Source organism: [Mycobacterium] fortunisiensis, assembly GCF_019050325.1.
Lineage (GTDB): Bacteria > Actinomycetota > Actinomycetes > Mycobacteriales > Mycobacteriaceae > Mycobacterium > Mycobacterium fortunisiensis.
On the sequence record NZ_VOMB01000016.1, the window covers coordinates 708844 to 766514 of the forward strand.

Annotated in this window: 54 protein-coding genes (1 of these 54 running past the window's edge); 37 read left to right on the top strand and 17 right to left on the bottom strand. The window is 66.8% G+C overall.

Going from position 1 to position 57671, the window contains the following annotated elements:
* Window positions 1–144 precede the first annotated feature (144 nt).
* The 7 genes from yvcK to ppc all read left to right on the top strand — a co-directional run bounded on the left by yvcK (window position 145) and on the right by ppc (window position 8747).
* Entirely contained in the window at window positions 145–1206 is a 1062-nt protein-coding gene (gene yvcK, locus FR943_RS13700) for a uridine diphosphate-N-acetylglucosamine-binding protein YvcK (RefSeq protein ID WP_217157917.1), read from the top strand.
* Complete coding sequence (gene whiA, locus FR943_RS13705) at window positions 1203–2180, top strand: DNA-binding protein WhiA (RefSeq protein WP_217157918.1); 978 nt, start codon at window positions 1203–1205, stop codon at window positions 2178–2180. Before yvcK ends, whiA begins: the two co-directional genes overlap by 4 nt.
* 257 nt (window positions 2181–2437) lie before the next feature.
* Entirely contained in the window at window positions 2438–3460 is a 1023-nt protein-coding gene (gene gap / locus FR943_RS13710) for a type I glyceraldehyde-3-phosphate dehydrogenase (protein ID WP_217157919.1), read from the top strand.
* A gap of 4 nt (window positions 3461–3464) precedes the next feature.
* Entirely contained in the window at window positions 3465–4688 is a 1224-nt protein-coding gene (locus tag FR943_RS13715; protein ID WP_217157920.1) for a phosphoglycerate kinase, read from the top strand.
* Between the two features lie 21 nt (window positions 4689–4709).
* Window positions 4710–5504, top strand: coding sequence for a triose-phosphate isomerase (tpiA, locus tag FR943_RS13720; RefSeq protein ID WP_308170543.1), 795 nt, complete (start codon window positions 4710–4712; stop codon window positions 5502–5504).
* Window positions 5505–5558: 54 nt separating this feature from the next.
* A complete protein-coding gene (gene secG, locus FR943_RS13725; RefSeq protein ID WP_019348649.1) occupies window positions 5559–5792 on the top strand; it encodes a preprotein translocase subunit SecG in 234 nt (77 codons plus the stop codon).
* A 147-nt stretch (window positions 5793–5939) separates the two neighbouring features.
* Window positions 5940–8747 carry a phosphoenolpyruvate carboxylase gene (gene ppc / locus FR943_RS13730; protein WP_217157921.1) on the top strand — a complete coding sequence of 936 codons (2808 nt, stop codon included), beginning with the start codon at window positions 5940–5942 and terminating at the stop codon, window positions 8745–8747.
* 7 nt (window positions 8748–8754) lie between these two features.
* Here the strand turns inward: ppc and FR943_RS13735 are convergent, their stop codons facing one another.
* Window positions 8755–9132, bottom strand: a complete 378-nt coding sequence (locus FR943_RS13735; protein ID WP_217157923.1) for an ATPase — start codon at window positions 9130–9132, stop codon at window positions 8755–8757.
* A gap of 50 nt (window positions 9133–9182) precedes the next feature.
* Here FR943_RS13735 and FR943_RS13740 point away from each other — a divergent pair, with 50 nt between their 5' ends.
* Window positions 9183–9335 (top strand): hypothetical protein, encoded by a 153-nt coding sequence (locus tag FR943_RS13740; RefSeq protein ID WP_217157931.1) that lies wholly within the window; start codon window positions 9183–9185, stop codon window positions 9333–9335.
* A gap of 7 nt (window positions 9336–9342) precedes the next feature.
* Here FR943_RS13740 and pgl read toward each other — a convergent pair whose 3' ends face one another.
* Genes pgl through tkt form a run of 5 tightly spaced genes read right to left on the bottom strand, consistent with a single transcriptional unit; the run spans window position 9343 to window position 15762 of the window.
* Window positions 9343–10074, bottom strand: a complete 732-nt coding sequence (pgl, locus tag FR943_RS13745; protein WP_217157933.1) for a 6-phosphogluconolactonase — start codon at window positions 10072–10074, stop codon at window positions 9343–9345.
* Window positions 10071–10982, bottom strand: coding sequence for a glucose-6-phosphate dehydrogenase assembly protein OpcA (gene opcA / locus FR943_RS13750; protein WP_217157935.1), 912 nt, complete (start codon window positions 10980–10982; stop codon window positions 10071–10073). Before opcA ends, pgl begins: the two co-directional genes overlap by 4 nt.
* Before the next feature lies 1 nt (window position 10983).
* A complete protein-coding gene (zwf, locus tag FR943_RS13755) occupies window positions 10984–12531 on the bottom strand; it encodes a glucose-6-phosphate dehydrogenase (RefSeq protein WP_217157936.1) in 1548 nt (515 codons plus the stop codon).
* Window positions 12528–13643, bottom strand: coding sequence for a transaldolase (gene tal / locus FR943_RS13760; RefSeq protein ID WP_218045565.1), 1116 nt, complete (start codon window positions 13641–13643; stop codon window positions 12528–12530). The genes zwf and tal overlap by 4 nt, the downstream gene beginning before the upstream one ends.
* Before the next feature lie 28 nt (window positions 13644–13671).
* Window positions 13672–15762 carry a transketolase gene (gene tkt, locus FR943_RS13765; RefSeq protein ID WP_217157938.1) on the bottom strand — a complete coding sequence of 697 codons (2091 nt, stop codon included), beginning with the start codon at window positions 15760–15762 and terminating at the stop codon, window positions 13672–13674.
* Window positions 15763–15995: 233 nt separating this feature from the next.
* Here tkt and FR943_RS13770 point away from each other — a divergent pair, with 233 nt between their 5' ends.
* Window positions 15996–16928 (top strand): heme o synthase, encoded by a 933-nt coding sequence (locus FR943_RS13770; RefSeq protein WP_217157940.1) that lies wholly within the window; start codon window positions 15996–15998, stop codon window positions 16926–16928.
* A gap of 57 nt (window positions 16929–16985) precedes the next feature.
* Window positions 16986–17927, top strand: a complete 942-nt coding sequence (locus FR943_RS13775) for a DUF1214 domain-containing protein (RefSeq protein ID WP_217158261.1) — start codon at window positions 16986–16988, stop codon at window positions 17925–17927.
* Window positions 17928–18017: 90 nt separating this feature from the next.
* Here the strand turns inward: FR943_RS13775 and FR943_RS13780 are convergent, their stop codons facing one another.
* The 3 genes from FR943_RS13780 to FR943_RS13790 form a co-directional block, all read right to left on the bottom strand.
* The gene (locus tag FR943_RS13780; protein WP_217157942.1) at window positions 18018–19247 is read right to left on the bottom strand and encodes a type II toxin-antitoxin system HipA family toxin; all 1230 of its coding nucleotides are present in this window, start codon (window positions 19245–19247) and stop codon (window positions 18018–18020) included.
* A gap of 4 nt (window positions 19248–19251) precedes the next feature.
* Window positions 19252–20940, bottom strand: a complete 1689-nt coding sequence (locus FR943_RS13785; RefSeq protein ID WP_217157944.1) for a DUF262 domain-containing protein — start codon at window positions 20938–20940, stop codon at window positions 19252–19254.
* Between the two features lie 198 nt (window positions 20941–21138).
* Window positions 21139–22113 (bottom strand): quinone oxidoreductase family protein, encoded by a 975-nt coding sequence (locus tag FR943_RS13790; RefSeq protein WP_217158263.1) that lies wholly within the window; start codon window positions 22111–22113, stop codon window positions 21139–21141.
* A 32-nt stretch (window positions 22114–22145) separates the two neighbouring features.
* Here FR943_RS13790 and FR943_RS13795 point away from each other — a divergent pair, with 32 nt between their 5' ends.
* Window positions 22146–23084, top strand: coding sequence for an ATP-grasp domain-containing protein (locus FR943_RS13795; protein ID WP_217157946.1), 939 nt, complete (start codon window positions 22146–22148; stop codon window positions 23082–23084).
* Here the strand turns inward: FR943_RS13795 and FR943_RS13800 are convergent.
* Genes FR943_RS13800 through mptB form a run of 4 tightly spaced genes read right to left on the bottom strand, consistent with a single transcriptional unit; the run spans window position 23081 to window position 27498 of the window.
* Window positions 23081–24028 (bottom strand): COX15/CtaA family protein, encoded by a 948-nt coding sequence (locus tag FR943_RS13800; RefSeq protein WP_308170544.1) that lies wholly within the window; start codon window positions 24026–24028, stop codon window positions 23081–23083. The genes FR943_RS13795 and FR943_RS13800 overlap by 4 nt on opposite strands.
* A 52-nt stretch (window positions 24029–24080) precedes the next feature.
* A complete protein-coding gene (locus FR943_RS13805; RefSeq protein ID WP_217157948.1) occupies window positions 24081–24863 on the bottom strand; it encodes an ABC transporter permease in 783 nt (260 codons plus the stop codon).
* The gene (locus FR943_RS13810; protein ID WP_308170545.1) at window positions 24860–25825 is read right to left on the bottom strand and encodes an ABC transporter ATP-binding protein; all 966 of its coding nucleotides are present in this window, start codon (window positions 25823–25825) and stop codon (window positions 24860–24862) included. The genes FR943_RS13805 and FR943_RS13810 overlap by 4 nt, the downstream gene beginning before the upstream one ends.
* Window positions 25822–27498 (bottom strand): polyprenol phosphomannose-dependent alpha 1,6 mannosyltransferase MptB, encoded by a 1677-nt coding sequence (gene mptB, locus FR943_RS13815; protein WP_217157950.1) that lies wholly within the window; start codon window positions 27496–27498, stop codon window positions 25822–25824. The genes FR943_RS13810 and mptB overlap by 4 nt, the downstream gene beginning before the upstream one ends.
* Before the next feature lie 164 nt (window positions 27499–27662).
* Here mptB and FR943_RS13820 point away from each other — a divergent pair, with 164 nt between their 5' ends.
* The 15 genes from FR943_RS13820 (at window position 27663) to FR943_RS13890 (ending at window position 41862) form a co-directional block, all read left to right on the top strand.
* Window positions 27663–28442, top strand: coding sequence for a helix-turn-helix transcriptional regulator (locus FR943_RS13820; RefSeq protein ID WP_372448129.1), 780 nt, complete (start codon window positions 27663–27665; stop codon window positions 28440–28442).
* Complete coding sequence (gene sufB / locus FR943_RS13825; protein ID WP_217157952.1) at window positions 28439–29869, top strand: Fe-S cluster assembly protein SufB; 1431 nt, start codon at window positions 28439–28441, stop codon at window positions 29867–29869. Before FR943_RS13820 ends, sufB begins: the two co-directional genes overlap by 4 nt.
* Window positions 29870–31060: a Fe-S cluster assembly protein SufD gene (gene sufD, locus FR943_RS13830; RefSeq protein ID WP_217157953.1), complete on the top strand. Its 1191-nt coding sequence runs from the start codon at window positions 29870–29872 to the stop codon at window positions 31058–31060.
* Entirely contained in the window at window positions 31057–31830 is a 774-nt protein-coding gene (gene sufC, locus FR943_RS13835) for a Fe-S cluster assembly ATPase SufC (protein ID WP_217157954.1), read from the top strand. The genes sufD and sufC overlap by 4 nt, the downstream gene beginning before the upstream one ends.
* 1 nt (window position 31831) lies before the next feature.
* A complete protein-coding gene (locus FR943_RS13840; protein WP_217157955.1) occupies window positions 31832–33088 on the top strand; it encodes a cysteine desulfurase in 1257 nt (418 codons plus the stop codon).
* Window positions 33085–33573 carry a Fe-S cluster assembly sulfur transfer protein SufU gene (sufU, locus tag FR943_RS13845; protein ID WP_308170546.1) on the top strand — a complete coding sequence of 163 codons (489 nt, stop codon included), beginning with the start codon at window positions 33085–33087 and terminating at the stop codon, window positions 33571–33573. Before FR943_RS13840 ends, sufU begins: the two co-directional genes overlap by 4 nt.
* Window positions 33570–33911 carry a metal-sulfur cluster assembly factor gene (locus FR943_RS13850; protein ID WP_075920343.1) on the top strand — a complete coding sequence of 114 codons (342 nt, stop codon included), beginning with the start codon at window positions 33570–33572 and terminating at the stop codon, window positions 33909–33911. The genes sufU and FR943_RS13850 overlap by 4 nt, the downstream gene beginning before the upstream one ends.
* A 46-nt stretch (window positions 33912–33957) precedes the next feature.
* The gene (locus tag FR943_RS13855; protein WP_217157956.1) at window positions 33958–34218 is read left to right on the top strand and encodes a hypothetical protein; all 261 of its coding nucleotides are present in this window, start codon (window positions 33958–33960) and stop codon (window positions 34216–34218) included.
* A gap of 25 nt (window positions 34219–34243) precedes the next feature.
* Window positions 34244–35836, top strand: a complete 1593-nt coding sequence (locus FR943_RS13860; RefSeq protein WP_217157957.1) for a S53 family peptidase — start codon at window positions 34244–34246, stop codon at window positions 35834–35836.
* Window positions 35833–37674 carry a zinc ribbon domain-containing protein gene (locus FR943_RS13865; RefSeq protein WP_217157959.1) on the top strand — a complete coding sequence of 614 codons (1842 nt, stop codon included), beginning with the start codon at window positions 35833–35835 and terminating at the stop codon, window positions 37672–37674. The genes FR943_RS13860 and FR943_RS13865 overlap by 4 nt, the downstream gene beginning before the upstream one ends.
* A gap of 176 nt (window positions 37675–37850) precedes the next feature.
* Window positions 37851–38543 carry a DUF8548 family protein gene (locus tag FR943_RS13870; RefSeq protein ID WP_217157961.1) on the top strand — a complete coding sequence of 231 codons (693 nt, stop codon included), beginning with the start codon at window positions 37851–37853 and terminating at the stop codon, window positions 38541–38543.
* 113 nt (window positions 38544–38656) lie between these two features.
* On the top strand, window positions 38657–39031 hold the full coding sequence (gene trxA / locus FR943_RS13875) for a thioredoxin (protein ID WP_217157968.1): 375 nt from the start codon (window positions 38657–38659) through the stop codon (window positions 39029–39031).
* Window positions 39032–39049: 18 nt separating this feature from the next.
* Entirely contained in the window at window positions 39050–39880 is an 831-nt protein-coding gene (locus tag FR943_RS13880) for an enoyl-CoA hydratase (protein ID WP_217157970.1), read from the top strand.
* 28 nt (window positions 39881–39908) lie between these two features.
* Window positions 39909–41537 (top strand): ABC-F family ATP-binding cassette domain-containing protein, encoded by a 1629-nt coding sequence (locus tag FR943_RS13885; protein WP_217157972.1) that lies wholly within the window; start codon window positions 39909–39911, stop codon window positions 41535–41537.
* Between the two features lie 130 nt (window positions 41538–41667).
* Window positions 41668–41862, top strand: a complete 195-nt coding sequence (locus FR943_RS13890) for a helix-turn-helix domain-containing protein (protein WP_217157974.1) — start codon at window positions 41668–41670, stop codon at window positions 41860–41862.
* Between the two features lie 19 nt (window positions 41863–41881).
* Here the strand turns inward: FR943_RS13890 and FR943_RS13895 are convergent, their stop codons facing one another.
* Together FR943_RS13895 and FR943_RS13900 are read right to left on the bottom strand one after the other, a co-directional pair.
* On the bottom strand, window positions 41882–42469 hold the full coding sequence (locus FR943_RS13895) for a TetR/AcrR family transcriptional regulator (RefSeq protein ID WP_217157976.1): 588 nt from the start codon (window positions 42467–42469) through the stop codon (window positions 41882–41884).
* Window positions 42470–42539: 70 nt separating this feature from the next.
* The gene (locus FR943_RS13900) at window positions 42540–45365 is read right to left on the bottom strand and encodes an aconitate hydratase (protein ID WP_217157978.1); all 2826 of its coding nucleotides are present in this window, start codon (window positions 45363–45365) and stop codon (window positions 42540–42542) included.
* Window positions 45366–45777: 412 nt separating this feature from the next.
* Here FR943_RS13900 and FR943_RS13905 point away from each other — a divergent pair, with 412 nt between their 5' ends.
* The 9 genes from FR943_RS13905 to FR943_RS13945 all read left to right on the top strand — a co-directional run bounded on the left by FR943_RS13905 (window position 45778) and on the right by FR943_RS13945 (window position 54878).
* The gene (locus tag FR943_RS13905; RefSeq protein ID WP_217157980.1) at window positions 45778–46380 is read left to right on the top strand and encodes an Rv1476 family membrane protein; all 603 of its coding nucleotides are present in this window, start codon (window positions 45778–45780) and stop codon (window positions 46378–46380) included.
* A gap of 207 nt (window positions 46381–46587) precedes the next feature.
* Entirely contained in the window at window positions 46588–48012 is a 1425-nt protein-coding gene (ripA, locus tag FR943_RS13910) for an NlpC/P60 family peptidoglycan endopeptidase RipA (protein ID WP_217157986.1), read from the top strand.
* Between the two features lie 10 nt (window positions 48013–48022).
* Window positions 48023–48715, top strand: a complete 693-nt coding sequence (gene ripB / locus FR943_RS13915) for an NlpC/P60 family peptidoglycan endopeptidase RipB (protein WP_217157995.1) — start codon at window positions 48023–48025, stop codon at window positions 48713–48715.
* Window positions 48716–48851: 136 nt separating this feature from the next.
* On the top strand, window positions 48852–50006 hold the full coding sequence (gene moxR1, locus FR943_RS13920) for a chaperone MoxR1 (protein WP_217157997.1): 1155 nt from the start codon (window positions 48852–48854) through the stop codon (window positions 50004–50006).
* A complete protein-coding gene (locus FR943_RS13925) occupies window positions 50003–50950 on the top strand; it encodes a DUF58 domain-containing protein (protein ID WP_217157999.1) in 948 nt (315 codons plus the stop codon). Before moxR1 ends, FR943_RS13925 begins: the two co-directional genes overlap by 4 nt.
* Window positions 50951–50992: 42 nt before the next feature.
* Window positions 50993–52000, top strand: a complete 1008-nt coding sequence (locus tag FR943_RS13930; RefSeq protein ID WP_217158001.1) for a VWA domain-containing protein — start codon at window positions 50993–50995, stop codon at window positions 51998–52000.
* 98 nt (window positions 52001–52098) lie between these two features.
* Entirely contained in the window at window positions 52099–52863 is a 765-nt protein-coding gene (gene fabG1 / locus FR943_RS13935) for a 3-oxoacyl-ACP reductase FabG1 (protein ID WP_217158003.1), read from the top strand.
* 61 nt (window positions 52864–52924) lie between these two features.
* Window positions 52925–53734, top strand: coding sequence for an NADH-dependent enoyl-ACP reductase InhA (gene inhA, locus FR943_RS13940; protein WP_217158005.1), 810 nt, complete (start codon window positions 52925–52927; stop codon window positions 53732–53734).
* A 94-nt stretch (window positions 53735–53828) separates the two neighbouring features.
* The gene (locus FR943_RS13945) at window positions 53829–54878 is read left to right on the top strand and encodes a ferrochelatase (RefSeq protein ID WP_217158007.1); all 1050 of its coding nucleotides are present in this window, start codon (window positions 53829–53831) and stop codon (window positions 54876–54878) included.
* On the opposite strand, the gene FR943_RS13950 is transcribed toward FR943_RS13945, so the two are convergent.
* Window positions 54875–55732 carry an Rv1486c family protein gene (locus FR943_RS13950; protein ID WP_217158010.1) on the bottom strand — a complete coding sequence of 286 codons (858 nt, stop codon included), beginning with the start codon at window positions 55730–55732 and terminating at the stop codon, window positions 54875–54877. The genes FR943_RS13945 and FR943_RS13950 overlap by 4 nt on opposite strands.
* Window positions 55733–55789: 57 nt before the next feature.
* On the opposite strand from FR943_RS13950, the gene FR943_RS13955 reads away from it, so the two are divergent.
* Both FR943_RS13955 and FR943_RS13960 read left to right on the top strand, forming a co-directional pair.
* The gene (locus FR943_RS13955) at window positions 55790–56224 is read left to right on the top strand and encodes an NfeD family protein (RefSeq protein WP_217158011.1); all 435 of its coding nucleotides are present in this window, start codon (window positions 55790–55792) and stop codon (window positions 56222–56224) included.
* 16 nt (window positions 56225–56240) lie between these two features.
* The gene (locus tag FR943_RS13960) at window positions 56241–57428 is read left to right on the top strand and encodes an SPFH domain-containing protein (protein ID WP_217158019.1); all 1188 of its coding nucleotides are present in this window, start codon (window positions 56241–56243) and stop codon (window positions 57426–57428) included.
* Between the two features lie 5 nt (window positions 57429–57433).
* Here FR943_RS13960 and FR943_RS13965 read toward each other — a convergent pair whose 3' ends face one another.
* Window positions 57434–57671, bottom strand: the final stretch of a protein-coding gene (locus tag FR943_RS13965) for a nitroreductase family deazaflavin-dependent oxidoreductase (RefSeq protein WP_217158021.1). 239 nt of this gene lie beyond the right edge of the window; only the last 238 of its 477 coding nucleotides appear in the window; the start codon falls outside the window, past its right edge; it ends in the stop codon at window positions 57434–57436.

The window sequence follows — 57671 nt, forward strand, 5'->3', positions numbered from 1 at the left end:
GCAGGCGACCGCGCGCGAGGATCGCAGCGAGGGACGAGCGAGGACCGGAACGCGTGGGAGGCAAGCCATGACTCCGCGCAGGCGACCGCGCGCGAGGATCGCAGCGAGGGACGAGCGAGGACCGGAACGCGTGGGAGGCAAGCCATGACCCCGCGCATTGTCGCCCTCGGTGGAGGGCACGGGCTCTATGCCACGTTGTCGGCGGCGCGGCGGCTCAGCCCGCACGTGACGGCCGTGGTGACGGTCGCCGACGACGGTGGTTCGTCGGGGCGGTTGCGCAGCGAGCTCGATGTGGTTCCCCCCGGCGATCTTCGTATGGCGTTGGCGGCCCTGGCTTCTGACAGTCCGCACGGCAGGCTGTGGGCCACCATCATCCAGCACCGGTTCGGTGGCAGTGGCGCACTGGCCGGCCATCCGATCGGCAATCTGATGCTGGCCGGCCTCAGTGAGGTGTTGGCCGATCCGGTGGCCGCGCTCGACGAGCTCGGTCGCATCCTGGGCGTGAAGGGCCGGGTGTTGCCGATGTGCCCGATCGCCTTGCAGATCGAGGCCGACGTGGCCGGCCTGGAGTCCGATCCCCGGATGAGTCGGGTGATCCGCGGTCAGGTGGCGATCGCCACCACGGTGGGCAAGGTGCGTCGGGTCCGGCTGCTGCCGGGCGATCCGCCGGCCACCCGCCAGGCCGTGGAGGCGATCATGAGCGCCGATCTCGTGGTGCTCGGTCCGGGGTCGTGGTTCACGAGTGTGATCCCGCATGTGTTGGTGCCCCAGTTGTTGGAGGCGCTGCGGGCGACGACGGCGCGGCGGGCGCTGGTGCTGAATTTGGCCGCCGAACCGGGTGAGACGGCGGGCTTCTCGGCCGAACGCCACATCCACGTTCTGGCCCAGCACGCTCCCGAGTTCAGCGTGCATGACATCATCGTCGATGCCAGCCGGGTGCCGAGCGACCGTGAACGGGAGCAACTCAGCCGCACAGCCAACATCCTCAACGCCCGTGTTGAGTTTGCTGACGTGTCCCGACCTGGTACACCTTTACATGACCCGGCGAAGTTGGCCGCGGTGCTGGAGGGGGTCCGGTTGCGTGCGATGGCACCCGGGCGGGCCGTGCAGGAATCCACTGTTCCCACGCCCGCTGCGCGGTCGGTCGACGTTGCGCGCCAGGAACCGGCGCCGAATACACCGAGAGGGGACGATCCGTGGCGATGACGGCTGAAGTCAAAGACGAGCTGAGCCGCCTCGTGGTCAACTCGGTCAGTGCGCGCCGCGCGGAGGTGGCGTCGTTGTTGCGCTTTGCCGGCGGCCTGCACATCGTGGCCGGCCGAGTGGTCGTGGAAGCCGAGGTCGATCTCGGGATCATCGCGCGTCGGCTGCGCAAGGACATCTACGACCTGTACGGCTACAACGCGGTGGTGCACGTGCTGTCGGCCAGCGGCATCCGGAAGAACACCCGGTATGTGGTGCGGGTGGCCGCTGACGGGGAAGCCCTGGCACGGCAGACGGGCCTGCTCGATCTTCGCGGTCGTCCGGTGCGCGGGCTGCCCGCACAGGTGGTCGGCGGCAGTGTCGGTGATGCCGAGGCGGCGTGGCGCGGCGCGTTCCTGGCGCACGGCTCGTTGACCGAGCCGGGCCGGTCCTCGGCGCTGGAGGTCAGTTGCCCCGGCCCGGAGGCGGCGTTGGCGTTGGTCGGTGCGGCGCGGCGGCTGGGGGTCAGCGCGAAGGCCCGCGAGGTGCGCGGCAGTGACCGGGTCGTGGTGCGTGACGGCGAGGCGATCGGAGCCCTGCTGACCCGGATGGGCGCCCAGGACACCCGTTTGACGTGGGAAGAGCGGCGGATGCGTCGCGAGGTCCGGGCCACCGCCAACCGGCTGGCCAATTTCGACGACGCCAACCTGCGCCGGTCGGCGCGGGCGGCAGTCGCGGCGGCGGCCCGGGTGGAGCGCGCACTGGACATCCTGGGCGAAGGGGTGCCCGATCACCTGGCTGCGGCGGGCAAGCTGCGGGTCGAACACCGTCAGGCCTCGCTGGAGGAACTGGGCCGGCTGGCTGATCCGCCGATGACGAAAGATGCTGTGGCAGGCCGTATTCGGCGGCTGTTGTCGATGGCCGATCGTAAGGCCAAGCAGGAAGGGGTGCCCGACACCGAGTCGGCGGTGACCCCGGACCTGCTCGACGACGCCTGATCGGCGGCTGATTCGCGACTGGCCGCGCGCAACCCTGGCTGGCATCGTCAAAAGAGCAGTGCTGCATGCTGTTTCAGCTGATGTGACGGTACGGCGAACGGCCGTGGCGGCATGGCGCCGTCAGGTCGGAGCTGGGTAAACCGCGTGAGCCATCGGTGTCGGGATACATGTGCAGCCGTTCTGCCCAATCTGCACGGCGCGGCGCTCGCGCTACTAGGCTGGCGACGGGCAGTTACCGGCAACTGAGGGAGAGACACGTGACGATTCGGGTAGGCGTTAACGGCTTCGGGCGCATCGGACGCAACTTCTACCGGGCCCTCGCGGTGCAGCAGGCCGAGGGCAAGAACGCGGACATCGAGATCGTCGCGGTGAACGATCTCACCGACAACGCCACCCTTGCTCACCTGCTGAAGTTCGACTCCATCCTGGGCCGTCTGCCCCAGGACGTCAGCCTCGAAGGCGACGACACGATCGTCATCGGTGACACCAAGATCAAAGCGTTGGAGGTGAAGGAAGGGCCGGCCGCGCTGCCATGGGGTGACCTCGGTGTCGAGGTCGTCGTCGAGTCGACCGGTATCTTCACCAAGCGTGACAAGGCGCAGGGCCACCTGGACGCGGGGGCCAAGAAGGTCATCATCTCGGCGCCGGCCACCGGTGAGGACATCACCATCGTGCTCGGTGTCAACGACGACAAGTACGACGGCAGCCAGAACATCATCTCCAACGCCTCATGCACCACGAACTGCCTCGGCCCGCTGGCAAAGGTCCTCAACGACGAGTTCGGCATCGTCAACGGCCTGATGACCACCATTCACGCCTACACCCAGGATCAGAACCTGCAGGACGGCCCACACCGGGACCTGCGTCGTGCCCGGGCCGCGGCCATCAACATCGTGCCGACCTCGACGGGTGCGGCCAAGGCCATCGGCCTGGTGCTGCCCGAACTGAAAGGCAAGCTCGACGGCTACGCTCTGCGCGTGCCGATCCCCACGGGTTCGGTGACCGATTTGACCGCAGAATTGACGAAATCAGCTACCGCAGAGGAGATCAACGCCGTGTTCAAGGCCGCCGCCGACGGTCCGCTCAAGGGCATCTTGAAGTACTACGACGCCCCGATCGTGTCCAGCGACATCGTCACCGACCCGCACAGCTCGTTGTTCGACTCCGGTCTGACGAAGGTGATCGACAACCAGGCCAAGGTCGTCTCCTGGTACGACAACGAGTGGGGCTATTCGAACCGCCTCGTCGACCTGGTCGCGCTCGTCGGCAAGTCGCTGTAATCCGATGGCAGTCAAAACACTCACCGATCTGCTGGCCGAGGGTGTGGAAGGGCGCGGCGTACTCGTCCGCTCGGACCTGAACGTCCCCCTCGACGACGACGGAAAGATCACTGATCCGGGCCGCATCATCGCCTCGGCCCCGACGCTGAAGGCACTGGCCGAGGCCGGCGCCAAGGTGGTCGTCGCCGCGCACCTCGGGCGGCCCAAGGGGGCGCCGGACCCGAAGCTGTCGCTGGCACCGGTGGCCGCAGCGTTGGGGGAGGCGCTGGGCCGGCACGTGCAGTTGGCCGGCGACGTCGTCGGAACCGACGCGTTGGCCCGCGCCGAGGGCCTGACCGACGGCGACGTGCTGCTGGTGGAGAACATCCGCTTCGACCCGCGGGAGACCAGCAAGGACGACGCCGAGCGGTTGTCCCTGGCCAAGGCGCTGGCCGCTCTGGTCGAAGGGCCCGACGGTTCCCCGGGTGCGTTCGTCTCCGACGGGTTCGGCGTGGTGCACCGCAAGCAGGCCTCGGTGTACGACATCGCCACCCTGCTGCCGCACTATGCCGGCACGCTGGTGGACGCCGAGGTCAAGGTGCTCGAGCAGCTGACCAGCTCCACCGAACGCCCGTATGCCGTGGTGCTCGGCGGCTCCAAGGTGTCCGACAAGCTCGCGGTGATCGAGAACCTCGCCACCAAGGCCGACAGCCTGATTATCGGCGGCGGCATGTGTTTCACTTTCCTTGCCGCCCAAGGGGTTTCGGTGGGGACCTCGCTGTGCCAGGAGGAGATGCTGGACACCTGCAAAGACCTGCTGGAAAAGTACGCCGACGTCATCCACCTGCCGGTGGACATCGTGGTGGCCGACAAGTTCGCCGCCGACGCCGAACCGGAGACGGTGGCCTCGGATCGGATCCCCGAGGGCAAGATGGGCCTGGACATCGGGCCCGAGTCGGTCAAGCGGTTCACCGCACTGCTGTCGAACGCCAAGACCGTGTTCTGGAACGGTCCGATGGGCGTATTCGAGTTCCCGGCCTTCTCGGCGGGCACCAAGGGGGTGGCCGAGGCCATCATCGGCGCCACCGAGAAGGGGGCGTTCAGTGTGGTCGGCGGGGGTGACTCGGCGGCCGCGGTGCGCCAGCTCGGTCTGGCGGAGGACGGCTTCTCACACATCTCCACCGGCGGCGGTGCATCCCTGGAATACCTCGAGGGCAAAGACCTGCCCGGCATCCAGGTTCTGCAGTAGTACTCAACGAGGAGAGGGTCCGTGTCGAAAGCCGCACGAAAGCCATTGATCGCCGGCAACTGGAAGATGAACCTCAACCACTTCGAGGCCATCGCCCTGGTGCAGAAGATCGCATTTGCCTTGCCGGACAAGTACTTCGACAAGGTCGACGTCACCGTCATCCCGCCGTTCACCGATCTGCGCAGCGTGCAGACCCTGGTCGACGGGGACAAGCTGCGCCTGACCTACGGGGCGCAGGATCTCTCGCAGCATGACGCGGGCGCCTACACCGGCGACATCAGCGGAGCGTTCCTGGCCAAGCTGGGGTGCAGCTTCGTCGTCGTCGGGCACTCCGAGCGGCGTACCTACCATCACGAGGACGACGCACTGGTGGCCGCCAAGGCTGCCGCGGCGTTCAAGCACGGCATCACCCCCATCATCTGCATCGGTGAGCAGCTCGAGGTTCGCGAGGCCGGCGACCACGTCGAGTACAACGTGAACTCGTTGCGCGGTTCACTGGCCGGGCTGACCAAGGAACAGATCGGTCAGGCCGTCATCGCCTACGAGCCGGTGTGGGCGATCGGCACCGGACGGGTGGCGAGTGCGGCCGACGCCCAGGAGGTCTGCAAGGCGATCCGCGCCGAGCTGGGAAACCTGTCCACGCCGGAATTGGCGGCCGGGGTGCGTGTGCTCTACGGCGGCTCGGTCAACGCCAAGAACGTCGGTGAGATCGTGGCGCAGGGTGATGTCGACGGTGCCCTCGTCGGTGGCGCCTCCCTGGACGGGGAGCAGTTCGCGACGCTGTCGGCGATCGCCGCCGGCGGGCCGCTGCCCTAGGCCGGCCTGAGCCCGGACGGAGAGCACGTGGTCTGACCAGGTAGTCTTGCGGGCATGGAATTGGCGCTGCAGATTACCCTGGTCGTGACCAGTGTGCTGGTCGTGCTCCTGGTCCTGCTGCACCGGGCCAAGGGTGGCGGTCTGTCCACCCTGTTCGGTGGCGGTGTTCAGTCCAGCCTGTCCGGCTCCACCGTGGTCGAGAAGAACCTCGACCGGCTCACCCTGTTCGTCACCGGCATCTGGCTGGTGTCGATCGTCGGCGTGGCCCTGCTGATCAAGTACAGCTGACGTAGCTGAATCGAAGTTTTTCTCCCGGTCGCGGCGTCGCCGAATTCGACGTGGGGGCGGTGATTGCCGCCTGTTGACGACCCTGCTGTCGATCTCGACGGCCTGCGACGGCCTGCGACGAACCCCGCGGGCGTCGATACTGGAGAGATGGCTGATGCTCCAGACATCGACCTCGACCCCATCGGCGCAGTTCAACGCACTCCGGTAGGCCGCGAAGCCACCGAGCCGATGCGCGAGGACATCCGACTGCTCGGCGCGATCCTCGGCGACACCATCCGCGAACACAACGGCCCGGAAGTGTTCGACCTCGTCGAACGGGCCCGGGTGGAATCCTTTCGGGTCCGCCGGTCCGAAATCGACCGGGCCGAACTGGCCGCCAGGTTCTCCGGCATCGACCCCGGCCGGGCCATCCCGGTGATCCGGGCCTTCACCCACTTCGCGCTGTTGGCCAACGTCGCCGAAGACATCCATCGGGAGCGGCGCCGCGCCGTACACGTCGCCGCCGGCGAACCGCCGCAGGACAGCAGCCTGGCGGCGACGTATCGCAAGCTCGACGCCGCGGATCTGGACGCCACCACGGTCACCGACGCGTTACGCGGCGCCCTGGTCGCGCCGGTGATCACCGCCCATCCCACCGAAACCCGGCGCCGCACGGTCTTCGACACCCAGCGCCAGGTCACCGAGCTGATGCGGCTGCGGCTGCACGGGCAGTCCCGCACCTCCGAGGGCCGCGACATCGAGGTGGAACTGCGCCGCCACATCCTCACCCTGTGGCAGACCGCGCTGGTGCGGTTGTCGCGGTTGAAGATCTCCGACGAGATCGAAACCGGGTTGCGGTACTACCCGGCGGCATTCCTGGAGGTGATCCCGCAGGTCAATGCCGAGGTCCGCACCGCGTTGCAGGCCCGCTGGCCGGGGGCGCACCTGCTGGAGCAGCCGATCCTGCGGCCGGGAAGCTGGATCGGCGGGGACCGGGACGGCAACCCCAATGTCGACGCCGGTGTGGTGCGGCTGGCCACCGGACGCGCCGCTCGCGTGGCGTTCGCGCACTATTTCAGCGAGCTCACCGCGCTCGAAGAAGAACTGTCGATGTCGGCGCGGCTGGTGACGGTCAGCGACGGACTGGCCGCACTGGCCCAGACCTGCCATGAGCCCGCACGCGCCGACGAGCCCTATCGGCGCGCACTGCGGGTGATCCACGCCCGACTGACCGCGACCGGCCGCCAGATCCTCGACGAGCAACCCGAACACGAGCTGGACCTGGATTCCGAGCCGTATCGCCGGCCCGAGGAACTCCTGGCCGATCTTGACATCCTGGATGACTCGCTGCGGTCCAACGGCGGCGCGGTGCTGGCCGACGATCGGTTGTCCCGGCTACGAGAAGCGGTGCGGGTCTTCGGCTTTCATCTGTGCGGCCTCGACATGCGACAGAACTCCGAGGTCCACGAGCAGGTGGTGGCCGAGTTGCTGGCCTGGGCCGGTGTCCATCCCGACTACACCGCGCTGCCCGAAGCGCAACGGGTGGAACTGCTTGCCGCCGAGATCTCCACTCGCCGCCCGCTGATCGGGGAGGGCGCCGAGATCTCGGAGTTGGCCCGTAAGGAACTCGCCATCATCGGCGCCGGAGCCCGGGCGGTCTCGGTGTTTGGCCCGCAGGCGGTGCCGAACTACATCATCTCGATGTGTCAGTCGGTGTCCGATCTGCTCGAAGCCGCGATCCTGCTCAAAGAGTGCGGTCTGCTTGATGTGTCGGGTGCCGCTCACGGTGGCGAGGTGTATACGCCAGTCGGCATCGTGCCACTGTTCGAAACCATCGACGACCTGCAGCGCGGAGCGTCGATCCTGCAGGACGCCCTGGGGTTGCCGGTGTACCGCAGCATCGTCGCTGCCCGCGCCGAGCATCAGGAGGTGATGCTGGGGTACTCGGATTCCAACAAGGACGGCGGGTACCTGGCGGCGAACTGGGCGTTGTACCGAGCCGAACTCGACCTCGTCGACGCGGCGCGCAAGACCGGAATCCGATTGCGGCTGTTCCACGGCCGCGGTGGCACCGTCGGCCGCGGCGGCGGCCCCAGCTACGACGCGATCCTGGCGCAGCCGCCCGGTGCGGTGAACGGTTCGCTGCGGATCACCGAGCAGGGTGAGGTGATCGCGGCGAAGTACGCCGAGCCGCAGATCGCCCACCGCAACCTGGAAGCCCTGCTGGCTGCGACGCTGGAATCCACCCTGCTCGACGTCGAGGGACTGGGGGAGGACGCCGACCCGGCCTACCAGGTGCTCGATGAGCTCGCCGGGCTGGCGCAACGGGCCTACGCCGAATTGGTCCATGACACACCGGGTTTCGTCGAGTACTTCACGGCCTCCACCCCGGTCAGCGAGATCGGCGACCTCAACATCGGCAGCCGCCCCAGTTCACGCAAGCCGACGGCCTCGATCGCCGACCTGCGCGCCATCCCGTGGGTGCTGGCCTGGAGCCAGTGCCGGGTGATGCTGCCCGGCTGGTACGGCACCGGTACGGCGTTCGAACAGTGGATCGGCGGCGACGAGTCGCGGCTCGCGGTACTGCGGGACCTCTACCGGCGCTGGCCGTTCTTCCGCACGGTGCTGTCGAACATGGCGCAGGTGCTGGCGAAGTCGGACATGGGCCTGGCCGCACGGTATTCCGAGCTGGTCGACGACGTCGAGCTGCGGGCCAGGGTGTTCGACAAGATCGTCGCCGAACACGAGCGCACGATCACCATGTGCACCCGCATCACCGGGCACGACGATCTACTGGCGGACAACCCGGCGTTGGCTCGCTCGGTGTTCAACCGGTTCCCCTACCTCGAACCGCTCAACCACCTGCAGGTGGAGCTGCTGCGCCGGTACCGGGCCGGGGACGAGGACGAACGGGTGCAGCGCGGGATCCTGCTCACGATGAGTGGCCTGGCGACGGCGCTGCGCAACAGCGGGTGAGGCGGGATCACAGGTGAGCCCGATCGCGGATCGCCTTCACCACGCCGCGCATGGCGTTCTCGGTGGCCGCCAACGGGGACATCACCGCCTCACCGATCCCGACGATGACCTCCACCCGGTCCACAATGGCTTCCAGGCGCTCGACCACGCCGATCAGCCGTGGCGCGAGCTCATCGATACGGGTGATGGTGTCGTTGAACCGGTCCAGCGTGGCGTCCAGCCCGCCGGTGGACCGGTTGAGGTCGACCAGCGTGTTGCTGAGGTCGGTGAGCAGGGTGTCGACCTGCTCGACGGTCATGTCGGCGTTGAGCGCGGCCTGCGTCAATGTCCGAATTCGCTGCCGCCCGGATGCCGGGCGAGCGCGGCCGTCTCCCTTGTCTGCCATGCCAGACATTATGGCCGGTCGGGAACCAAACGCGGACCGGCGACGTCTGAATGGCTGTGCGGCAATTTTGTGAACACCGGTCCAGCTTGGCGGCGGCGTGCGAAAAGGCGGCGCCATATCGCCAGACAGCCGACTATCTGGCCGGCTATGCCGAGGCGCTGGCCGACCGGCAGGCCGAGCCGCGCGGTGCCGCCGAGGACTAGCTTCGGCTCACAGCTTGCCGGCGGCAGCGTCATCGAGCAGCCACACCGTCCGGTCACGCCCGATCGCGCCGGCTGCGGGAACCTCGACCGGATCCGCACCGCCGAGGGCGGCAGCCACCGCATCGGCCTTGGCGTCGCCGGACACCACCAGCCACACCTCGCGGGAATTGCGAACCGCGGGCAGGGTCAACGTGATTCGTCGCGGCGGCGGTTTGGGGGAGTCGGGCACCCCCACCACCATCCGCCGGGTCTCGCGTACGGCCGGGGTGTCGGGAAACAGCGAGTTGATGTGTCCTTCGCCGCCCATGCCCAGCAGGTGCACATCGAACTCGGGCCCGGGCGCATCGAAGTTGGCCGCCAGCACCTGCGCGTAGCCCGCGGCGGCCGCGTCGAGGTCATCGCCGAACTCGCCGTCACTGGCCGCCATCGCATGCACGTTGACGTCGGGGATGCCGATGTGATCGAGCAATGCCTCGCGCGCCTGCTTGTCGTTGCGTTCATCGTCGTCCTGCGGCACGAACCGCTCGTCACCCCAGTAGACGTGGACCTTGTTCCAGTCGATCTCGGAGCTGCGCTCGCCGACGCGTTTGAGCAAGCCGATGCCGGTGCCACCCCCGGTCAGCACGATGACGGCCTGGCCGCGGGCGGCGATTGCCGAGGCGATCGCATCCACCAACCGGTCACCGGCGGCGGCCACCAGCGCGGCGGTGTCGGGATAGCGTTCGATCTGGATGCTCATGCGTACTGGACCTTGTCGATTCCTTGTAGGGCCTCGTAATAGATTTCATCGGCGTCGAGCCGTCGCAGATCCTCGGCCAGGCACTCCTTGGCCTCCCGTCGGGCCAGCGGCAGCAGCGAATTCGGCCGGCCGGTACGGCTCAGCGTCGCGGTGACGTCGGCCTGGGGACGGACCAGGCTGACGGTCTCGGACGGCCGGGTCAGTTCCACCTTCAGCTCACCCACCGCGCGGACCACTGGCCCGTCGATCCGGTTGGCCAGCCAGCCGGCCAGGATGTCAATGGCGGGTTCGTCTTTCAGTCCGGAGACCAGCGCTGAGGTGATCGGCTCGTGCGGCGGCTGGTCCATGGCCGATGCCAGCAGCGCCCGCCAGTACGTGACCCGGCTCCAGGCCAGGTCGGTGTCACCGGGGGTGTAGCCGTTGCGCCGGCTGCGGATGTTGGCCAGTGGATCGGCGCCGTTGGTGGCGTCGGTGATCCGGCGAATCGCCAACTTGCCCAACGGATCCTGGGCCGGGATGGGCGGTGCCATCGCGGGCCACCAGGCCACCACCGGGGTGTCGGGCAGCAGGAACGGCAACACCACGCTGCTGGCGTGGGCCGACAGCTCACCGGACAGCCGGAGTACCACCACCTCGCCGGCCCCCGCGTCATGGCCCACCCGCAGCTGGGCATCCAGCCGCGGAGCCTTGGCGTCCGGGTCTGCCGGTACCACCACGATCACCCGGCAGGGGTGCTCGCGGCTGGCGAAGTTGGCGGCCTCGATGGCATCTTCGACACAGCTTTCGGTATCCGGCGCGATCACCAGGGTCAGCACCCGGCTCAAGGTCAGCGCACCGCCCTCTTCACGCAGGCCGGTGATCTTCTTGTTGACGTCATTCGTCGTGGTGTCGGGCAGGTCGACGATCATCTTAGGGACGCCTCCATTCCCGGCCGGTGCGGCGCAGCATCTCATCGGCCGACGGCGGGCCCCAGGTGCCCGACTCGTACGGTTCCGGTTTCCCGTGCGTGGCCCAGTAATCGAGGACGGGATCGAGGATCTTCCACGACAATTCGACTTCGGCGTTGACCGGGAACAACGACGGCTCGCCCAGGAGGACGTCGAGGATCAGACGTTCGTAGGCCTCGGGGGAGTCCTCGGCGAATGCCGAGCCGTACGAGAAGTCCATGTTGACGTCGCGGACTTCCATTGCCGTGCCGGGCACCTTCGAGCCGAACCGCAACGTGATGCCCTCGTCCGGTTGCACGCGGATCACCAGGGCGTTCTGGCCCAACTCCTCGGTCATGGTGGCATCGAACGGCAGATGCGGAGCCCGCTTGAACACCAGGGCGATCTCGGTCACCCTGCGGCCCAACCGTTTTCCGGTGCGGAGGTAGAACGGCACGCCGGCCCAGCGCCGGGTGTCCACTTCCAGCGTGATGGCCGCGTAGGTCTCCGTGGTGGAGTCGTGGGCGAACCCTTCCTCGTCGAGCAGCCCCACCACCTTCTGCCCGCCCTGCCAGCCGGCGGCGTACTGGCCCCGTGCGGTCGTCTCGTCCAGCGGCTCAGCCAGTTTCACCGCAGACAGGATCTTGATCTTCTCCGACTGGAGTTCGTGCGGGCTGAAGCTGACCGGCTCCTCCAGTGTGGTCAGGGCGAGAAGTTGCAGCAGATGATTCTGGATCACATCGCGGGCGGCACCGATGCCGTCGTAGTAGCCGGCGCGACCGCCCAGCCCGATGTCCTCGGCCATCGTGATCTGGACGTGGTCGACGTAGTTGTTGTTCCAGATCGGTTCGTAGAGCGTGTTCGCGAACCGCAGCGCCAGGATGTTCTGGACGGTTTCCTTGCCCAGATAGTGGTCGATGCGGAACACCGATTCCTCGGGGAACACGCTGTTGACGACCGCGTTGAGCTCGCGGGCGGTGGTGAGGTCGTGGCCGAACGGCTTCTCGATCACCACCCGGCTCCACCGGTCGCCGCGCGGCCTGGCCAGGCCCGACTTGCGCAACTGCTCGCACACCAACGGGAAGGCGTTCGGCGGAATCGACAGATAGAACGCGTGATTACCGCCGGTGCCGCGTTCGGCGTCGAGTTTGTCCAGCGTTTCGGCCAGGCGGCCGAATGCGTCGTCGTCGTCGAAACTGCCTTGCACGAACCGGAATCCCTCGGCAAGCCGGTCCCAGACCTCCTGCCGGAACGGCGTCCGGGCATGCTGCTTGACCGCTTCGTAGACGACGTTGCCGAAATCCTGATCGGCCCAGTCGCGGCGGGCGAACCCGACCAACGCGAACGAGGCCGGCAGCAGCCCCCGGTTGGCCAGGTCGTAGATCGCCGGCATCAGCTTCTTGCGGGCGAGGTCACCGGTCACACCGAAGATGACGACGCCGCAGGGACCGGCGATGCGTGGCATCCGCTTGTCCCGCTTGTCGCGGAGCGGATTGTGCCAGGCATCCTCCGGCCGCGTGACCGGACTCATCGCGCGGCGGCGTCGAGTTGGCCCTGTGTTGCGTCGAGCAGTTCCTGCCACGACTTTTCGAACTTCTCGACACCCTCGTCTTCGAGCACCTTGAACACATCGACCAGGTCGATGCCGACGGCGCTGAGCTTGTCGAAGACCTCCTGCGCGGCGGGCGCGGTGCCGTCGATGGTGTTGCCGGTGATCTCGCCGTGATCGGCGACGGCCTCCAGCGTCTTCTCCGGCAAGGTGTTCACCGTGTGCGGGGCGACGAGTTCGGTGACGTACATCGTGTCGGAGTAGTCCGGATTCTTCACACCGGTGGACGCCCACAGCACGCGCTGCACCCGGGCGCCGTCACCCTTGAGCGCCGCGAAGCGCTCGCCGCCGAAGACTTCCTCGTAGGCGGCGTAGGCGAGCCGAGAGTTGGCCACACCGGCCTTGCCGCGCAGCTCCAACGCCTCCTGGCCGCCGATCTTCTCCAGCCGCTTGTCGATCTCGGTGTCCACCCGGGACACGAAGAACGACGCCACCGAGTGGATCTTCGACAGGTCGTGGCCGGCCTCCTTGGCCTTCTCCAGACCGGCCAGGTAGGCGTCCATCACGGCGCGGTGCCGCTCGACCGAGAAGATCAAGGTCACGTTGACCGAGATGCCCTCGGCGATCACCGCGGTGATCGCCGGCAGGCCCGCCAGCGTGGCCGGGATCTTGATCAGCAGGTTGGGCCGATCGACGATCTTCCACAGCTCGATGGCCTGCAGGATCGTCTTGTCGGTGTCGTGGGCCAGCCGCGGATCGACCTCGATGGACACCCGACCGTCGACACCGTCGGAGGCCTCGTAGGCCTTGGCCAGCACATCGCAGGCATTGCGGACATCGTCGGTGGTGACGGTGCGGATCGTGGCATCCACGTCAGCGCCCCGCTCGGCGAGCTCTTTGACCTGGGCGTCGTAGGCGGTGCCCTTCGACAGTGCGGCCTGGAAGATCGACGGGTTGGTGGTGACCCCGACGACGCTGCGGGTATTGATGAGCTCGGTCAGGTTCCCTGATTGCAGCCGGTCGCGCGACAGGTCGTCGAGCCAGACAGATACACCTGCGGCACTCAGTGCCGCGAGATTCGGGTTCTGAGTCATGATTCGCCTTCTTCTGCTCGTCGTACTTCTAGTTGTCCAGCGACCGTTCCGCGGCGGCCGCGACGGCCTCGGGGGTGAAACCGAATTCGCGGAACAGCGTCTTGTCGTCGGCGGAGGCACCGTAGTGCTCGATCGAGACGATCTCGCCGGTGTCTCCGACCAGCTTGTACCAACTCTGCGCCACTGCGGCCTCGACCGCCACCCGGGCCGAAACCGCAGGCGGCAGCACCGCATCTCGATACTCCTTGGGCTGCGACTCGAACCACTCGACACACGGCATCGACACCACACGGGCGTTGATGTCCTTGTCCGCCAACAGCTTCTGCGCTGCCACCGCCAGCTGGAGCTCGGAACCGGTGGCGATGATCACCACGTCGGGGTTCTCCTGCGGGGTGCCGCCGAGAACGTAGCCGCCGCGGGCCACCCCTTCGGCGCTGGTGCCTTCGAGAACCGGAATGCCCTGGCGGGTCAGGATCAACCCGACCGGCCCGGTGCTGGCGGTGCGCTCCAGCACCGTCTTCCACGCGTAGGTGGTCTCGTTCGGGTCACCCGGGCGGACCACCGAGAGGTTCGGGATCGCCCGCAGCGCGGCGAGGTGCTCGATGGGCTGGTGTGTCGGGCCGTCTTCGCCCAGACCGATCGAATCGTGGGTCCACACGTAGATCGGGTCGATGTTCATCAACGAGGCCAGTCGTACGGCGGGCCGCATGTAGTCGGAGAACTGCAGGAAGGTTCCGCCGTAGGGCCGGGTCGGACCGTGCAGCACGATGCCGGACAGGATCGCGGCCATCGCGTGCTCGCGGATACCGAAGTGCAGGGTGCGGCCGTACCAGGTGGCGTTCCAGTCTTCGGTCGAGATCGACGGCGGGCCGAACGAATTCGCGCCCTTGATCGTGGTGTTGTTGCTGCCGGCCAGGTCGGCCGAACCGCCCCACAGCTCGGGCAGCGTCTGCCCGACGGCGGCGAGCACGGCCCCGGAGGCGGCGCGGGTGGCCACCGGCTTGGAGTCGACCTCCCAATGCGGCAGGTCGGCGTCCCAGCCCTCGGGCAGTTCGCGGGCCTGCAACCGGTCCAGCAGGGCTTTGCGCTCGGGTTCGCGCTTGGCCCAGGCGTCGAAGCTCACCTGCCACTCGTCGTGTGCCTGCTTGCCACGGGTCACCAGCTCGCGGGTGTGGGCGATGACCTCGTCGCGCACCTCGAAGCTCTTGTCCGGATCGAAGCCGAGGATCTTCTTGGTGGCGGCCACCTCGTCGGCGCCGAGCGCCGAACCGTGCACGCCACCGGTGTTCATCTTGGTGGGGGCGGGGTAGCCGATGATCGTGCGCAGGGCGATGAACGACGGTTTGTCGGTGACCTTCTTTGCCTCGGCGATCGCTTGTTCGATCCCGACGACGTTCTCGCCGCCCTCGACCTCCTGGACATGCCAGCCGTAGGCCCGGTAGCGCGCCGGTACGTCCTCACTCAGCGCGATGTCGGTGTCGTGCTCGATGGAGATCTTGTTGTCGTCCCAGAACACGATGAGGTTGCCCAGCTGCTGGGTGCCCGCCAGGGAGGAGGCTTCGCTGGTGACGCCCTCTTCGATGTCGCCGTCGGAGGCGACCACATAGATGTGGTGATCGAACGGGCTCTCACCCGGGGCGGTGTCGGGATCGAACAGGCCACGCTCGTAGCGCGCGGCCATGGCCATGCCGACCGCCGAGGCCAGGCCCTGCCCGAGCGGGCCGGTGGTGATCTCCACACCTTTGGTGTGGTGGTACTCGGGGTGGCCCGGGGTCAGTGAGCCCCAGGTGCGCAGCGCCTCGATGTCGGACAGCTCCAGACCGAATCCGCCCAGGTACAGCTGGATGTAGAGAGTCAGGCTGGAATGCCCGCAGGACAGCACGAACCGGTCCCGGCCGATCCAGTGGGTGTCACTGGGATCGTGGCGCAGCTGACGCTGGAACAGCGTGTAGGCGAGGGGCGCCAGGCTCATCGCGGTGCCCGGGTGGCCGTTGCCGACCTTCTGCACCGCGTCGGCCGCGAGCACCCGGACGGTGTCGACTGCCACGCTGTCGAGTTCGGTCCAGTCGTCTGGGTGGTGGGGCTGGGTGAGAGCGGTGATCTCTTCGGCGGTGGTCACTAAGCTCACTTCCTCGTCATCTATCTGCTGATACCGGCGCGTGGTTGCCATGCTGCTACGTCAAACACCCTAGTGGGGTGGACTCATCCGATGCAGACTGGTTGGCACACCGATACCGTGTGGTTTACCCAGTTGCCGGGCCGGAACAGACCCTGCGGTGTGGAGGTATTCGGCCAGCGGTCTACCATCGTCTGTAGTAGAAGCCGCGTGACGCCACCCGAGGAGTTATTTGCGTGAGCATTCGCGAGCGCCGGCTCATCAATGGGGCGCCCAGCCGAATACGGTCCACGTTCCTGTCGTATTTGGCGTTGACCAAGCCGCGCGTGATCGAGTTGTTGCTGGTCACCACCATTCCGGCGATGTTGCTGGCGGACCGTGGCACCGTTGACCCGCTCCTGATCCTCAACACCCTGATCGGCGGCATGCTGGCCGCGGCCGGCGCCAACACGCTGAACTGTGTGGCCGACGCCGACATCGACAAGGTGATGAAGCGCACCGCGCGCCGCCCGCTGGCCCAGGCCGCCGTCCCGACCAGGCACGCCCTGATCTTCGGTCTGGTGCTGTCGGTGACCGCGTTCTGCTGGCTGACCTGGACGTCGAATCTGCTGTCCGGGTTGCTGGCGGTGGCCACGATTGCGTTCTACGTTTTCGTCTACACGTTGCTGCTCAAACGCCGCACCTCGCAGAACGTGGTGTGGGGCGGAGCGGCAGGTTGCATGCCGGTGATGATCGGCTGGTCAGCGGTGACCGGCACGATCGGCTGGCAGGCCCTGGTGATGTTCCTGATCATCTTCTTCTGGACGCCTCCGCACACCTGGGCGCTGGCGATGCGGTACAAGGACGACTACAAGGCGGCCGGTGTGCCGATGCTGCCCGCGGTGGCCACCGAGCGCGAGGTCACCCGCCAGATCCTGATCTACACCTGGGTGACGGTGCTGACCACGCTGGTGCTGGCGCTGGCCACCGGCTGGCTCTACGGGGCGGTGGCCCTGTTGGCCGGCGCCTGGTTCCTGGTGATGGCCCACCAGCTCTACTCCGGGGTGAAGCGCGGCGAGCCGGTCAAGCCGCTGCGGTTGTTCCTACAGTCCAACAACTATCTGGCCGTGGTGTTCTGTGCGCTGGCCATCGACTCGGCCCTGGCGCTGCCCACGATCTTCGGTCACTAGCGCGAACCAACGTTCCCGGCATCGTCGGTGTGGCAGCGTTGTGTCATGACCGCATTGGTGAGCCCCGACAACTTTGCGCGGGCCGAATCCGACCGGTATTTCGCCGGCATCGTCGACGACGGTGGGTTCGGAAAGTTCTTCCACATCCGGGAGATGGCCCCGATCGAGCATCAGATCGTGATCCGGCAGAATCGCGACACCTTGTATTCCGCGGCCGTGTTCGACCTCGATGCCGGGCCGGTGACCATCGCGCTGCCCGACAGCGCCGGCCGGTTCATGTCGTTGCAGATCATCAGCGAGGACCACTACACGACCAACGTCGCCTACGCCCCGGCCGAAGTGACGTTCAGCCGCGACTCCGTCGACACCCGTTATGCGGTTGCGGCGGTGCGGATCCTGGCCGACCCGGCCGACGCCGCCGACCTGGCCGCGGTGCACGCGCTGCAGGACGCCATCGCCGTCGCCCAACACGACCCGGGGTTCTTCGAGGTTCCGCAGTGGGATCCAGTCAGCCAGAAGACAGTTCGCGATGCGCTGATCACCCTGTCCACCACGCTGCCCGACACCAAGGCGATGTTCGGACCCGAGTACGAGGTGGATCCGGTTCGCCACCTGATCGGTTCGGCATTCGCCTGGGGCGGCAACCCCGAGCGCGACGCGCTGTATCTCACCGTGGTCCCCGAGCGCAACGACGGGGCCACGGTGCACCGGCTGACCGTGAAAGACGTGCCGGTGGACGGGTTCTGGTCGGTGACGGTGTACAACCAGGACGGCTATTTCACCCCGAACCCGCGGAATGCCTACTCGGTGAACAACATCACCGCCGTCAAGGATCCCGACGGTTCCACCACGGTGCAGTTCGGAGGCAGTGCCGAAGGCGCGGGCGCGGCCAACCTGCTGCCGGTCACCGATGGCTGGAACTACCTCGTGCGGCTGTACCGGCCCAGGCCCGAGATCCTCGACGGGTCATGGGTGTTCCCCGAGGCCCAGCTCGTGTGAAGCACCGAGTGCGACGCAGGAGCCCTGATGCAGAGGGGATCGTTCTTCCTGGCTGGAGTCTGGTTTCTGGTGCTGACCGATCAACCGTACTCAGCTGGCTCGTAGCAAACTCAAGGATCGATCCCGTATAGATTGGTCGACAGCATTACGTATCAACGGTTCGTCCGCGAGGAACTCGCGGAATTCGGGCCAGTGCTGAACCGTTTGTTCGACGGTCTCGGCCGCGACGGCAGACAGGTCAACGTTCGTGCCGAGCCTGGTTGCGAGGCGATTGAACTGGTGGACCCGAACAGAGTCGAAGCGTCGCGATCCGCTGAACTTGAGCCCCAGGTCTTCTGGTTCGCCGCTAGGGCGGTAACCTTCGGTCGCTACCACGTCGTATACCGGTGAGAGGGTGGGCACGCGTCGGTCATGGTAGATCAGGGACCAGTTCTTTAGATGCGCATCTCCATTCCCGATCAGTGTAAAGAACGTCAGGCGGCGCACAAATTCCTGCAACGCTAGTGAGTCATGTCCGCGGTATACGAGGCCGGCAATCGTCTCGAAATTCCCCTCGTATTTTCGTGCGGGGTATACGCCTCGCACCTGCGCGAGATCCTCAATGTGTATTAGCCCACCGTCATCTGTTCGGTCGAACCGTCGCACAGCAAATGCCCATGACTCGTTTCCCGGCCATACCGAGGTTGGAAGGTTGTCAATTTGGTCTCGATTTACCAGCCTGACATCGGGCGCATCAATACCCACGGACGCTGCAAACTTCATCATGGTGTATTCGTTGGTCGGAACATTACGGTAGATCGTGTCGGGAAGCTTCAAAATCCAATCGCCACCCTCGCCCGTGGCTGTGCAAGTGAAACGATCACCGCTACGGAGCATGGAAAACTTGAGGCCGACTCCAGCAAGGGAGAATCGCCAACGATGATTCTCGATTTCACCAGATGGCGAAGACATGGTCGACTCTAGATATTCGAGCTCGTCGGTCGTGTGTGGTCCTCCAGGTAGCACGCGAACGGCTCCGGGGAGGTCGTGGCCGACTTGTAGTAGCAACTCCATTTCGCGCTCCGGAGAGACACCTCGATCGGTGGCTATCCAGCTTCGAAGTGTGCCTTCCGGAAGCAAGTTCGAGAACCATGGGGCCAAGCGCAGATTCGACGCGACTCGTCCGCGTGGGTTCTCCTCGAAACGCAATCCTAAGACGGGACGGTCTGGGTTCCTAAGGTAGGCTTCGTCAAACTCGAACCACGTATAGTTGTTTAACGCGTGCAGATAGCCGATAAGATTGCCGTATAGCCACACATCGTTACGAATGGCATCCGCCATCGGATTATTCCTCTAACTCGAGGTCGTCAAGCACATAGTGATCAAGTGGCGGCGTATCTTCGAATCCGTACTCCCACCGGGAGTCCATAAACGCCTTCAGTGCTATTCGCAATGATTCATCGCGAATATTGATGAACCTCGTCATATCCCCCTCGGCTAGGGCCGTGGTGGCCCAGGGGGCGATACCGTGCGATTCGCAAGTAGCCTCCCACAATTCTTGGGGTAAATCTGGCGGCGCGGATCTGAGCATTCCTAGCACTTCGGATGGCGCCGCTTCAAGTCCTGGTGCTAATAGCCAGCGGGCTGCGGTATCTGCGTTTTCGGAAGGGAGGCCCCGCCGGGGAACAATCGCGGTCATCGCTGGCCGGGGTGTTTGTGCGTCGCCGAGAACATCGATCAAGGTAGAGCGTTCGAGTAGTTCGCCGCTCCGTAGCGATCGCGGATGTAGGGCCCACATGGAACATGCAATCATTTTTCCCGTTGCATGATTTGTCCGGAAATGCTGAACATCAGGATATCCGACTCTGTCACGAGGGACAGCGCCCAAGAGTCCTTGGAGTGTTTTATCGAGGTTATCCGGAATGACGCGCGAGCATAATGCGCGTGCGGTTCCTGTAGTTGAGCCGGGGAAAATCTCCGGACCGGCGGCGGCGGCGCGCCAGAACCATCGTCTCAGCAGTTGGGTTTCACGCTCGTTTGGGGCCGGATGGTGCGCGAAAAACCGGGCTAGCACGATCAATAGATGTCGGTAGGGCAAGAATGCAAAATGGGGCACGTCTGCGCTTCGTTGGAGAAATCGTACTGCAAGTTCTAACGCATTCTGTGCTTCGTGATAAGCAGTGTCGGCATCCTCGCCGGGGAACTCACTCGCTCCTCGACGATCATCGAATTCGCCACGGATCTCTCGCGTAATGTCTGGGCCACGCCGAGCGAGCACCGCGCGGAGAATGGTGTCGCCATCGACATCACCAAACTCAAGGTCCTCGGCTAGGTAGGCCGCGATTTCCTCGATGACGCTTGTTGATGTTCTACTGCTGCCATCTGTCACGGGGTGCAACGCCGAGAAAACCTCGGCGCGTGTGAGTCGCTTCCCGTAGCTGTTGAGTCGGTCGAAGATGTCACGGAGGACTGACTCATCCTGGGTTTCAACGACCGACGCTGGAATCTTAAATTGTCGTATCTTCTTCGCGGCATTAGTAGCGGCATCGAAGTGGTCCATCGCCTCGGGCCTGTCGCGGAACCATTGCATAAGGTTCTGGAGGTCGAATAAGACCGGTAGTGGTACGACGGATGCGCGCTGGTCTGTTACGCCTGGAACGAACTGCTGTGTGCTGAGATTGAAGCTCAATGAAAAACGATCGTCGGACGACGCCTCGGCTGAGAGCGCGTTGGCAAGGGTTGTCACCCGTTGCTGCCCATCCACGACCCACAATGCGCGGTCGAGTGCAGGGGCATCGATATGTAAGGCGCCAACCCGAATCCGGGCAGGTTCGGCTGGTCGTTCCCACAGCAACAAGCTGCCCAAAGGATAGCCACGCAGGATGCTGTCAAACAACCGTCGCGCATCCTCGATTCCCCAGCGAAACGGTCGCTGAAATTCCGGTATCCGTATTTCACCGGCCCGAACGAGAGCTACGAGTTCTTCGACCTCGTACACTTTCGCGGTGGGTGTCGTTCCCAGACTCGACGTCACGTTGGTTTCCTTCCGCTGACATCGGAGTATTGCACTGACGTCCGACAACTTCCGGCATTGGGTTGTTGGAAATTCGTGTCTTTGGAAGGAGTCGACTCAAGTTTGCGGTGGGTCGGATGTGGATCTATCCGGCGCATCTCGACAGCTGCCAATCCGACTGAGGTCTGTGCGAATTGATTCCTAGCGGTGCGGTCGAACTCAGGGCACCAGCACTACCGAGCCGACCGTCTTGCGGCCCTGCAGATCGGTGTGGGCCTGGGCCGCCTCGGCCAACGGGTAGCGGCCACCCACGGTGATGGTGATCGACCCGTCGGCGATGGCGTTGATCAGTTCGCCTGCTCGCCAGGAGAATTCGTCGGGGGTGCGGGTGTAGTGGGCCAGCGTGGGCCGGGTCAGGAACACCGATCCGGATGCGTTGAGCCGTTGCGGGTCCACCGGTGGCACCGGTCCGCTTGCCGCCCCGAACAGGGCCAGGGTGCCGCGCACGGCGAGGCTGGCCAGGCTGGCGTCGAAGGTGGACGCGCCGACGCCGTCGTACACCGCGGCGACCCCGGCGCCCCCGGTGAGGTCGCGGATCGTGGCGGCGAACTCGTCGGCATCCTCCGGGTACTCGAGCACCTCGATCGCGCCCGACTGCCGGGACAATTCGGCCTTTTCGGGCGTCGAGGCGGTGGTGATCACCCGGGTGCCAATGCTGGTGGCCCACTGGGTGAGGATCAGTCCGACGCCGCCGGCGCCGGCATGCACCAGGATGGTGTCGGTGGGCTGTACGGCGTAGGTGGATTTGATCAGGTAATGCGCGGTCATGCCCTTCAGTAGCGCCGAGGCGATCGCCTCGGGCGCCACACCGTCGGGCACGTACGCCACGAAATCGGCTGGGGCAACGCAGAAGTCGGCATAGGCGCCGGTTGCATTGGCGGTTACCACCCGGTCGCCGACTGCCAGCGCCGCGACATCGTCGCCCACTGCGGCAACCGTGCCGCAGACCTCGGAGCCGACGATGAACGGCAACTCGCGCGGATACTGCCCGGACCGGAAGTAGGTGTCGATGAAGTTGACTCCGATCGCCTCCGCCTGGATCAGCACCTCGCCGGGGCCGGGGGAGGGCTGGGGCCGCTCGACATGGGTCAGGACTTCGGGTCCGCCGGTCTCGGCAACTTCGATGGCATACACGCCATCCATCATCCACACCTATCATCGCGGGGGTGAAGCTTGCCCGTCCGGAGGTGTTCCATCCACGCATCGTGCTGGCCGGTTGCCGGGCACTGCCCGACGGCGACGGCGACGACGCCGGCTTGCTCACCGCGCTGCGTCAGCGCGGCCTGCATGCCCGCTGGCTGCCCTGGGACGATCCGGCCACCCTGGACGCCGACCTGGTGATCCTGCGGGCCACCTGGGACTACACCGAACGGCTCGACGAGTTCGTGTCCTGGGCTCGCCAGGTGCCGAACCTGATCAACCCGGCGCAGGTCGTGGAATGGAACAGCGACAAACGCTATCTCGGCGATCTGCAGCGGATGGGCATCCCGGTAGTGCCGACCACATACTTCGACGTCGGTGCGCAGGTGAGCGTGCCCGCCGGCGAAGTGGTGGTGAAACCCGCGGTGGGGGCCGGCTCGATGGGAGCGCAGCGATTCGTCGAACGCGCCGAGGCGCTCGCCCATGCGGCGGCGCTGCAGGCGCAAGGCCGGGCGGTGCTGGTCCAGCCCTACGACCGGCGGATCGTCGACGGTGAAACCGCGTTGGTGTTCATCGGCGGGGAGGAGTCGCACGCCTTCACCAAAGCGCCGATCCTGCCCCCAGCCGGGCAGCCGCCCGAGTTCGATGAGACCGGCACCTATGCCCAGGAATCGTTGTCGCCGGCCGATCCGGACGACGAACTCTGGCGGCTGGGGCGGTTGGCGGTCGACGCCGTCACCCGGTCCTTCGAGATTGCCCCCGCCGACCTGCTGTATGCCCGCGTCGACGTGATCGGCGGTCCCGACGACCCTCGGTTGCTGGAGCTGGAGCTGGTCGAGCCGTCACTGGGTTTCCGCCAGCTGGGAGCGGCGGACCGCGACGCTGCCGAGCGGCGGTTCGCCGTGGGTGTGGAGGGCGTGCTGGAGCGTCACGGGCTGGGCCCGCTGTCGCACCGACGGTTCTAGCCGGCGGGTTCTACCCGTTCGCGCATCGAGGCCCACAGCGCGGCAGTGGCGGCGGTGCAGGCGGCGGCGCCGGCGACATGCACGGCCACCAGCACTGCGGGCACGCCGGTGTAGAACTGCACGACTCCGACCAGCCCCTGCGCGCAGACCAGTACCACCAGCACACCGAGCCGGATCAGGACGGCGCGGGTGGCGCGCACTGCGAGGAGCCCGAATCCCAGCGCGACGACCAGCGACAGGTAGGCCACCAGCAGCGACGAGTGCATGTGCACCAGCGTGGTGATCTCCACTTCGAGTCGAGGTACCACGCGGTCGAGGCTCTTGTCCCCGGCATGCGGGCCGGCGCCGGTCACCAGGGTTCCGGTGACCAGGACCGCGGACAGCACGACGGCGCTCAGGATGGTCAACTGCCGCAACGGCTTCGGAACGACCACCGTGGGTACACCGGTGTCGGGCTGGCCGATCTTGACGAACAACAAAACCGCGAGCCACACCATGGCCATCGATGCGAGCAGGTGGATGGCCACAGTCCACCACAGCAGGCCGGTGCGCACCGTGATCCCGCCGATGACGGCCTGGACGACGGTGGACGCGGGCATCAACCAGGCGTAGATCAGCACCTCGCGGCGGCGTCGGGCGCGGGTGACGGCCAGCACGGCCGCGATCGCGGTGAGCACCACCAGGAAGGTGATCATCCGGTTGCCGAACTCGACCACCTGGTGCACGACAGCGACCTCGGCGTGCGGCACGGGGGTGAAGCTTCCCGGGAAACATTGCGGCCAGGTGGGGCATCCCAGGCCGGATGCGGTGACGCGGACGATTGCTCCGGTGACCGAGATACCGCCCTGGGTCAGGATCACCAGGAACGCGATCAGGCGCTGGGCCCGCAGACTCGGCATCGGCAGCAGGTCGACCAGTCGCTGGAAAGCTCTTCCGACGGGCACGGCCTGATCGTAGAGGATCAGGAACTACAGCTCGTAGTAGGGCTGGTCCGGATCAGGTGAACCGGAACCACCGCAGGGCCGCCGCCGCGCCGAGCGCACCCCAGATCGCCAGTACGGCGATGCCGAACCAGTCCACCGACAGCGTCATCGCCTGGGTCAGCGATTCCGTCAACGCGCCAGACGGGGTCAGGCGAGCGGCCCAGGCCAGCCCCGCCGGAACCGCCTGTCCCTCGACGGTGAGGGCACCGAGCCCGGCGAAGACGAACCACAGCAGGTTGGCCAGTGCCAGCACGATCTCGGCTTTGAGGGTGCCGCCGAGCAGCAACCCCAGTGCGGCGAACGCGGCCGTGCCGAGCGCGATGATCAGGCCGCCGAGGGCCAGACCGGCCACGGGTGGGCGCCACCCCAGGGCGAACCCGATGGCACCCAGGATGACCGACTGCAGAAACACCACGGTGACCACCGCCAGCGACTTGCCGGCGATGATGCCCCACACCGGAAGTGCGGTGGCACCAAGGCGTTTCAGGGCTCCGTAGCGGCGATCGAAGGCCACCGCGATCGCCTGGCCGGTGAAGGCGGTGGAGATGATGGCCAAGGCCATGATGGCCGGCGTGAAGATGCCGGCCCGGTCGTCGCCGAACGAGCCCAGCGGCAACAGGGTGAGCCCGATCAACAGCATGATCGGGATGAACATGGTCAGCAGCAACTGTTCGCCGTTGCGCAGCAACAGCTTCAGATCCAGCCCGTACTGCGCGGCCAGCATGGCGCCCACCTTGGCCGGGCGGGGATCCGGCGCGAAAGTGCCCGGTGCGAATCGATTCGCGGCGCTCGTCATGACCGCAGCTCCCGTCCAGTCAGGTCGAGGAAAACATCTTCGAGGCTGCGCTGTTCCACCCGCATGTCGGTGGCCAGCACGTTGAGCCGGGCGCACCACGCGGTCACCGTCGCCAGCACCTGCGGGTCGATGTGCCCTTCGATCAGATACTCGCCCGGCACCGTCTCGGTGGCCCGGTAGTTCTCCGGCAGGGCGTCGACCAGCAGGGACAGGTCGAGCTTGCGCGGGGCGCTGAACCGCAGTTGGTTCTCGGCGCCGCTGTGGGTCAGCTCGGCCGGGGTGCCGGTGGCCACGGCCACCCCGTGATCGATGATGACGATCCGGTCGGCGAGCTCTTCGGCCTCGGTCAGGTGGTGGGTGGTCAGGACCACCGTGACCCCGTCGCGGCGCAGCGCATCGATCAACTCCCACACCACGATTCGGGCGTGCGCATCCATGCCGGCGGTGGGTTCGTCGAGAAACACCAACTCTGGGCGGCCTACCACCGCACAGGCCAGCGCCAGGCGTTGCTGCTGACCGCCGGACAGCCGGCGGTAAGTGGTGCGGGCCGATTCGGTGAGGCCGAGGGTGTCCATCAGCCACGCGGGGTCCAGCGGATCGGCCGAGTAGGAGGCCACCAGCTTGAGCATCTCCCCGGCCCGGGCCGCCGGGTATCCGCCGCCGCCCTGCAGCATCACCCCGATCCGCGCGCGCAGCTGTGCGTTGTCCGCGACGGGATCCAGGCCCAGGATTTCCACACGCCCGTGGTCGGGGCGGAGGAATCCCTCGCACATCTCGACGGTGGTGGTCTTGCCCGCTCCGTTGGGGCCGAGCAACGCCAGTACCTCGGCGCGCTGCACCTCGAGATCGAGATTGGAAACCGCCGTCGTCGCGCCGTAGCGCTTGCTGACGCCGCGGAGCAACACCGGGAGAGCCGACGAGCTCTTGCGCGGGGAGTCGGCAGGTTCAGAACGCGAGGTCACGGGGATTCAGCGTAGGCCTCGGGTGACTGCTCCCGCGCCGGCGGTGGGTCTGTGTCCGGCTGGCGTGATGCACGCCACGGCAGCCGGCGGTAGGTCAGCGCGATGAGGATCAGCACGATCACCGTGCTGGCCAGGGTGGCCATCACGATCTGGAACAGGGCAAACCGGTCGCCGTTGGCGGTAGGGCCGAAGATTCCGACGACCAGCGTGATGGCGATCGTCGAGCCGCGGAACCCGGGCCGGGTGGCCCACGCCGCCAACGGGATCACCGCCCACAGCAGATACCACGGTTGCACCACCGGGAACAGCAGGATGGTGCCGCCCAGGGCGACACCCAGACCGCCCACGGGATGCAGGCGCCCGCGCATCACGGCCACCAGCAGCCAGCTGACCAGGATGGCGATCAAGAACACGCCGATGGCACGGGTCAGGCCGAGCACCGCGGTGGTGTGGTCACCGAGCCCGAGCAGGATGCCGACCTGGCCGGTGCCCAGCGCCAGCAGGGTGGGCGGCGACATCCAACTCCGCACCACGTTCGCCGTTCCCAGGGTGGACAACCAGCCGAAGCCCAGCCCGCTGGCCCAGCCGATCACCCCCATCACCGCCAGGGAGATCGCCGCGAGTGGGGCATTGGCGACGAAGAACGCTTTGACGGTGCCCCCCAGGCGCCAGGCCAACGCCATGCCGACGAAGCCGAGTGCCAGCAGCGAGGGGAGTTTGACCTGGGAGGACAGTGTGATGAGCACGGTGCCGAGGACGAGCATCCCGGCCGGATACCAGCGTTGCCAGTCCACTCGGGAATGCGGCCAGGCCAGCGGTCGGGGCAGCAATGGAGCTGCGGCGTCGACACCGCGCAGGGCGAATTCCGTGCCGGCCAGCATCAGCCCGAGCATCAGCGCTTCGTTGTGGATTCCGGCCACCAGGTGCATGAACAGCAGTGGGTTGCAGGCCCCGAGCCACAGCGCGCTGACCTCGGCGACGCCGCAGCGGCGTGCCAGCCGCGGGGTGGCCCAGACGATCAGGCCGACGCCGAGCAGCACTACGGCCCGGTGGCACATCACGGCGGCGACGATGTTCTCGCCGGTCAGCGCTGAGATACTCTCGCCGATCCAGAGGAACAACGGCCCGTAGGGGGCCGGGGTTTCGCGCCACAGGCTGGGCACCGACAGGGTGAACACGTGGTCGAGGCCGAGGCCGGTGGCCGGGCCGACCAGATACGGGTTGAGGCCGATGTAGCCGATCTCACTCTGTGCCAGGTAGGAGTAGACGTCCTTGCTGTACATCGGCGGTGCCACCAGCAGCGGGATGGCCCACAGCAGCAGCGTCCGGTCGAGCTGACTGCGTGACATCCGGCGGGGGCCCAGGGCGAAGCGCCCCAGCATCAGCCAGGCCAGCGTCATCATCACCGCACCGGTGGTGGTCATGGTCAGCGATACGGTCTGGATGCGCGAGGGCAGGTTGAGCAGGCGCACCCCGAAGGTCGGGTCCTGTACGACGGGGCGGGCGCCGGCGCCGAGGGCGCCGATCGCCATCAGTACGGTTCCAGTGGCCCCGAACAGCCGGGTGCGGCGCTGCGCGACGACCTCAGCGGCGTTGAGTGGGGACCCGACGGTCCGTTCGTCACCGTGCCACCGGGCGATCGCGGAGCTGAAAGACGACAGGCGGCTTGCCACCAGGGCAGCGTAACTGTCGGCGGAGACCGCCTACGCCAGACAACGGTGGTGCAGGTCACGTAAGGGTGCCCTTGCTAGAACCCTGGCCGGAATTCCGTCACAATGGTGTTGTGAAAATACGTCGGGAGACTACGGGCTCGGGATCGAGCCCAGCTTCGGCCAGTGTGCCGAAGCCGCTCCACGGCGTCGTGCCGGGGTCTGACGGGCACACGCGTCGCGCGATCATCCACCTGTTACTCGAGGGGCCGGTCACCGCCGGCCAGATCGGCGAGCGGCTCGGCATCTCGGCCGCCGGCGTGCGGCGTCACCTCGATGCCCTGATCGAGGCCGGCGATGCGCAGGCCAGTGCGGCCGCGGCATGGCAGCACAACGGTCGGGGCCGCCCGGCCAAGCGGTATCGGTTGACCGCAGCAGGGCGCGCCAAGCTCGGCCACACCTATGACGACCTCGCGGTCGCCGCGATCCGGCAATTGCGCGAGATCGGCGGAAAAGAAGCCGTGCGGACGTTCGCGCGGCGCCGGATGGACACGATCTTGGCCGGGGTCACCGAGGGCTCCGGCGGCGTGGCCGAGACTGCCGAGCGCGTCGCCGACGCGCTGACCAGGGCCGGCTATGCCACCACCACGGCACCGGTGGACGGGCCGATCCATGGGGTGCAGATCTGTCAGCACCACTGTCCGGTGTCACACGTCGCCGAGGAGTTCCCGGAGTTGTGCGAGACCGAGAGTGAGGCGTTCGCCGAAATCCTGGGTACGCACGTGCAACGGCTGGCCACCATCGTCAACGGTGACTGTGCCTGCACCACCCACGTTCCGCTCGACACCGACAGCAGCGAGAACACCCAGAGCACCACAGCACAGAGCACGACAGTTCGGGGCACAGCCCGCACCCGGACGACCGCAATGAGCAATCAATCAGCGATCAACGAAGGAGCGGCGCTATGACCATCACGCCGGAAACGCCATTGACCCAGGAAGAGACCATCGCGTCGCTGGGTAACTACGGCTACGGCTGGTCGGACTCTGACGCCGCCGGCGCAAGCGCGCAGCGCGGCCTGTCCGAAGCCGTCGTGCGTGACATCTCGGCCAAGAAGAACGAGCCGGAATGGATGCTGGAGTCGCGTCTGCGCGCGCTGCGCACCTTCGACAAGAAGCCCATGCCGAACTGGGGTTCCAACCTCGAGGGCATCGACTTCGACAACATCAAGTACTTCGTGCGCTCCACCGAGAAGCAGGCGGCGTCCTGGGAGGAGCTGCCCGAGGACATCCGCAACACCTATGACCGCCTTGGCATCCCGGAAGCCGAGAAGCAGCGGCTGGTGGCCGGCGTCGCGGCCCAGTACGAGTCCGAGGTGGTGTACCACCAGATTCGCGAAGACCTTGAGGCGCAAGGTGTCATCTTCCTCGACACCGACTCTGGCCTGCGTGAGCACCCGGAGATCTTCAAGCAGTACTTCGGCACGGTGATCCCGGCCGGGGACAACAAGTTCTCGGCGCTGAACACGGCGGTGTGGTCGGGTGGATCGTTCATCTACGTTCCGCCGGGCGTGCACGTCGACATCCCGCTGCAGGCCTACTTCCGGATCAACACCGAGAACATGGGCCAGTTCGAGCGCACTTTGATCATCGCCGACGAGGGCTCCTACGTGCACTACGTCGAGGGATGTACCGCGCCGATCTACAAGTCCGATTCGCTGCACTCCGCGGTCGTCGAAATCGTCGTCAAGCCCGGTGCGCGGGTGCGCTACACGACGATCCAGAACTGGTCGAACAACGTCTACAACCTGGTCACCAAGCGGGCCCGCGCCGAGGCCGGCGCCACCATGGAGTGGATCGACGGCAACATCGGCTCCAAGGTCACCATGAAATACCCGGCGGTCTGGATGACCGGTGAGCATGCCAAGGGTGAGGTGCTCTCGGTGGCGTTCGCCGGTGAGGGCCAGCACCAGGACACCGGCGCCAAGATGCTGCACCTGGCCCCGCACACGTCGTCCAACATCGTGTCCAAGTCGGTGGCCCGCGGCGGCGGCCGCTCGTCCTACCGCGGCCTCGTCCAGGTCAACAAGGGTGCCCACGGGAGTCGCTCGAGCGTGAAATGCGATGCGCTGCTGGTGGATACGATCAGCCGCAGCGACACCTACCCGTACGTCGACATCCGCGAGGACGACGTCACGATGGGCCATGAGGCCACGGTGTCCAAGGTCAGCGAGGATCAGCTGTTCTACCTGATGAGCCGCGGCCTGACCGAGGACGAGGCGATGGCGATGGTGGTGCGCGGCTTCGTCGAGCCCATCGCCAAGGAGCTGCCGATGGAGTACGCGCTCGAGCTGAACCGCCTCATCGAGCTGCAGATGGAAGGCGCGGTCGGATAAGTGACTCAGAACAACCTGGCGGCGGCCGTGAAAGAAGGCGTCGCCGTCAACAAGGGCGAGTTGTTCGCCTCCTTCGACGTCAATGCCTTCGAGGTGCCGGGCGGTCGCGACGAGCTCTGGCGGTTCACCCCGCTCAAGCGGCTGCGCGGCCTGCACGACGGCTCGGCCGTCGCGAACGGTAGCGCCGGCATCACCGTGACCGAGCGGTCCGGGGTGTCCGTGGAGACCGTCGGCCGTGACGACAAGCGCCTCGGCGAGGCCGGTACGCCTGCGGATCGTGTTGCTGCCCAGGCTTTCTCGTCGTTCGAGACGGCGACGGTGGTGACGGTCGCGCGGGACACCGAGGTGGCCGAGCCGATCGAGATCGTCGTCGACGGGCCCGGTGCGGGCAAGGTCGGTTACGGGCATCTTCAGATCCGGGTGGAGGAACTGTCCCGGGCCATCGTCGTGGTCGATCTGCGCGGCAGCGGAACCTACGCCGACAATGTCGAGATCATCGTCGGTGATTCGGCCGGTCTCGGTGTCATCTGGATCGCCGACTGGGCCGACGACATGGTCCATGTCAGTGCGCATCACGCCAAGCTCGGCAAGGACGCGGTGCTCGGACACGTCAACGTGACCCTCGGTGGCGACGTGGTGCGTACTTCGGCCACCGTGCGGTTCACCGGCCCCGGCGGTGACGCCAAGATGCTGGGCACCTACTTCGCCGACGACGGCCAGTTCTTCGAATCGCGGCTGCTGGTCGACCATTCGCATCCGCACTGTAAGTCCGACGTGCTGTACAAGGGTGCGCTGCAAGGGGATCCGGATTCGAACAAGCCCGACGCCCACACGGTGTGGATCGGCGACGTCCTGATCCGGGCCGAGGCCACCGGCACCGACACCTTCGAGGTGAACCGCAACCTGGTGCTCACCGACGGTGCCCGCGCCGATTCGGTGCCCAACCTCGAGATCGAGACCGGCGAGATCGTCGGCGCCGGGCACGCCAGTGCCACCGGGCGATTCGACGACGAGCAGCTGTTCTACCTGCGTGCCCGCGGCATCCCCGAAGATCAGGCCCGGCGCCTCGTCGTGCGCGGATTCTTCAACGAGATCATCGCCAAGATCGCTGTCCCGGAGGTGCGTGAGCGTCTGACCGCGGCGATCGAAAAAGAACTTGCCATCACCGAATCGAAAGCATCACACTCATGACCACTCTGGAAATCAAGGACCTGCACGTCTCGGTCAATGCCGCCGAAGGCGCCGAGAACAACGAGATCCCGATCCTCAAAGGCGTTGACCTCACCGTGAAGTCGGGGGAGACCCACGCGGTGATGGGCCCCAACGGCTCCGGCAAGTCGACGCTGTCCTACGCGATCGCCGGGCACCCCAAGTACACCGTCACCTCCGGGTCGATCACGCTCGACGGGCAGGACGTGCTCGAGATGAGCATCGACGAGCGAGCGCGAGCGGGCCTCTTTTTGGCCATGCAGTACCCCGTCGAGGTGCCGGGGGTGTCGATGTCGAACTTCCTGCGCACGGCGGCCACCGCGGTGCGCGGCGAGGCGCCCAAACTGCGGCACTGGGTCAAAGAGGTCAAGGGCGCGATGGCCGAGTTGGAGATCGATCCGGCGTTCGGCGAGCGCAGCGTCAACGAGGGCTTCTCCGGTGGTGAGAAGAAGCGCCACGAGATCCTGCAGCTGAGCCTGCTCAAGCCCAAGATCGCGATCCTCGACGAAACCGATTCCGGTCTGGACGTCGACGCGCTGCGCATCGTCAGCGAGGGCGTCAACCGCTACGCCGAAGCCGAGCACGGTGGCATCCTGCTGATCACCCACTACACCCGCATCCTGCGTTACATCCGTCCGCAGTTCGTGCACGTGTTCGTCGGTGGCCGCATCGTGGAATCCGGCGGCCCCGAGCTCGCCGACGAGCTCGAAGAGAACGGATACGTGCGCTTCACCCAAGCCGTCGGAGCCTGACATGACCACCTCGGCGACGACATTGGATCAAGCCGGGCTGGCCAGGATCAGAGCTGACTTCCCGATCCTGAGCCGGGTGATGCGCGGCGGGAAACAGCTGGCGTACTTGGATTCCGGGGCGACGTCGCAGAAGCCGCTGCAGGTCCTCGATGCCGAACGCGAATTCCTCACCACCTCCAACGGGGCGGTGCACCGTGGTGCGCACCAGCTGATGGAAGAGGCCACCGACGCCTACGAGCTGGGCCGCGCCGACATCGCGGCCTTCGTCGGCGCCGAGCCGGATGAGTTGGTGTTCACCAAGAACGCCACCGAGTCGTTGAACCTGGTGGCCTATGTGCTCGGCGACAAGCGTTTCGAGCATGCCGTCGGCCCTGGCGACGTCATCGTCACGACCGAGCTCGAACACCACGCGAACCTGATCCCGTGGCAGGAGCTGGCCCAGCGCACCGGAGCCACCCTGAAGTGGTACGGGGTCACCGAAGATGGACGCATCGACCTGGACTCGCTGCAGCTCGACGAGCGGGTGAAAGTGGTGGCGTTCAGCCATCATTCGAATGTCACCGGGGCAGTCGCCCCGGTCGGCGAACTCGTCAAGCGGGCCAAGGCCGTCGGCGCGCTCACCGTGCTCGACGCCTGCCAATCAGTGCCGCACCAGCCGGTCGACTTCCACGCCCTCGACGTCGATTTCGCGGCGTTCTCCGGGCACAAGATGGTGGGCCCCACCGGGATCGGTGTGCTCTACGGGCGGCTTGCGCTGCTGAACGCCATGCCGCCGTTCATCACGGGCGGCTCCATGATCGAGACCGTCACGATGGAGCGGACCACCTACGCCCCGGCGCCGCAACGTTTCGAAGCCGGCACCCCGATGACCTCGCAGGTGGTCGGATTGGCAGCCGCCGCACGGTATCTGCGCGAGATCGGGATGGACGCCGTCGAGGCGCACGAGGCCGAGCTGGTGGCCGCCGCGCTGGAAGGCCTGGGCGCGGTGCCCGGGGTGCGCATCGTCGGACCGCTGTCGATGGCGGATCGGGGATCGCCGGTCAGCTTCGTGGTCGACGGAATCCACGCCCACGATGTCGGGCAGGTGCTCGATGACGAGGGCGTCGCGGTGCGGGTCGGTCATCACTGCGCCTGGCCGCTGCACCGCCGCTTCGGGATCGCCGCGACCGCGCGGGCCTCGTTCGCGGTGTACAACACCCTCGACGAGGTGGACCGGCTGGTGGCCGGGGTCAAACGCGCCGTGGAGTTCTTCGCGTGAAAATGGAGCAGATGTACCAGGAAGTGATCCTGGACCACTACAAGCATCCGCATCACCGCGGGTTGCGGGAGCCGTTCGGCGCCGAGGTGCACCACGTCAACCCCACCTGCGGCGACGAGGTGACCCTGCGCGTCGCGCTCTCCGACGACGGCGAGACGGTGACCGACATCTCCTACGACGGCCAGGGTTGTTCGATCAGCCAGGCCGCCACCTCGGTGCTCACCGATCAGGTGATCGGGCAGAGCGTCGGTGACGCGCTCAAGACGGTCGCGGCCTTCACCGAGATGATTTCCTCCCGCGGCAACGTCGAGGGGGACGAAGATGTACTGGGTGACGGCATCGCGTTCGCCGGTGTCGCCAGGTATCCCGCCCGGGTGAAGTGCGCGCTGCTGGGTTGGATGGCTTTCAAGGCCGCACTGGCAGAAGCCAGGCCATTTGACGAAGCGTTGGCACAGGCCAGCGACGACGTGGAGGACAACCGATGAGTGATACCGCTTCTGACGAGCTGCTCGCCGATGTCGAGGAGGCCATGCGCGACGTGGTGGACCCCGAGTTGGGCATCAACGTCGTGGACCTGGGCCTGGTCTATGGACTCAACGTCGAAGAGGGCGACGAGGGCCCGGTGGCCCTGATCGACATGACGCTCACCTCGGCGGCCTGTCCGTTGACCGACGTCATCGAGGACCAGTCGCGCACCGCGCTGGTGGGCGCCGGCCTGGTCAACGAGATCAAGATCAACTGGGTCTGGAACCCGCCGTGGGGCCCGGACAAGATCACCGACGACGGCCGCGAACAGCTGCGAGCGCTCGGTTTCACCGTCTAGAGTGAAGCGCCAAACCTGGTCGGCCTCATACCGCGAGGATTGTGATATGGCTCCGAAACGTTTGGCTCGTCGGGTCGCCTTGACGGCCGGCGCGGCTGCCTTCGTCGGAATGGTCTCGTTGACCGCCGCCTGCGGGGAGACCACGCAGCCCCCCGAAGAATCCACCACCACCACAACAACCACCACGACCACCACGCCGCCGGTGAAGCCGACCGAGAACTTCCCCGATTTCGGTCCGACAATGGACACCACCGGCCCCAATTCGTTCGAACCGACGGACCGAGCGCCCCGAGACCCGGGGTTCTAGCACGCATCGCCGCGGAGGTCGCAGCGTGCGCGCCAGGTACCGGGTGCAGGCCCTGATCGCCGCGGCCGTGGTGCTGGTACCGGTGTCTGACACACCATCGCCGTCGATCTCCGATTCCAGGGCCGTCATCGACGGCCCGTACGCGTCGCTGCTCGCCGCCTCGGCTGATCTCGGTGCCGCCCACAGCGGTGCTGTGCAGCTCACCGTCACTTTGCGCGACCACTCCCGGCCGACCGAGCTGATCAGCTGGACGGATCGCCACCACCTGTCGGTGCGCTGGTTGCCCGATCATCCGTGGGCGATCGTCGAGGGTGCGTCCCGCCGCGTGGCCGACGCTTTCGACGTCACCATCAACGAATACCGGGGCAGGCGCGGTCAGGTCTTCTATGCGTCGCCACACCAACCGCCCGTCCCGTCCGCCCTGCACGGCCAGGTCGCCGGAATCGGCCGAATCCTCGGCTACACGCCGCACCGTGAATCGCGCCCGACGATCGTGGCCCCGCTGGAGGTGCCCGATCGAGGATTGACGCCCGACGCGCTGCGAACTGCCTACAACGCCAACCGGTTGAGCACCGCGGGCTACACCGGCAAGGGAACCACCGTGGTGATCTTCGCCTTCAGTGGGTACGACCAAGCCGACCTCGACACGTTCTCCACCCGGTACGGGCTGCCACGGTTCACCCCCGTCCTGGTGGGTGGCCAGCCGAGTGAGCCGCAAGCCGAGACCACGATGGATCTGCAGTTGGTCCACGCCATCGCACCGGATGCGCAGAAGGTGGTCGTCAACGCCCGCCCGACGCTGGAGGGTGATGGTGCCTTCGAGAAGATCGGGCAGCTGCTCGCGGCGACCGATCGCCGGTTTCCCGGTGCCATCTGGAGCTTTTCGATCGGCTGGGGGTGCGACAAGCTGTACACGGCTGCTGACCTGGCCCCGGTACGGTCCGCGCTGGCCGCTGCGCACGCCAACGGCACGACGTCGTTCAGTGCCAGCGGCGATCTTGCCGGGCTGGAATGCAAAGGGGGACAAGACTGGTCATCGCCTCCCAGCATCGACGACACCGGGTTGGATGCGGTCTCGTCGTTGCCCGAGACCACCTCTGTGGGCGGCACCACCCTGTCGACCACCGCCGATGGCAGCTGGTTGGCCGAACAAGCCTGGTTCCACATCCCGCTGTCACAGGGCAGCGGCGGAGGGACGTCGGTGTTGTTCGATCGGCCCGAATGGCAGCGCGCGGTGGCGCCCGGTGCCGATCCCGGCCGCCGCATGGTCCCCGATGTCGCTGCCGTCGCCGATCCCTTCACCAGCGCCAGAATAGTTCTGCACCAACGGAATCTGGTTGCCGGCGGCACCTCACAGTCAGCGCCGGTCTGGGCTGGGCTGACGGCGGTGATGAACCAATATCTGCTTGCCCACGGTGGCCGGGTGATCGCAGACATCAACCCGCTGTTGTACCGCATCGCCGCGGACGCCGCGCTGCCGGCATTCCGTGACGTCATCCTCGGCGGCAACGCCGCGTACGATGCCGGGCCCGGTTACGACCTGGTGACCGGCCTGGGCACACCGGACGTCGAAAACCTCGTCCAAGACATTCTGCTCATCCAGAAGTTGACCCAATGACCGCCGAACCCGCCGAGAACGATACCGACACCGCACACTGCCGGGTGTGCCGAAGCGACGTTCCGGCCGGGATCTTCTGCGGGGTGTGCGGGGCACCGCTGTGCCCGCGCCGCGGTGACGGACCCGCCTGGCTTCGGCTGCGGTCTTACGCGGCCGCGGCAGGGGAGAGACTGCTGCGACCGGCGCCGGCGAGTTCGTTGTTTCCGCAGCTGCCGACCCCGGCCCGGACACCGTTCCGGGTCGGGTTGGCGCTTCTGCCGTTGGCTCTGATGATCGGCGCCCTGCTGCGTGCACCGGCACTGCTGATCGCGGCGGGCACGCTGGGGCTGCCGCTGTTGTTCGTCCTCTACCTGTACGACTCAGGTGCGGGTCGGGACGTACCGGACCGAATTCTGTTGGTCACCACCGGACTCGCCGTCGTGCTGGGTATCGCCTGGGCCTTGCTGACCGGCCCGAGCCTGGCCCGGGCATACAGTGTCCCGCTCGGCGACAGTGTCACGGTCTACCAGATATTTCGGCACGGTCTCGGGGTGCCGATCGGCGCGTTGATACTCGCTGTGGTGCCCGTGGTCGTAGCCCGCCTGCTGGACCGGACACCTCGGGAATCCCTGCACGGCTTCATGATCGGAACACTCGGCACGTTGAGCTTCACGGCCGCCGCCACGGCGCCCAGGCTCGTGCCGCAGTTCACCACCGAGCTGGTGGTGCGCAATCGACCGATGCCGGGGCTCCTGGCCCAGGCCGCGATCCATGGCATGACCCTTCCGCTGTCGGCTGCGGCGGTCGGCGGCCTGGTGGGCGCCGCGCTGTGGTTCACGCAGCCGGACGGCGTTGCCCGCAGGCACCCGGGCTCGGTGCGCGTCGCGATGGCGGCGGCCGCGGCGACGGTGATCATGGTCTACGCGGTACTTGGGCTGGTCGACGTCGCGCGGGTCCCCGAGCCGGTACAGCTGGCCGTCCACGTCGCTGTGACGGTCGCGGCCTTGTATGCGCTGCGGATCGGCCTGCACCTGGCGTTACTGCACGAAGCGCACGACCCGGTCGCCACCGGGCGATCCGTGTGCTGCCCGCACTGCGGCACCGTCACGCCCGATCTGGCCTTCTGCCCGGCCTGCGGAGCTGCTGCCCGGGCGTCCTCACGCTCGTCGCGGACCCTGCGACGGGAACAGCGACCGGGCCGCACACACTCGATGGTGACACTGCCGGCGGCCTGGGGCGGCGTGATCGCGGTGACGGCAGTGGCCTTGACCGCGGTGGGCGGGGTGCTCAGCCGGCCACCGGTGCGTTACGCCTGCCCGCCGGAGTGCGGCAGCCCACCGGTGGGCGAGCCGGTGACCGCCGGCCCGCTGTTCACCGCTGCCGACGGCCGGTTCTCGGTGTCGTACCCGGCTGCCGGCGCAGCGTATCGAGTCACCACCCGGCCGGACGGGGTGACGGCGGAATCCCTTCACGGTGATGGTGGCACCATGCGGCTCTTTGCCCGGCAGGCAATCGGAAGCAGCCCGGTGGCCATCGCGAATTCTGTTCTTGCGCAGTCATTCCCCAATGCGAGGACCGCATACGAGATTCCCAACGCCATGGTCGGCTATCAATCGGGCTACGGCCTGGTGGCCGATTACTGGCCGCTGGGCGCCATGAGCAGTGTGGTGCACATGCGGGTGATAGTGATGGTCGCGGTGAAAGATGACCTGGCACTCATCGCCGACGCCGTCGGGCCCTATCGGGAATCCCGGCCCGGGCCCGGATCCACCAAACCGTCCGGGGTCGGGCTGGAGTTGGCGAAGGACCTGGGCCGGTACGTCAACACCTTCCGCTGGGCCGGCGATCCTGCGAGGTAAGCCTGGTCCAAACTGTCGGTCCCCGCTGCTAAAACTGTCGTCAATTGGACGAGAGTGGAGGCACATGGGAACTGAGGTGACGGTCGTCGGCGATCGGTTGCAGTTGGGACCGGCCACCGTGTGTTTCCAGCTCATCGGGAACGGATGGCGTTCCCGGACAGCCGGAAGGAACTGCGATGAGTTCAGACGTCGACACGTTGTACGACGCATGCCTGCGCGATCTCGGTGATCCGCGGCGCTGGTTCGCGCCCCGGGGCTACCCGGATTCGTTGGCGCTGTGTGTGATCGATTCGATTTTCTCGACGGGGGCGCGGTACGCCACGGTGGAGAAGATCATCACTCGCTACCGTGGCTGTCGGGCCGCCCAGGGTGCGGATGCCGAAAACGACGGCGCTGCAGAACTTCTCCGCAATATCGATGAGCTGGGCGGGGCGGACGCGTGGGCGGCGCAGATCGGCAATCGGCGGCCCACCTCGCCCGCTGCGGGTGCGCCGCTGAAGGCCGAGGCGGTCAGGAAGGCTGCCGAAGCGCTTGTGGCTCTGGGGATTCAGACCACCGAGGAGCTGCGTGCCGCGGCCGCTGACGACGTCCGCAGGGAGGCGGCCAAGGCGGCCTGGTGCGCCATTCCGGGGCAGCGCTCGGGCATCACCTGGGAGTACACCCAGATGCTGGCCCGGATTCCCGGCGTCAAAGCCGATCGCATGGTGCTCGGGTACGTCTGCCGCCAACTCGGGGCGGTCACTGCCGACCGGGCGGCCGAATTGGTCCGGGCAACGGCCGAGAGGGCGGGCTGGGACGCGATCGACCTCGACCACGCCATCTGGCGCTTCGAATCCGGACGGCCGTATCAACGGGACCTACCGGCCTGACAACGGTGGGATAGCGCAGGCTTTCGGCGGGTACCCGGAGTCGAAAGCCTGCTGCCTGCGCGGCTTGGCCATATGGTGGGAACAGGCCGCTACGCCCCGACGTTAGGACAATTGTGACTACGCAGGACATCACCGCAGACCAGTTCAATGACATCGTCAACGGCAACGACATCGTGCTGGTGGATTTCTGGGCGTCGTGGTGCGGGCCGTGTCGTGCGTTCGCGCCGACCTTCAAGGCCGCCTCGGAAAAGCACCCCGACGTGGTCTTCGCCAAGGTGGACACCGAGGCCGAGCAGGGGCTCGCCGCGGCAGCCGACATCCGGTCCATCCCCACCCTGATGGCGTTCAAGAAGGGCAAGTTGGTCTTCAACCAGGCCGGCGCACTGCCGCCGGCGGCGCTGGAGGACCTGGTGCAGAAGATCAAGGACTTCGACATCGACGCGGCCATCAAAGAGCAGGCCGCTCAGGGCGACGCCGAACAGGTCTGATCGCCGGCACGCGATAGCGTGCTGTCCGTGACTGCGCAGACCGAATACGTCCTGGTCGATCGTCCCCGGCCGGATGTGGCCCTGGTGACTCTCAACCGCCCCGAGCGGATGAACTCGATGGCGTTCGACGTCATGGTGCCGCTGAAGGATGTCCTGGAAGAGCTGCGCTACGACAACAGCGTGCGCGTCGTGGTGCTGACCGGGGCCGGACGGGGGTTCTCCTCCGGCGCCGACCACAAGTCGGCTGGATCGGTGCCCCACGTGGCCGGATTGACCAGGCCGACGTATGCGCTGCGGTCGATGGAGATCCTCGACGATGTGATTCTCGCGCTGCGTCGGCTGCACCAGCCGGTGATCGCCGCGGTCAACGGTGCGGCGATCGGGGGTGGGCTGTGTCTGGCCCTGGCATGTGACATCCGCGTCGCGGCGCAGGGGGCCTACTTCCGGGCGGCCGGGATCAACAACGGGCTGACCGCCAGTGAGCTGGGCTTGTCCTACCTGCTGCCGCGGGCCATTGGCTCCTCGCGGGCCTTCGAGATCATGCTGACCGGCCGCGACGTGGATGCCCAGGAGGCGGCGAACATCGGGCTGGTGTCCAGCGTGGTGGCCGAGGACACCCTGCTGGACACCTGTTACGGCATGGCGGAGCGGATGGCCGCCTTCTCCCGGCCGGGAGTCGAGTTGACCAAGCGCACACTTTGGAGTGGACTGGACGCCGCTAGTCTGGAAGGGCACATGCAGGCCGAAGGCCTGGGACAACTCTTCGTGCGTCTGCTCACCGCAAACTTTGAGGAAGCGGTTGCTGCGCGCGCCGAGAAGCGCCCCGCCGCCTTTACCGACGACAAATAAGACGACAGATATCTAGGAGGACCGCAGCGTGATCACCGCAACGGACCTGGAGGTCCGCGCCGGCGCGCGCACGCTGCTGTCCACCGAGGGCGCCGCGCTGCGGGTGCAGCCAGGCGATCGCATCGGACTGGTCGGCCGTAATGGCGCGGGCAAGACCACGACGATGCGCATCCTGGCCGGCGAAGGCGAGCCCTACGCCGGCACCATCACCCGCGCCGGTGAGGTCGGCTACCTGCCGCAGGACCCCAAAGAGGGCGATCTCGAGGTGCTGGCCCGCGACCGGGTGCTCTCGGCCCGCGGGCTGGACACCCTGCTGGTCGAGTTGGAAAAGCAGCAGGCGCTGATGGCCGAGGTCGCCGATGACACCGCCCGCGACAAGGCGATCCGCCGGTATGGCCAGCTCGAGGAGCGATTCGCCACCCTCGGGGGTTATGCCGCCGAAAGCGAGGCGGGCCGGATCTGCGCGAGCCTCGGCCTGCCCGAGCGGGTACTGACCCAGCCGCTGCGCACGCTGTCGGGTGGTCAGCGCCGCCGGGTGGAGCTGGCGCGGATCCTCTTCGCGGCGTCAGATGCCGGCGCCGCCGCGTCGACGACGCTGTTGCTCGACGAGCCGACCAACCACCTCGATGCCGATTCGATCGGTTGGCTGCGGGATTTCCTGCGTAACCACACCGGTGGCCTGATCGTGATCAGCCACGATGTCGATCTGCTCGCCGACGTGGTCAACCGGGTCTGGTTCCTCGATGCCGTGCGCGGTGAGGCCGACGTCTACAACATGGGCTGGCAGAAGTATCTCGACGCCCGCGCCACCGACGAACAACGGCGCCGCCGGGAACGTGCCAACGCCGAGAAGAAGGCTTCGGCGTTGCGGGCGCAGGCCGCCAAGATGGGCGCCAAGGCCACGAAAGCCGTTGCCGCACAGAACATGTTGCGTCGTGCCGAGCGAATGATCGCCGAGTTGGACGCCGAGCGGGTGGCCGACAAGGTGGCCCGGATCAAATTCCCGACCCCGGCGCCGTGTGGCCGGGTGCCGCTCACCGCGTCCGGCCTCACCAAGAATTACGGGTCGCTGGAGGTTTTCACCGGCCTGGATCTGGCGATCGACCGAGGTTCACGGGTCGTGGTGCTCGGGCTCAACGGCGCCGGCAAGACGACGCTGTTGCGCATCCTGGCGGGGGTGGAAATCCCGGACGCTGGTCAGTTGGAACCCGGATACGGCTGCAAGGTGGGCTATTTCGCCCAGGAGCACGACACCCTGGACGACGCGGCGACCGTGTGGGAGAACATCCGGCACGCCGCACCGGACACCGGGGAGCAGGACCTGCGGGGACTGTTGGGCGCGTTCATGTTCACCGGGCCGCAGCTCGACCAGCCGGCCGGCACGCTGTCCGGCGGTGAGAAGACCCGATTGGCCTTGGCCGGGCTGGTCGCCTCGACCGCCAATGTGTTGCTGCTCGACGAGCCGACCAACAACCTCGATCCGGCCAGCCGTGAACAGGTCCTCGATGCGCTGCGCAGCTACACCGGTTCGGTGATCCTGGTGACGCACGATCCAGGCGCGGCGGAAGCCCTGAACCCGCAGCGGGTATTGCTGCTTCCCGACGGGACCGAGGACTTCTGGTCCGACGAGTACCGCGATCTCATCGAGCTTGCCTGACGCCGAAACCCCAAGAACCGCCGCGTCTTCGAAAACGTAAATATAAGACGTTGGTCAAATCGGCCCCATCGACGTGTTGGCGGTTTCTACTCTGGGTAACCGTCGGGACATCACGAGCGGGGAGATGTCGATGAGGGAAACGAACAAGAGCCACGACGAACTGCTGGCCGAGCTGCGCACCGCATATGAGCGGGGTGCCAGTATCCGCTCGCTGGTCGCAGCGACCGGGCGTTCGTATGGTTCGATCCACAGCCTGCTGCGCGAGTCGGGGACGACGATGCGCAGCCGTGGCGGCCCGAACCACCGGACTCGATCCCGGGCCTGATCAACACAGTTGCTGTGCGCTAGCCGGATTCAGCTTCGGCGGCGTTCTGGTGGCGCACGCTGTCCTCGACCAGATCGAGTACCGCGGTGAGGTTCTTCGGGTCCTCGCCAGAGGCCAGCCGGGCCACCAGGCCGTCGAGCACCAGGTCCAGATAGATGTGCAGGACCGCACTCGGAACGTCGTCACGCAGGCGTCCGGCCTGCTTCTGGCGCCGCAACCGTTCGGTGGTGGCGGCCGACAATTCCGCCGAACGCTCGGCCCAGCCCTGATGAAAGGCCGGGTCGTTGCGTAGTTTTCGGGCGATCTCCAGCCGGGTGGCCAGCCAGTCGTACTGCTCGGGTTCGGCCAGCAGGTCCCGCATCACCTGGATCAGGCCCTCGCGGGAGGCCACCTCGGCCATCCGCTCGGCGTCCTCGCGGGCCAGTTCGAAGAACAAGGTGTCCTTGTCCTTGAAGTGGTGAAAGATTGCGCCGCGCGACAGCCCGATCGTTTCCTCGAGCCGCCGCACGGTCGCACTCTCATATCCGTATTGACCGAAGCAGCGCCGGGCGCCGTCGAGAATCTGACGGCGCCGAGCCGCGAGATGGTCGTCGGTCACCCGGGGCAATTGGACACTCCTCGCGCGAGCGCTCGTCGGCGCTGTCCGTTATCTAGCTTCGTCGGTCGGCCGGTCAGGATTACTTCGACTTCAGCATGTTGCGCAGCACGTACTGCAGGATGCCGCCGTTGCGGTAGTAATCGGCCTCGCCGGGGGTGTCGATGCGGACCACGGCGTCGAACTCCACCTTGGACCCATCTTCCTTGGTGGCGGTCACGTGCACGGTCTTCGGCGTCTTGCCCTTGTTGAGCTCGTCGATACCGGTGATGTCGTAGGTCTCGGTACCGTCCAGCTTCAGGCTGGCCGCCGATTCGCCGGCCGGGAATTGCAGCGGGATGACGCCCATGCCGATCAGGTTCGACCGGTGGATGCGCTCGAAGGATTCGGTGATGACGGCCTTCACGCCCAGCAGCACCGTGCCCTTGGCCGCCCAGTCACGCGACGAACCCGATCCGTATTCCTTGCCACCCAGGACGACCAGCGGGATGCCGGCCTTCTTGTAGTTGACCGAGGCGTCGTAGATGAACGCCTGCGGGCCGCCATCCTGGGTGAAATCGCGGGTGTAGCCGCCCGAGACGTCGTCGAGCAACTGGTTGCGGAGCCGGATGTTGGCGAAGGTACCGCGGATCATCACCTCGTGGTTGCCGCGCCGCGACCCCAGCGAGTTGTAGTCCTTGCGCTCAACGCCGTTGGCGTCGAGGTACTGCGCGGCCGGGGTGCCCGGTTTGATCGAACCGGCCGGGCTGATGTGGTCGGTGGTCACCGAATCGCCCAGCAGGGCAAGGACTCTGGCGCCCTTGATGTCGGTCACGGGCTCCGGCTCGGCGGGCATGCCGTCGAAGTACGGGGCCTTGCGCACGTAGGTGGACGCGTCGTCCCACTCGAAGGTGTTGCCCTCCGGGGTGGACAGCGAACGCCAGCGCTCGTCGCCCTTGAACACATCGGCGTAGGAGTCGGTGAACATGTCCCGGTTGATCGAGGAGGCGATCGTCTCCTCGATCTCGGCGGCCGACGGCCAGATGTCTTTGAGGAAGACGTCGTTGCCGTCGGAATCCTGGCCGAGCGGATCGGTCTCGAAATCGAAGTCCATGGTGCCGGCGATCCCGTAGGCGATGACCAGCGGCGGAGAGGCCAGGTAGTTCATCTTCACGTCGGGGGAGATGCGGCCTTCGAAGTTGCGGTTGCCCGAGAGCACGGCCGTCACCGACAGGTCATTCTCGTTGATGGCCGCCGAGATCTCGTCCGGCAGCGGGCCGGTGTTGCCGATGCAGGTGGTGCAGCCGTAGCCACCCAGGTAGTAACCCAGCTTCTCCAGGTACGGCCACAGGCCGGCCTTGTTGTAGTAGTCGGTGACCACCTGCGAGCCCGGCGCCATGTTGGTCTTGACCCACGGCTTGGAGGTGAGGCCCTTCTCGACGGCCTTCTTGGCCAGCAGCGCCGCACCGATCATCACCGACGGGTTCGAGGTGTTGGTGCAGCTGGTGATGCCCGCGACGACGACGGCGCCGTGGTCGAGCACGAACTCGCCGCGCTCGTCGGAACGCACCCGGACCGGCTTGGACGGCCGGCCGTTGGAGTTGCGGGCGGCCGAGTGAACTGTCGGTGCGCCCTCCTTCTCGAAGGTCAGCTTGGCCGGATCAGAGGCCGGGAAGCTGTCGTCGAGTGCGTCGTCGAGATCGGTGTACTCGGTGGAGTTGCCCTCCTCGACATAGTTGTGGATGTCGCGACGGAAGGCATTCTTGGCGTCGGACAGCTCGATGCGGTCCTGCGGGCGCTTCGGGCCGGAGATCGAGGGCACCACGGTGGACAGGTCCAGCTCGAGGTACTCGGAGAAGACCGGCTCCTTGTCCGGGTTGTGCCACATGCCCTGGGTCTTGGCGTAGGCCTCGACCAGTGCCAGCTGCTCCTCGGTGCGCCCGGTCAGCCGCAGGTAGTTGATGGTCTCGTCGTCGATCGGGAAGATCGCTGCGGTGGAACCGAACTCGGGGCTCATGTTGCCCAGGGTGGCGCGGTTGGCCAGCGGCACCTCGGCCACACCCTTGCCGTAGAACTCGACGAACTTGCCGACCACACCGTGCTTGCGCAGCATGTCGGTGACGGTGAGCACCACGTCGGTGGCGGTCACACCGGGCTTGATCTCACCGGTCAGCTTGAAGCCGACGACGCGGGGGATGAGCATCGAGACGGGCTGGCCCAGCATGGCCGCCTCGGCCTCGATACCGCCGACACCCCAGCCCAGCACACCCAGGCCGTTCTCCATGGTGGTGTGGCTGTCGGTGCCCACACAGGTGTCGGGGTAGGCCACCCCGTCACGCTCGAACACCACGCGGGCCAGGTACTCGATGTTGACCTGATGCACGATGCCGGTGCCCGGCGGGACGACCTTGAAGTCGTCGAACGCGCCCTGGCCCCAGCGCAGGAACTGGTAGCGCTCGGAGTTGCGCTCGTATTCGAGTTCGACGTTGCGCTCGAAGGCGCCGGCGTTGCCGAACACGTCGAGGATGACGGAGTGGTCGATGACCATCTCGGCGGGGGACAGCGGGTTGACCTTTTCCGGGTCACCACCGAGTGCGGCCACGGCCTCGCGCATGGTGGCCAGGTCGACGATGCACGGCACACCGGTGAAGTCCTGCATCAGCACGCGGGCCGGGGTGAACTGGATCTCGATGCTCGGCTCCGCCGAGGGATCCCAGTTGGCGATGGCCTCGATGTGTTCCTTGGTGATGTTGGCGCCGTCTTCGGTGCGCAGCAGGTTCTCCGCGAGCACCTTGAGGCTGTAGGGCAGCTTCTCGGTGCCGGGTACCGCGTCGAGGCGGTAGATCTGATAGCTCTTGTCCCCGACAGTCAGGGTGTCGCGGGCACCAAATGAGTTAAGGGACGAATTTTCCGTATTCTCGCTGCTCACATCAACTCCCGGCTAGATCTCGCCGCGACGGGCTGTGTCGGCGGCGTCCTGATCCTAACAGTACGCTTGTCCTGCAATGGATGGTGGGCCGGGGCCCAGTCTTCTCTTGTCGCGTGCTCGTCGCCACCTGGTTGGCCCGATCTGTGCTCGCTGATTCGGTGGCGACTGCCCAGGTTTGGTGCCGGCAGGCCTCGGTGGAGCTTCCCGAATGTCACGCCGGAGTGGCGTCGGGTCCCGAGCGTCACGCGAGCGTGGCGGTGTCGGCGGTCGGGCGCAGTTGGGGCCGCGCTTTGTCACGCCGGAGTGGCGTTCGGGCACGAGCGTCACTCCAGAGTGACGATCGGCGGTCGAAGCGGTGACGATTGCCCGTGTCCGTTGGCCCGGCCGGAACGCCGCGGCGTACCGTGCTGGGGTGACCGGACCGCATGTCATTCCATTCCTGCCGTCTTATATCCCGGTCGAGGTGTGCGACACCGTGGGAATCGATCCGGCTCAACCTGATGGCGTGGCCGCCTGCATGGCTGCTGTGCAGGCCGATGTGCGTGACGACGGGGTGAGTGCTCCCGACGCCGACGTCGAGGAGTTGCGCCAGGTGGTCAGCGACGCCCGTCAGAGTGGCGTCGACCTCAAGATTGTCGTGCTGCCGGGTAACCCGGCCATCGACACGCCGTTGCGCGACATCGCCACCGAGGTCGGGGAGGCCAACCCGGGCGCGACGGTGCTGGCGTTGAGCCCGTCGTTCGCCGGTACCTACAGCCCGACCATCGATCGGGTGACTTTGGAAGCCGGTCAGGATGTGGCCAAAACCGGAAATCCGGTGTTGTCGGCGAAGAATTTCGTCGGCCAGATTTCGACGCCGGATTTTCCCTGGACGGCACTCACGATCGTGTTGGTGCTAGGCGTCGCCGCGGCGGCCGCGCTGGCCCGCGGACTGCAGGTCCGCAGCAAACGAATCGCCGGGTCAGGGACGTCGAGCCCGGCCTCGGAAACGTTGCCGAATTCCGTCGAACATTAGTTCGGAATAACGCCCAATATCACTAAGCGGTAACGGTATTCGCAATTACATTCTTGTAATTTGTGACTAAAGTTTCTTTAGCTCTAGATGTGACGTACGGTGCAATCGGTACCCATTGTTGTAGTTGTGCTTCATGTGACTTCTGCGCATAGACGCCGAGCAAACTGGCCGGTACGCCGTCGTTGAGCCCGAGGAGACCTGAGTCGAATGAGACGCATATTTGGCGTCCCGCGAGCGCGGGGAACCGATCGGGTCGCGGGTACGCGACGGCGGTGGTGCGCCGTCCCGCTGACCGCCGGAATGCTGTTGGCCACGGCGCTGTCGGGCGGGGTCCCCGCGGCCACGGCCGACCCGGGCAGCCCCGACCAGATCGCCACACTCGTCGCGGCAGTGGCCAATGCCGACCAGAAGCTGCAGGAGCTGGGCGCGGCCATCCAGACCCAGCAGGAAGCCGTCAACAAGGCCATCGTCGAAGTACAGGACGCGCGCGACGCAGCGGCCGCGGCGCAGCAGGAGGTCGACGCCAGCCAGCAGGGCATCGCCGACGCCAATGCCGCCATCGAGGCGGCCCAGAAGCGCTTCAACACGTTCGCCGCCGCCACCTATGTCAGCGGCCCGTCGTCCTCGTATCTGGCCGCGTCCGACCCAGCCGACATCGTCAGTTCCGCAGCCACCGGCCAAACGCTCACCGTCAGCAGCGAGAAGGTGATCGCTGACCTGCAGCGGGCCCGGACCGAGCAGGTGAACCGGGAATCGGCCGCGCGGCTGGCCAAGCAGAACGCCGACAAGGCCGCGGCCGACGCGCAGACCAGTCAGGACAATGCCGTCGCCGCGCTCACCCAGGCGCAGCAGACCTTCCGCACACAACAGGGCGAACTCGACCGGTTGACCGCCGAACGGGCCTCGGCGCAAGCCCAGCTCGCGCAGGTGCACAAGGCATCGGCACCGGCCGCGCCGGCGCCGCAGGCGGCCGCCGGGAACTGGGATCGGGCGCCGGGCGCCCCGGCGCAGGCGGGCCAGAACTGGGACACCGCATGGGATCCCACGCTGCCGGCCATCCCCAGCGCCTTCGTCAGCGGTGATCCGATCGCCATCATCAACACGGTGCTGGGGATCTCGTCGACCTCGGCTCAGGTCACCGCCGACATGGGCCGCGGCTTCCTGCAGAAGTTGGGGATCCTGCCGACCCCGACGGGCTACACCAACGGGGCGATCCCGCGGGTGTACGGCCGGCAGGCCTCCGAGTACGTCATCCGGCGGGCCGGTTCCCAGATGGGTGTGCCGTATTCCTGGGGCGGCGGCAACGCGGCCGGACCGAGCCGGGGCATCGATTCCGGGGCCAACACGGTCGGGTTCGACTGCTCGGGCCTGATCCTCTACGCGTTCGCCGGAGTCGGCATCAAGTTGCCGCACTATTCGGGCTCGCAGTACAACGCCGGCCGCAAGATCCCGTCCTCGCAGATGCGTCGCGGCGACGTCATCTTCTACGGGCCCGGCGGCAGTCAGCACGTGACCCTGTATCTGGGCAACGGCCAGATGCTCGAAGCGCCCTATACGGGTTCGCACGTCAAGATCTCGCCGGTCCGCACCAGCGGGATGACCCCGTACGTGGTCCGCTACATCGAATACTGATGGGAATACATTGCGCTCCTTCGTCTTACGTTGCCTGATCCTGATCGCCGCGACGACGGTTGCGGCGGTCGGTCTGGTGGCGCCGGCCCACGCCGCGCCCGACGACGGTCAATGGGATCCGACGTTGCCGAAACTGATCAGCTCCGGCGCGCCCGGCGACCCGCTGGCGATCGCCAACGCCTCGCTGGCCGCCACCGCGCAGGCCACCCAGGTCACGATGGGCCTGGGCCACAAGTTCCTGGCCGGCCTCGGTCTGGTCAAGGACGAGCCGGGCAGCGTGGCCGTGGGCAGTGTCCGCGGGCCGCAGGCCATCGAATACGCCATCCGGCGCGGGGGATCGCAGATGGGTGTGCCGTACTCGTGGGGCGGTGGCAAACCCAGCGGCCCCACCCGCGGCATCGAGTCCGGCGCCAACACCGTGGGCTTCGACTGTTCGGGCCTGACGCAGTACGCCTACGCCGGCGTGGGCGTGTTGATCCCCAAGTACTCGGGCGACCAGTACAACACCGGCCGCAAGGTTCCGGTGGCCCAGGCCAAGCGCGGTGACCTGCTGTTCTGGGGGCCCGGCGGCAGCCAGCACGTGGCGATGTATCTCGGCGGCGGCAAGATGCTCGAGGCGTCCGGAAGCGCGGGCAAAGTGACGGTGAGTCCGGTGCGGACGGCGGGCATCCAGCCCTATGCGGCCCGCATCGTCGAATCCTGAGGGGAAGCTGAACTCTTCCGGGCAGCGTCGACGGAATTCGAACTGCCTGGAATAGTTGACGGCGGGCACTCGGTTGCCCACCAGAGCAACAGGCAAGACCAGCGTTTTTGTAGTCGAACACCGTGGGAGGAAGTTGATGACGTCACCGAGTGGACCGCCGCAGGGCGCCGGAGGGTATCCCGGTTCGAGCCCGGCGCCGGGCTTTCCGCCCGGGTCACCCGGCTCCCACGCCGCGCCGCAGGCCGCGACCAACGGCAGCCTGCAGGCCGAGGTGCACACCCTCGAACGCGCCATCTTCGAGGTCAAGCGGATCATCGTGGGCCAGGACCAGCTCGTCGAGCGGATGCTCGTCGGTCTGCTCGCCAAGGGCCACGTACTGCTCGAAGGCGTGCCCGGCGTGGCCAAGACGCTCGCCGTCGAGACGTTCGCCAAGGTGGTCGGCGGGACGTTCGCGCGCATCCAGTTCACCCCCGACCTGGTGCCCACCGACATCATCGGTACCCGCATCTACCGGCAGGGCAAGGAAGACTTCGACATCGAGCTCGGCCCGGTGGTGGTCAACTTCCTGCTCGCCGACGAGATCAACCGCGCGCCGGCGAAGGTGCAGTCCGCCCTTCTCGAGGTGATGGCCGAGCGCAAGATCTCGATCGGCGGCAAGACGTTCCCGCTGCCCACCCCGTTCCTGGTGATGGCCACCCAGAACCCGATCGAGCAGGAGGGCGTCTACGCACTGCCCGAAGCCCAGCGCGACCGCTTCCTGTTCAAGCTCAACGTCGACTACCCGACGCCGGAGGAAGAGCGCGAGATCATCTACCGGATGGGCGTCAAGCCGCCGGAGCCCAAGCAGATCCTGACCACCGACGATCTGCTGCGGCTGCAGGACCTCGCGGCCAATACGTTCGTGCACCACGCTCTTGTGGACTACGTGGTGCGGATCGTCACCGCGACCCGTGAGCCGGAGAAGTTCGGCATGCCCGACGCCAAGGCGTGGATCGCCTACGGTGCCTCGCCGCGTGCCTCGCTCGGCATCATCTCGGCGGCCCGGGCGCTGGCCCTGGTGCGTGGGCGTGACTACGTCATCCCGCAGGACGTCGTCGAGGTGATCCCCGACGTGCTGCGGCACCGCCTGGTGCTGACGTACGACGCGCTGGCCGACGAGGTTTCCGCGGAGACGGTGGTCAACCGGATTCTGCAGACGGTGGCCCTGCCGCAGGTCAATGCCCTTCCGCAGCAAGGGCATTCGGTTCCGCCCGCTGTGCCTGCCGCGGCCGGCGCGGCCGGTGGTCGGTGACCACTTCCCGACGCACCGTCGACCTGCCGTCTCTCAAGCGCGGGGAGATTCGGGATCCCGCACTGACGGCGGCGTTGCGCAAGCTTGAGCTGACGGTGCGGCGCAAGCTCGACGGGGTCCTGCACGGCGACCACCTCGGCCTGATCCCGGGCCCGGGGTCGGAGCCGGGGGATTCGCGGATCTATCAGCCCGGTGACGACGTGCGCCGGATGGATTGGTCGGTGACGGCGCGGACCCAGACGCCGCACGTGCGGCAGATGATCGCCGACCGGGAGCTGGAGACCTGGCTCGTCGTCGACATGTCGGCCAGCCTGGATTTCGGCACCACCGGCTGTGAGAAGCGTGATCTGGCTGTGGCGGCCGCGGCCGCCATTGCGTTCCTCAACAGCGGTGGCGGGAACCGGATCGGGGCGATCATCGCCAACGGCGACACCACGCGCCGGGTGCCGGCGTTGAGCGGGCGGCTGCACGAGCAGGAGTTGCTGCGCGCGATCGCCACCACACCGAAGGCTCCGACCGGGGTGCGGGGCGACCTGGCCGCCGCCATCGACGCGCTGCGCCGCCCGGAGCGCCGGCGCGGCATGGCGGTGATCATCAGTGACTTCCTCGGGCCGATCAACTGGATGCGTCCGCTGCGGGCCATCGCCGGGCGTCACGAGGTGCTGGGCATCGAGATCCTCGACCCGCGTGACGTCGAGTTGCCCGCCGTGGGGGATGTGGTGCTGCAGGACACCGAGACCGGTGTCACCCGCGAGTTCACCATCGACGAGCAGCTCCGCAGCGATTTCGAGCGGGCGGCTGCGGCCCACCGGGAGGAAGTGGCCCGCACGTTGCGGCGGTGTGACGCACCGCTGCTGAGCCTGCGCACCGACCGCGACTGGATCGCCGATGTGGTGCGGTTCGTGGCGAATCGGCGGCGCGGCGCCCTGGCGGGCCAGCGGTAGAAGAAGCGTGATGAGCAACGAAAGCGAAATGACTTCTAGCACATGACATTACCGATTCTGGGTCCGATGAGCCTGTCGGGCTTCGCCCATGCGTGGTGGTTCCTGTTCCTGTTCGTGGTGCTCGGCCTGATCGCGTACTACGTCATCGTGCAGCGGGCCCGCAAGCAGCGGATGCTGCGCTTCGCCAACATGGAGCTGCTGGAAAGCGTCGCACCCAAACAACCCACCCGCTGGCGGCACCTGCCGGCAATCCTGCTGGCGCTCTCGCTGGTGCTGCTGACGGTGGCGATGGCCGGGCCCACCCACGATGTGCGGATTCCGCGGAACCGCGCGGTGGTGATGCTCGTGGTCGACGTGTCGCAGTCCATGCGCGCCACCGATGTTGCGCCCAGTCGGCTGGTCGCCGCGCAGGAGGCCGCCAAGCAATTCGCCGATCAGCTGACGCCGGGCATCAACCTCGGCCTGATCGCGTACGCCGGGACCGCGACCGTGCTCGTGCAGCCGACCACCAACCGTGAGGCCACCAAGAACGGGCTGGACAAGCTGCAACTGGCCGATCGGACCGCAACCGGTGAGGGCATCTTCACCGCGTTGCAGGCGATCGCCACCGTCGGCGCGGTGATCGGTGGCGGCGACGAGCGTCCGCCGGCCCGGATCGTGCTGATGTCCGACGGCAAGGAGACCGTGCCGTCCAACCCGGACAACCCCAAGGGGGCCTACACCGCCGCGCGCACCGCCAAGGACCAGGGCGTGCCGATCTCCACGGTGTCGTTCGGCACGCCGTACGGCTACGTCGAGATCAACGATCAGCGCCAGCCGGTCCCGGTCGATGACGAGATGCTGGGCCGGATCGCCAAGCTGTCCGGGGGTGACGCATTCACCGCGTCCAGCCTGGAACAGCTCAAGCAGGTGTTCAGCTCGCTGCAGCAGCAGATCGGCTACGAGACCATCAAGGGTGACGCCAGTCTCGGTTGGCTGCGGCTGGGGTCGCTGGTGCTGGTGGTGGCCGGGGTGGCGGCGTTGCTGATCAACCGTCGACTGCCTGGCTAGGCAGACGTCGAGATCTGCGTCATGGTGGTGAATTCGCACGCACAACAGCCCTGGTGTCGATTTCGGCGATCGATGACCCACACGTTAAGTTGGCGGGCATGAGTGACAGTGTCGCCACCGAAAGTGCCGCTGCAGAAGCCGGTGGCCGTCCGGCTTTTGTTTCCCGTTCTGTACTGGTGACCGGGGGTAACCGCGGTATCGGTCTGGCCATTGCCCAGCGGCTGGCCGCCGACGGACACAAGGTGGCCGTGACGCACCGCGGATCCGGCGCGCCGGACGGCCTGTTCGGTGTCGTGTGTGACGTCACCGACAACGAGGCCGTCGACCGGGCGTTCAAAGAGGTCGAGGAACACCAGGGCCCGGTCGAGGTGGTGGTGTCCAACGCCGGCATCTCCCAGGACGCGTTCCTCATGCGGATGACCGAGGAGCGGTTTCAGAACGTCATCGACGCCAACCTCACCGGTGCGTTCCGGGTGGCGCAGCGCGCGTCGCGCAGCATGCAGCGCAAGCGCTTCGGCCGGATCATCTTCATCGGTTCGGTCTCGGGCATGTGGGGTATCGGCAACCAGGCCAACTATGCCGCCGCCAAGGCCGGCCTGATCGGCATGGCCCGCTCGATCTCGCGGGAACTGTCCAAGGCCGGGGTCACCGCGAACGTCGTCGCCCCCGGCTACATCGACACCGAGATGACCCGTTCGCTCGATGAGCGCATCCAGGCGGGCGCACTGGATTTCATCCCTGCCAAGCGCGTGGGCACCGCCGAGGAGGTCGCCGGAGCGGTCAGCTTCCTGGCTTCCGAGGACGCGAGCTACATCGCTGGTGCGGTGATTCCGGTCGACGGGGGCATGGGCATGGGCCACTGATCCAAAGCCCTGGATCAACCGCACTTTCGCTTAATTTTTCGCCGAACAAGGAGTCATACTCATGGCAGGTCTGCTCGAAGGCAAACGCATCCTGGTCACCGGGATCATCACCGACTCGTCGATCGCGTTCCACATCGCCAAGGTGGCCCAGGAGGCCGGCGCCGAGCTGGTACTCACCGGTTTCGACCGGATGAAGCTGATCCAGCGCATCGCCGACCGGTTGCCCAAGCCGGCCCCGCTGCTGGAGCTCGACGTGCAGAACGAGGAACACCTGGCCTCCCTGGCCGGCCGGATCACCGAGACGATCGGTGCGGGTAACAAGCTCGACGGTGTGGTGCACTCGATCGGCTTCATGCCGCAGACCGGGATGGGGATGAACCCGTTCTTCGAGGCGCCGTACGAGGACGTCTCCAAGGGCATCCACATCTCGGCGTACTCGTACGCGTCACTGGCCAAGGCCACGCTGCCGGTCATGAACGAAGGCGGCAGCATCGTCGGAATGGACTTCGACCCGACCCGGGCGATGCCCGCCTACAACTGGATGACGGTGGCCAAGAGTGCGCTGGAATCGGTCAACCGCTTCGTCGCCCGCGAGGCCGGGCAGGTCGGTGTGCGGTCGAATCTCGTTGCCGCGGGCCCGATCCGGACGTTGGCCATGAGCGCGATCGTCGGTGGTGCGCTGGGTGACGAAACCAAGCAGCAGATGCAGCTCCTCGAAGAGGGCTGGGACTCGCGCGCGCCGATCGGCTGGAACATGAAGGACCCGACACCGGTCGCCAAGACCGTGTGCGCGTTGCTGTCGGATTGGCTGCCCGCCACCACCGGCACCATCGTCTACGCCGACGGTGGCGCCAGCACCCAACTGCTGTGATGTCCCCGCCGAAACCGCATTCCGGCAGGCGTGCACTCGCACAAACGCTGCCGGAATGCGGTTTCGGCGGAAGTAGGGGAGCGGAGGAGGCGAGTTGACCGAGTTCGATGCCGTCCTCCTGCTGTCCTTCGGCGGACCGGAGGCCCCGGAGCAGGTGATGCCGTTCCTGCAGAACGTCACTCGTGGCCGCGGCATCCCTGACGAGCGGCTGGCCGAGGTCGCCGAGCACTACCTGCATTTCGGCGGGGTCTCGCCGATCAACGGCATCAACCGTGCCCTGATCGCGCAATTGCAGACCCAGCTGTCCGGTGTGCCCGTCTATTTCGGTAACCGCAACTGGGAACCGTATGTCGAGGACACCGTCGCAACCATGCGCGACAACGGAATTCGCCGTGCCGCGGTGTTCACCACATCGGCCTGGGGCGGGTATTCCAGCTGCACCCAGTACGTCGAGGACATCGCCCGGGCCCGCGCCGCTGTCGGTGCCGATGCCCCGGAACTGGTGAAACTGCGCCAGTACTTCGACCATCCGCTGTTGGTGGAGATGTTCGCCGACGCGATCGCCGACGCGGCAGCCACCCTGCCCGCCGAGTTGCGTGACGAGGCCCGACTGGTCTTCACCGCGCATTCGGTGCCGATCGCCGCCGACGAGCGCCACGGTCCACGGCTCTACAGCCGGCAGGTCGGATACGCCACGCGGCTGGTGGCCGCCGCGGCCGGCTACGCGGACTACGACCAGGTCTGGCAGTCGCGATCAGGCCCGCCCCGGATCCCGTGGTTGGAGCCCGACGTCGCCGACCATCTGACGGCGTTGAGTCAGAAGGGGACCCGGGCCGTCATCGTCTGCCCGATCGGATTCGTCGCCGACCACATCGAGGTGGTGTGGGACCTGGACACCGAGCTGCGGGCGCAGGCCGAACGCGCCGGGATCGCGTTCGCGCGGGCCGCCACCCCCAACGCGGACGCGCGTTTCGCCCAATTGGCGGTCGGGCTGATCGACGAGTTACGGACCGGCGCACCGGCGCTGCGGGTGGCCGGGCCCGATCCGGTGCCGGGCTACGGATACAGCGTCGACGGGGCGCCGTGCGCGCCGGAGTGTTGTGGTACGACGGCCTCGATGACGGCAAAGACGGCGAAAAACTAGTCGCGCCAAGCGGATTGCAGGATCGCTTCGAGTGCGGCCAGCCGTGCGGTGCGCACCACCTGGGCCAACGGCCGCATCGCGTCGCCGGCGATCTGCACCTCCGACGAACTCTGCAGGCCGATCGGCATCAGGCCGGAACTCACCGTGATGATCGCGTCGACCTGGGCGGCGTTCTCCAGCACCCGCACCGCCCGGGTGGGGGCGTGATCGGGGAGGCGATGCATCCGGCCCGCCGCCATGATGGCTTCCACCATGCCGCGGGGATCGTCGACGTCCACTCCGACGCCGGCGCGCAGGGCGCCCAACGTATCGGCGGCGGACCGCACGGCCGAGCGCAACTCGTACTCGGCCTCGCCGAGATCGTAATGCTGCGGCGGCGGCAGCACAGGCAGCGAGTACACCGTCCAGGACAGGGCTCGGGGCTCCGGCTCGTATGCGGATTCGGTTTCCGCCTCGTCGAATTCGAAATACTCGAATTCCGGTACCAGGCCCACCCCGTCCAATTCGTCGTGGGTGACCAGGACGGCTTCGCCCACGTTCAGCGCATCGCGCTGGAACTGCGAGCCCGGGGGCAAGCCGCGGACGTCACCGGGAACCGGCAGGGCCACCCTGATCGACGGACGGGTGCCGGATCGGCCGACCGCGGTGCGCAGGGTCTGGAGCAGCGAGACAGAGCCCGAATCCTCCAACTCGGGCCACGGCAGCCCGGTGCGGACCGCCGCCTGCGAATCGTAGGCAGTCACAGAATGCATTGGTGCCCATTGGGATAACGCGCCGAGCACATCGTCGGGCGCGGCCGCACCGGCCCGCCAGGCGTTGGCCCATATCGACAGCGTTGCACTTGGACACCACATGATCCTGGCAGTGTAATTGTCGACCGCCGATCCGGCCGTATTCGCTAGGGTGGGTTCATGGTCGCACCGCTGATCTGGCTCATCCTGGCGCTGGTGCTGGCCGGGGCAGAGGCGCTGACCGGCGACATGTTCCTGCTCATGCTGGCCGGCGGGGCGCTCGCGGCGACGGGCTCGAGCTGGTTGTTCGACTTCCCGCTCTGGGCCGACGGCGTGGTGTTCCTTGTGGTGTCAGTGCTTTTGCTGGTGGGCGTCCGGCCGGCGCTGCGGCGCCGCTTCGAGGCGGGCAAGGGCCGGCCCGAGCTGGTGCAGGCGCTGGAGGGAAAGTCCGCGCTGGTGCTGGACCGGGTGGCCGAGCACGAGGGGCAGGTCAAGCTCGACGGCGAGGTCTGGACGGCGCGGCCGCTCAATGACCACGATGTGTACGAACCAGGTGACCATGTGACGGTGGTGCGGATCGACGGTGCCACCGCTGTGGTTTTCAAGACGACGTAGAAACCCAGGAGGGACCATGGACGGTGCGGTGGCCGGGCTGATCTTGCTGCTCGTCTTGGTGGTGTTCGCCATCATCATCGTGGCCAAATCGGTTGCGCTCATTCCCCAGGCCGAGGCGGCGGTGATCGAGCGTCTGGGTCGTTACAGTCGCACGGTCAGCGGTCAGCTGACCCTGCTGGTGCCGTTCATCGACCGGATCCGGGCCCGGGTGGACCTGCGTGAGCGGGTGGTGTCGTTCCCTCCGCAGGGGGTCATCACCGAAGACAACCTGACGTTGGCCATCGACACCGTGGTGTATTTCCGGGTGATGAATCCGCAGGCGGCGGTGTACGAGATCAGCAACTACATCGTCGGTGTGGAGCAGCTGACCACCACCACGCTGCGCAACGTGGTCGGCGGTATGACCCTGGAACAGACCCTGACCTCACGCGATGCCATCAACCAGCAGCTGCGCGGGGTACTCGACGAGGCGACCGGCCGGTGGGGGTTGCGGGTGGCGCGGGTGGAGCTGCGCAGCATCGATCCGCCCCCGTCGATCCAGGAGTCGATGGAAAAGCAGATGAAGGCCGACCGTGAGAAGCGGGCGATGATCCTGACCGCCGAGGGTGTCCGGGAATCGTCCATCAAGCAGGCCGAAGGCCAGAAGCAGTCGCAGATCCTGGCGGCCGAAGGCGCCAAGCAGGCCGCGATCTTGGCCGCCGAGGCCGACCGGCAGTCACGGATGTTGCGGGCCCAGGGTGAGCGGGCCGCCCAGTACCTGCAGGCGCAGGGGCAGGCCAAGGCCATCGAGAAGACGTTCGCCGCGATCAAGGCCGGCCGGCCGACCCCGGAGATGCTGGCCTATCAGTACCTGCAGACGCTGCCGCAGATGGCCAAGGGCGAGGCGAACAAGGTCTGGTTGGTGCCCAGCGACTTCGGTTCGGCGTTGCAGGGTTTCACCAAACTGTTGGGTGCTCCGGGTGAGGACGGGGTGTTCCGCTATACGCCGTCACCGGTCGGGGAGGACCTGCCCAAGCCCGAGGACGACAGCGACGAGGTCGCCGATTGGTTCTCCACCGACACCGATCCGGCGATCGCCGAAGCCGTGGCCAAGGCCGAAGCCGAAGCGCGGGCCACCACGCCGCCGTTGGGCGCCAAGCCGACGCCGTCGTCGCTGGAGAACATTGCACCCACCGAACTGGAAGGCGGCGCGCACCGGGCATAGGTGCGTCAGCGGTGCGGCTGGAGCCGGATCGCGACCATCGGCAGCGGCGAGTCGGTGTCGGTGATCGGCCGCCCGAGGGTTTCCTCCAGGACGAGCTTGAACTGGTCCCACGTCTTGGGGTGTTGTGCCCGGTACTCGGCCAGGACCTGATCGGCGGCCGGCTGATCGAGCACCTGCGCGACAGCGTCGACCGGTGGCCGGCTGCCGAGCCAGACCCGGACGTGCGGGTTGGCGGTGATGTTG

Coding starts and splice junctions, on each gene's coding strand:
- FR943_RS13715 (WP_217157920.1), top strand. CDS start 3,465: ATGGCAGTCAAAACACTCACCGATCTGCTGGCCGAGGGTGTGGAAGGG.
- FR943_RS13805 (WP_217157948.1), bottom strand. CDS start 24,863: ATGACGAGCGCCGCGAATCGATTCGCACCGGGCACTTTCGCGCCGGAT.
- sufC (WP_217157954.1), top strand. CDS start 31,057: ATGACCACTCTGGAAATCAAGGACCTGCACGTCTCGGTCAATGCCGCC.
- FR943_RS13840 (WP_217157955.1), top strand. CDS start 31,832: ATGACCACCTCGGCGACGACATTGGATCAAGCCGGGCTGGCCAGGATC.
- fabG1 (WP_217158003.1), top strand. CDS start 52,099: ATGAGTGACAGTGTCGCCACCGAAAGTGCCGCTGCAGAAGCCGGTGGC.
- secG (WP_019348649.1), top strand. CDS start 5,559: ATGGAATTGGCGCTGCAGATTACCCTGGTCGTGACCAGTGTGCTGGTC.
- FR943_RS13890 (WP_217157974.1), top strand. CDS start 41,668: ATGAGGGAAACGAACAAGAGCCACGACGAACTGCTGGCCGAGCTGCGC.
- whiA (WP_217157918.1), top strand. CDS start 1,203: ATGACGGCTGAAGTCAAAGACGAGCTGAGCCGCCTCGTGGTCAACTCG.
- FR943_RS13930 (WP_217158001.1), top strand. CDS start 50,993: ATGACATTACCGATTCTGGGTCCGATGAGCCTGTCGGGCTTCGCCCAT.
- sufB (WP_217157952.1), top strand. CDS start 28,439: ATGACCATCACGCCGGAAACGCCATTGACCCAGGAAGAGACCATCGCG.
- FR943_RS13855 (WP_217157956.1), top strand. CDS start 33,958: ATGGCTCCGAAACGTTTGGCTCGTCGGGTCGCCTTGACGGCCGGCGCG.
- FR943_RS13780 (WP_217157942.1), bottom strand. CDS start 19,247: ATGGCGGATGCCATTCGTAACGATGTGTGGCTATACGGCAATCTTATC.
- FR943_RS13960 (WP_217158019.1), top strand. CDS start 56,241: ATGGACGGTGCGGTGGCCGGGCTGATCTTGCTGCTCGTCTTGGTGGTG.
- ripA (WP_217157986.1), top strand. CDS start 46,588: ATGAGACGCATATTTGGCGTCCCGCGAGCGCGGGGAACCGATCGGGTC.
- yvcK (WP_217157917.1), top strand. CDS start 145: ATGACCCCGCGCATTGTCGCCCTCGGTGGAGGGCACGGGCTCTATGCC.
- FR943_RS13850 (WP_075920343.1), top strand. CDS start 33,570: ATGAGTGATACCGCTTCTGACGAGCTGCTCGCCGATGTCGAGGAGGCC.
- tal (WP_218045565.1), bottom strand. CDS start 13,643: ATGACTCAGAACCCGAATCTCGCGGCACTGAGTGCCGCAGGTGTATCT.
- ppc (WP_217157921.1), top strand. CDS start 5,940: ATGGCTGATGCTCCAGACATCGACCTCGACCCCATCGGCGCAGTTCAA.
- FR943_RS13735 (WP_217157923.1), bottom strand. CDS start 9,132: ATGGCAGACAAGGGAGACGGCCGCGCTCGCCCGGCATCCGGGCGGCAG.
- moxR1 (WP_217157997.1), top strand. CDS start 48,852: ATGACGTCACCGAGTGGACCGCCGCAGGGCGCCGGAGGGTATCCCGGT.
- opcA (WP_217157935.1), bottom strand. CDS start 10,982: ATGATCGTCGACCTGCCCGACACCACGACGAATGACGTCAACAAGAAG.
- FR943_RS13740 (WP_217157931.1), top strand. CDS start 9,183: ATGGCTGTGCGGCAATTTTGTGAACACCGGTCCAGCTTGGCGGCGGCG.
- zwf (WP_217157936.1), bottom strand. CDS start 12,531: ATGAGTCCGGTCACGCGGCCGGAGGATGCCTGGCACAATCCGCTCCGC.
- FR943_RS13870 (WP_217157961.1), top strand. CDS start 37,851: ATGAGTTCAGACGTCGACACGTTGTACGACGCATGCCTGCGCGATCTC.
- FR943_RS13950 (WP_217158010.1), bottom strand. CDS start 55,732: ATGTGGTGTCCAAGTGCAACGCTGTCGATATGGGCCAACGCCTGGCGG.
- FR943_RS13955 (WP_217158011.1), top strand. CDS start 55,790: ATGGTCGCACCGCTGATCTGGCTCATCCTGGCGCTGGTGCTGGCCGGG.
- pgl (WP_217157933.1), bottom strand. CDS start 10,074: ATGAGCATCCAGATCGAACGCTATCCCGACACCGCCGCGCTGGTGGCC.
- inhA (WP_217158005.1), top strand. CDS start 52,925: ATGGCAGGTCTGCTCGAAGGCAAACGCATCCTGGTCACCGGGATCATC.
- FR943_RS13865 (WP_217157959.1), top strand. CDS start 35,833: ATGACCGCCGAACCCGCCGAGAACGATACCGACACCGCACACTGCCGG.